This is a genomic window from Streptomyces sp. NPDC002057, from assembly GCF_040296665.1.
Taxonomy (GTDB): domain Bacteria; phylum Actinomycetota; class Actinomycetes; order Streptomycetales; family Streptomycetaceae; genus Streptomyces.
Window position 1 is genome coordinate 284297 of sequence record NZ_JBEOXR010000002.1, and the last position, 49690, is coordinate 333986.

The following is a 49690-nucleotide window of genomic DNA, read 5'->3' on the forward strand; positions in this document are numbered from 1 at the left end:
GGGTTCATCGACCGTACGTACACGGAGGTGGCGCCCAGGAGATGGACGGCGTAACGGGCCCCGAGCATCGACGGCCGGTTGGGGCCGGTGAGCACGGCGACGGTGTCGCCGGGGCGGACGCCGCGGGAGTGCAGCAGGGCAGCGGTGGCCCGCACCGAGCCGGCGAGCCGGCCGGCGGTGACGGCCTCGCCGGCGCGGTGGATCACCACGCGCCCCGGGTCCTCTCCGAGAGCGTCGAGAATGCGGCGTACGTACATGGTTCCTCCTTTCCGAAAGAGAGAGGGGAGAGAGGGGGCGAGGGAATTCCTCAGGAGACGCGCATCTGCGCCATCATTCCCATGGCGCTGTGGTCGATCATGTGGCAGTGGTAGGGAAAGACCCCGCGGTGCGTGTCGAAGGTCAGCTGGAGTTTCGCGGTCTGCCCCGGGAAGAGCAGGACGGTGTCCTTGAGTCCGGCCTCCGCCGGATAGACCGGCATTCCGTCCCGTTCGAGAATCCGGAACTGCACCAGATGGGTGTGGAAGTTGTGCGGGACGGTGGTGCTGGTGTTCTTGACCGTCCACACCTCGGTGGTGCCCCAGGCGATCTCGGTGTCGATCCGGTCGTGGTCGAAGGTCTTCTCGTTGATGTACGCGAGGTGGCCCGTGCCCGGCTCGTCCATCCGCAGCTCGAAGCTCCGCTCGACGGTCGGTGCGGGCAGCGGCGGCAGGGTGGTCAGGACGTCCGGCACCCGGCTGGTGTCGGCGACCTTCTCCTCGACGTCGAAGCGCATGATCTGCCCGACGAGCTCGGTCGGCCCGGGGCCCAGCATGTTCGCCAGGGTGACCTGGGTGCCCGGGGCGTACCGCGAGAAGTCGACGACGAAGTCGGCGCGCTCGCCGGGGGAGAGGACGATCACCGGCGAGGGCGCGGGCGCCGGCAGCAGGCCGCCGTCCGAGCCGACGTGGATGATCGGGCTGCCGTCGGAGAGCGCGAGGACGAAGATGCGCAGGTTGCAGGAGTTGACCATGCGGAAGCGGTACTTGCGGGCCTTGACCTTCAGGTACGGCCAGGGGGCCCCGTTGACCAGCATCGTCGTGCGGTTGAGGGCGTCGTCCATCGTGTAGAGCATCTGCCCCGCCGCGTCGAAGTGCGCGTCCCGCAGGATCAGCGGCACCTCGTACGGCCCGGAGGGGAGTCCGAGCCCGTCCTCGGCCTCGTCGCCGAGGAGGTAGAGCCCGGAGAGGCCCCGGTAGACGTGCTCGGACTCCATGTGGTGGGCGTGGTCGTGGGTCCACAGCGTGGCGCCCACCTGGCGGTTGGCGTACACGTACGTCTTCGACCGCCCCGGCTGGATCAGGTCCATCATCCCGCCGTCCTGGTCCTGCGGGTTGTTCCCGCCGTGGAGGTGGACCGAGGTCGGCGCGGAGAGCCTGTTGACCTGCTTCACGACCGTCGTGCGGCCGCTGCGGGCCCGGATGGTGGGGCCGGGGAAGGTGCCGTTGTACGTCAGGACCTCGGTCCTCGGGCCGGGCAGGATCTGGACCCTCGCCCGGCGCATGACGACCTCGTAGTAGTCGGCCGACCGGGTCCTGCGGTACGGCGCGAGGACCCGCGGCCGCGGCAGCGGCACGGTGAACGGGGTGACCGCGGGCGGGCCGGGGGTCGGCTCGGCGGCCACCGCCGGGGTCCCGGAGGTGAGGCTCTGGAACACCCCGCCGGCCGCGCCGACAGCGCCGACGGCACCGGCGGTGAGTCCGAGTCGTATCGCATGGCGGCGAGAGAACACAGCGGATTCCTAACGTGACGGTTTTCCGGGAACGGTGGTGAATTCGCTCTCCGAGCATGAGCGCGACCGGGCGGAACTCCGAGCGGGTTCGCGCCGGTACTTGCATGTGTCACGCGATCGATGACCTCGGTCATTCACCCCGGTGGGGAAGGGAATCGGGCGCTCCGGGATGACGGGAGTCACGGCGCGGAATGCCGCCCGTCACGCGCTTCCCGGGAAATGTCACCGATTTCGGCGGCCGTGGATCGGGGCCGGGTACCGGGCGCGAGAGTGGGGCCCGGCGTCTGCCCTGCGTACGGCGCCTTCCCGTCCGCCGGCCCCCGGGCCGCACGGCCCCGGCGCCGGACCGTCATCCTCGCGCACCCGGAGGCACCGTGCAGACCACGCAGACCGCGCAGACCACGCAGAGCGCCCAGACAGCTCCAGACAGGAGGCGACCCGCTCGGCGGGAACCCGAAGCCGCGCCCCCGCCGCCGTCCGGCGCGCCGGCCCCCGTGTCGCCCGTCCTCGAACCCGCCCTCGCCGTACCGGCGTTCACCGGTGGCGTCCGCCTCCTCTTCTCGGGGGGAGGCGCGGAGGGAGGGCCCGGCGGGGACGACGGCGGCGATGCCGTCACCCTCGCCGGGCCCGCGACCTCACTCGCCGTCCGGCCCGTCCGGGGCGGTGTCCGGACCGCCCTGGAGCGGCTCGCCGAAGGGCCCCTGCCCGCCGAGGAGTTGTACGCGGGCCTCCGTCCCGCCGAGCGCGTCCAGTTCGAGCGGGTCCTCGACCGCGCCCGGCACCTGGTGGCCCACGCCGTCCTCGCCAGGGACGGGGGCCGGGAGCTCCTCCGGCTCGAACCGGTGGCCCGCGACGCCGCCCACCGCCCCGTCGCCGTCCCCGCGGGCGCGACCGTCCGCCTCTCCCGCTTCGCCTTCTGCCGTACCCGCGAGGGCGCCCTCGTCCTGGAGTCGCCGCTCGTGAAGTTCCGGGCCGTGCTCACCGACCCCGCCGCCCGGAGCCTGGCCGCGGCGCTCGGCGAGCCCGGCGACCCCGGCCGCCTCGGCGCGGACGCCGGGCTCGACGCGGCCGGCACCGCCGACGTCCTCGGGCATCTCGTCGGTGCGGGATTCGCCGAACTCGCCGACGAGAACGGCGTCTTCGCCTCGGACGGCGAACCCGTCCTGCGCCAGTGGGACTTCCACGACCTCCTCTTCCACTCGCGCGTCCGCTCCGGCCGGTACGACGACGTGTTCGGCGCCGTCTACCCCCACCGGGGCGTCGTGGAGCCCCGGCCGGCGGTGCGCCCCGTCCCCGAGGGGCCCTCCGTCCCGCTGTACCGGCCGACCCGGGAGGAGATCGCGGCGCACGACCCCTCCCTCACCACGGCGATCGAGACCCGGCGCTCCATCCGGGGCTACGGCGACCAGGAGATGACCGCGCGCCAGCTCGGCGAGCTGCTCTACCGCGTCGCCCGTGTCCGCGCGCACTACACGCCGGAGCCCGGCAGCGAGCGCGACGAGGTCGTCTCCCGGCCGTACCCGAGCGGCGGCCAGGGGTACGAGCTGGAGCTGTACGTCACCGTACGGCGCTGCGAGGGCCTGGCCCCCGGCATCTACTACTACGACCCCGTCGGCCACCGGCTGGTCCTGCGCAACGAGGAGGAGGCCGACCGCGAGTCCCTCTTCCACGTCGCCTCCCGCGCCACCGGGATGGAGGCGCGCCCCGACGTCCTGATCACCGTCACCGCCCGCTTCCAGCGCATGGCGTGGAAGTACCGGGCCATCGCCTACGCGACCACCCTCCGGCACACGGGCGTGCTCTACCAGACGATGTACCTGGTCGCGACGGCCCTGGGCCTGGCCCCGTGCGCCCTCGGCAACGGCGACGCCGACATGTCGGCGAGGGTCCTGGGCCTGGACTACCTCCAGGAGTCCTCCGTGGGCGACTTCCTGCTCGGCAGCCGGCGCCCGGACGACTCCGTCGCAGGTGAGCCGGGGGAGGGCTGGCGCATGCTCAACAGCCCCGAGTGGTCCCTGCCTGGTCATCCATGAGCCTGCCGGCGTGACGCCGGTTATTCCGGGCGTGATAAACGTCAGGCGGCGCTCGGAAAGGCTGGTGCGGGAGAGGGCCGGTCAGCATTATTGGTGTTGCAGCCGAACGGTTGCCGAGAAGAATTCGGAAAGGAATTCAGAATGAGCATCGACGACATCAAGCAGGGCGACGACGCGGGCAAGGCGTTCGAGAACTTCGACGTCGACGAGCTGGAGACCCTCGAGGTCGCCCAGGGCGTGGCCCTCCCGGAGATGGGTGCCTCCAGCGGCTCGATCGGCACCTCGTCCTCCAGCTCCTCCACCTGCTCCGCCTGCTGAACGTCCCCCACCCGAAACGCTGAAAGGAAACACACCATGAGCATCGACGACATCAAGAACGGCGACGACGCGGCCTTCGACAACTTCGACGTCGCGGAGCTGGAGACCCTCGAGGTCGCCCAGGGCGTGGCCCTCCCGGAGATGGGTGCCTCCAGCGGCTCGATCGGCACCTCGTCGTCGTCCTCCTCCACCTGCTCGGCCTGCTGACCGGGTAACCGGGGCTGAACGCACGCACGAAGGATGCGACCGCCCGGCCCAGGCCGGGTGGCGCATCCTCGCGTGCGGGGGAGAGGGCTTCGGCCCGGGGCGTCAGCCCCGCAGGGCGACGTGGAAGGACGAGGCCCACAGCACGATCGCCGCGCCCAGGCCCACCACCGTACGGATCGTCTCCGCCGTGGTGCCGGCCGCCAGGACGGCGAGCCCCACCAGCGCGACCGCCGTCAGGAGGATGGCGGTCCACTTGTACTGCCCCTGGTCGAAGAGGCGGGCGAGCGGGAAGAAGTGCAGCCCGACGACCAGGCAGATCCCGACCGGGATGAACTCCGGGTGGCCCGAGGCGTTCGACGCGGCGATCACCGCGAAGATCGCCACCAGTTCGGCCATGTTGACCAGGCCGACCCCCCGGTTCCACTTCTCCGGCAGCCGTACGGGACGGGTCACCGGACCCGCCGTGCCCCGGAACGCCAGCACCACCGCGCCGGCCGTCACGGCGGCCGCGACGACCCCGACCGCGACGGACACGGGCACCGCCGCTATCCCCGAACCGCCCGCGAAGGCCCAGACGAGGGCGAAGACGGCGAGGACGATCGCGCCGCGACGGCGCAGATTACGCGTGAGCGCCAGGCACTCGGCGTCGGTGGTTTCCGTAGTCATGGCGCGGACCCTACAACGGCGGTCCGCGATGATCCGACCGCGTTGTCTATTTTCAGCCAGTCCGACTCGGCCGTGCTCGAACGGAGCCGTGGCCCGAGCGTCACGTAAAGCGTGACACATGTCAGCGCGGACCTCTTTTCCCTTTCGCGCCGCAATTCCGCCGGAACATGATGAAGGCCGGAAGTGAAAGCAAATCCCAGGACGTTGTTCTCGAATTCTCGGAAGGTGCGAAAGCATGGGGGTTGATGCGCTGGAGCGCACTGCCGTGAAGCCGGATTCCGACGGCCTGACGGGAGTGCGGCTGCACACACGGATGCCGGTCACACCGGCCTGGCTCGCCCGGTACGTCGTACCGGTCGCCCGCGCGCTGAACGAGGCGGGCGCTCCCGCCGTCCAGCTGCGCCGCGGATGGCTCCACGGGCCGCACGTCGACATCCTCGCCCGCGACGCCACCGGCGTCCCGGGCGGCGGCCCCGACTGGGAGGCGGTCCTGCGGGCCCTGGACGCCGGCCCCCTCGACCCGCCCCGGGCCCTCACCGAGGAGACCTACCTCGACCAGGCCCGCGAGTTCGGCCGCCTGGAGGCCGTGCAGCCGCCGTACCTGCCGCTGCGCGACCACGGCGCCGTCGAGCGGATCGCGTCCGGCGGCCCGGCAGGCGCCGCCGCCCGCGACCCGCGCCTCGACCGCTTCCGCACCGTCGTGCACGGGGCGCTGACGCCCGCGCTGCTCCGGACGGTCGACGGTCTCGCCGGCGAACCCGGCTCCGGCACCGTGCGCCTCGCCGAGGCCTTCGTCGCGCTCGCCGACACCCACACCCTCGGTCTCGGCTACGGCGTCTTCTCGCCCCGCTCCCACGTGGAGGCCTTCCTCGCCTGGGCCGCGCCCACCAAGGACGTGCGCCCCGTCTTCCGGCAGCGCCTCGACCGGGACGCGCCCGCGCTCCGCCGGGTCGTCGAGCAGCGGCTGAGCGGCGAGGTCTCCGCGACCGCCGCCGCCTGGCGCACCGGACTCGCCTACGGCGCCGGGGCCCTGGAGAGCGCGGTCGCCGCCGGGACCCTCACCCTCGACCTGCTCGACGGCGCCACCGCCGGGCTCGACCGCTCCGCGATGGGCCCGCCCGGGGCCACCGCGGTCGTGCCCCAGGGCGACCAGCCCGACAGCGACTTCCACCGGACCGTCGGCGAGGCCGGGGTGACCTCGGCCCCGTCCCCGTGGTTCGCCTCCTTCCGTCTCCTCACCAACCTCTTCTACGAGCAGCTGCCGCTGCTCACCGTCTCCCCGATGCAGCGCTACTACACCTGCTTCGCCGTCGCCGAGACGGTCGACGAGGTCCTCGGCGTCTCCTGGCGCGAGCGCGTCGCCGCGAACGCCCCTGCCGGGAAGACGAGTTCCGCCGCCCCCGCCCCGAGCCCCGCTCCGGGCGCCACCCCCGAGGGAGCCCTCCGATGACCGCCCCCGTGATCGGCATCCCGACGGAGCCGCGGCGCCCGCCCGGCCCGGCCCGCGGGGCGACGCCGCCCGCACCGACGCCCGAGCCCGTGACCGCCTCGACGCCCGGGCCCGTGACCGTACCGACGCAGGCGCCGGCCACCGGGACCCTCGCGACCGGGACCCCCGAGACCCCCGAGCCCCTCTGGTTCCTGCGGGTCAACCCGCTGCGCAGGACCCGGCTCGCCGACGCCGGGCTGCGCCGGCACCTCGTCCTCCTCACCGCCGCCGAGCAGACCCTCGCCGAGGCCTCCGCCGCCGCGTCCGACGAGCTGTACGAGCGGATCGGCGCCGCGACCGAGGACGCCGAACGGCGCGAACTGATCGCCCTGCGCCGCGCCGTGAACAGCGGCAAGGCCCCGAAGAAGGCGCCGCGGCCCGCGACCCCCGTGACCGACGCCTGGCTCGAAGCCCGCCGGGAGCGCGACCGGATCCGCGAGGAGCTCGTCGCCGGCTACCCCGACGCGGCCGAACGCGAGCGCGGCGTCCTCGCCGAACTCCTCGGCGACCCGGACCTGCTGCGCTCCCTCGCACTCCTCGCACCCGAGGTCCACCAGGAGGCCGAGCGCTACCGCGCGGCCGTCCGGGCCCCCGGCAGGGTCCCGTCCAAGTCCCGCAAGTCCGAGCGCGGACTCATCCAGTACGTGACCCGCGCCATGGTCCGTACGAGCCCGCTCGCCCGGTTCACGGCCGTCGGCATCGCCGAGCCCGACCCGGCCGCACCCGGCCCCGACGAGGCCGGCTTCCCCGGCGCGACCGCCTTCCCCGGCCTCGACCGCGTGATGCTCAACTACGTCCTCGGCGGACTGCCCGACCCCGCCGACCGGGCGATCGAGGAGATGTGGATCGGCCTTCCGCCGACCTCCGCGCCCGACCCGGCGGCCGGGAAGCTGTTCTTCCTGAAGCCCGCCCCCGAGGGGATGCGCCGCGCCGCCGTCTCCCTCGACGGCCCGGCGGGCGACCTCCTCGACGCCGTCTCCATGGGCCCCCGCCCCTTCCCGTCCGTCGTCGCCCACGTCGCCGAGCGCTCCGGCATCGCCGCCGAGGAGGCCGGCCAGAAGGTCCGCGGCGCCGTCGCCCAGGGCCTGCTCTGCACCTTCCACGAGGCCGAGGACGGCTCCACCGACTACGACGTCCTGCTCACCCCCGACGACCCCCGCCCGGTGACGAAGCGGCTCACCGACCGCGTCAGGGCCGGACTCCCCGCCTTCACCGCCGCACCCGCCGCCGAACGCGGCGCCGCCCTCGCCGAGTTGCGCGGCGCCCTCGGTGAACTCAGCCACGCCGCGGGCCGCCCCGCCCACGTCACGGTCGAGGAGGACTACGTGATGCCGCCGCTCACGGTGGCCACGGAGCCCTGGAAGGAGTCCCTGAAGGACCTCGGCCCGGCCGTCGAACTCCTCACCGTCTTCGACTGGCTGCACGACGTGCGGGTCCTCATGACCGCCGCGTTCGTCGAGCGGTTCGGCCCCGGCGCGAACGTCCCCCTCGCCGCCCACGCCCCCTTCGTCGTCGGGGAGGTCTCCCGCCGCGCCGCCGCCATGGCCGCCGTGTACGGCCCCGACGGTCCCGGCGACCCGACCGCGCTCAAGGGCATCGGCCCCGCCGACGGCTCCCTGGAGCGCATCTACGAACTGCGCCGCGAGGTCACCGAGACCCTCCACGCCCGCATCGGCGAGACCGTGGCACGGGGCGACGACACCCTCCGCATCAGCCCGGAGCAGGTCGAGGGCCTCACCGGCGACCTGCCGGAACGGTTCCGCCGCGACCCGCTGATCTACGGCATCCTGCTCCAGCGCGGCGACGGCCACCTCGTCCTCAACGACGGCCTGCCGGGCCACGGCATGCTCTACGCCCGCTTCCTGGAGGCCGACCGGCGCCTCGGCGGCCGCGCGCTGCCCCGCCTCGCCGAGCACGTACGCCGGGTGTACGGGTACGACGGCGCCCGCGTCACCGAGGACCTCGGCCTGCACCGCCTCAACGTCAACGCGCACACGCCGATCCTGCCCGGGGGTCTCACCCCCGACGACTGGTTCGGACTGCGCCTCGCCCACGACCCCGAGACCGACTCCCTGCGCGTCGAGGACGCCGAAGGCGCCCCGCTGCGGGTCCTGCCGCTCGGCACCGGCCACCCCGGCCTCTTCCCGCCGCCGCTCTCCGTCGCCTCCGGCCTCGCCATCAGCGGCCGCCTCTTCAACGCCCTCCCCAACAGCTGGCACGCCGCCACCCCCTGGGACAGGGCCACCACCCGCACCGCGCCCCGCATGGCCGTCGGCGAGGTCCTCATCGGACGGCGCCGCTGGTACGGGGGAGAGGAGCTGGGCACGGCCCTGGCCGCCGGGCCCGAGGAGCACGAGCGGCTCCTCGCCCTCAACGCCTGGCGCGCCAGGTACGGCGTCCCCGAGGAGGTCGTCGTCAAGACCGTCCCCGAGGACGAGGGCCCGCTCTCCGTCGGCGCCCCCGACATCCAGTCCAAGCGCCTCCAGCAGAAGCCCCAGTACGTGGACCTGAGCAGCGCGCTCGGCGCCCGCGTCCTGCCCCGGATGCTGGAACGGCGCGGCGCCGACACCGGCGGCAGCTACCTGGAGGAGGCGCTGCCCGGCGTCGTCGACGGCACCCACGCCACCGAGTGGGTCGTCGAGGTCGGCCGGACCGCCGGCGGCCGCTTCACCTACCACCCGACGCCCGAGGGGGAGGCGCGATGACCACGCTCAAGGCACGTCCCGACCTGCACTTCGCACCCGTCCCCGGCGGCGTCTACTTCAGCGGCGCCCGCGCCCGGTTCGTGCTGCGCGGCTCCGAGGTCCTGCACGCCGTCGCCCAGGGCTGCGTCCCGCTCCTGGAGGACGGCACCGACGAGGACGCGCTCGTCGCCGAGATCGGCACCGAACGCGCCCGCCCCGCCGTCCGCCTCCTCGTCGACAGACTCCGCGAGAACGGACTGCTCCTCGACCCGGCCGCGCACACCGCGCCCGAGCCGCCCGCCGACGTCCGGGCACGGCACGCCGAGTCGCTCGCCCGCCTCGAAGGACTCCTCGACGACCCCTACGGGGCCTTCGCCCGGCTCCGCGCCGCGACGGTCCTGGTCACCGGCCCGGCGACCGCGACCGGCCCGGCCGTGCGCGGTCTGCGCCGGGCCGGGATCGGCACGGTCCTCACACCCGACGACGGCCCCGCCGGCAGCCCGGACGCGGTGCTCGACATCCGCGAGGACGACGGGCCGTCCGCCACGACGACCGACGCGCCCCTCGTCGTCCCCGTCCTCCTCGGCTCCACCGGCGTCACGCTCGTCGGACCCGCCCTCACCGGCCCCGGACACCGGGCCGTCCGGGCCGCGTTCCACGACCGGGCCCGCGCCTGGGCCGCCGCCGAGTCCACCGCGCCCGCGCCCCGCCCCACGGCGGACGCGCTCGCCGGCGCCCTCGGGGCGCAGCTCCTCGTCGACACCCTCACGGGTACGGCGGACAGGGGCGAGGCGCATGTCGTGCACGGGACGGACCTGGTCTCCGACCGGGTGACCGTCGAGGGAGCCCACCAGGCGGCCGCGACCGGCCGACCGGGCTCCCTCCCCGAGGACCGCCCCACCCTCGGCGCCGCGCCCGCCGACCCCCGGCCCGCACCGGACGAGGCACGCGAGACGGCGGCCCCGCTCGCCGCGCGCTGGACCGGACCGCTCGCCCTCACCGAGGGCGCCGACCTCCCCCAGATGCCGCTCGCCCTGCGCGCCGCCGAGCTCCGTGCCGCCGGCCGCCCCACGACCACGGTCCTCGCCTGGGCCGCCCATCAGGAGACCGCCACCGCGGCGGTCACCCTGGCGGCCCTGCGGGCCCTCATCCCCGGGGCTCCCACCCCGGCGGCGGGTCCGCGCGCCCAGATCCCCGGGGCTCCCACCCCGGCGGCCGGGCTCACGCGGGAACACTGGCTCCTCGACGGCGCGTTGCGCCTGCTCGCCGAGGAGATCCAGCCCCGGCCGGCGAAGACCGCCACCCCGCACGTGCCGCCCGCGGCCCTCCCGGCGGGCGCTCCCGCCGTGGCCGCGGGCGGCGTGGCGTGCGAGGACCTCGACGCGGAGGGCCTGCGGATCCTCGCCGGACTCCGCGCCCTCCTGCCGCAGGAACCCGCGATACGGCTCCACTCCGTGCCCGGGCTCGACTGGCGGCTCGCCGAGGTGACCGCCGACGGCGCCGCCCTCGGCCGCGCCTGGGGCGCCGACGCGGCGGAGGCCGCCCGGAACGCCCTGTGCACCGCGCTGGCCCGGACCCAGACGGCCGACGGGGCCGGCACCGTCGACCCGCTCTCCACCGACGCCCTGCTCCTCGCCGACCGCCCCGCCCTGGACGCCCTCCGCGCCCGGCTGGCCGCCCGCTCCGGCACCACGTACCGGGGCCAGGCGCTCCGCCACGACCCGGTGCTCGGCGAGCTTCCCCTCTGGTACGGCCCCGTGGAGGCCCACGATGCCCACTGACACCCTCACTCCGCCCGCCGCCCTGACGTTCGGCCCCGGGCTCGACGCCCACCCCGCCGACGAGGCCTGGCGCGCGGCGCTCGACGGCCTCGTCGGCCTCCTTCCCGGGGGGACGGCCGCGGTCGACCGCGGCTGGCACCTCGACTGGGAGCGGGACCGCCTCGACGAGGCCGTCGTTGCCGGCCGGGCCCACCTCTCCGTCCGGCTCCTGGGCGACGAGGTCCTCGTCGGCCCGCTCTGGCGGCCCGGCACCGACGCGGGCTGCGCCGGCTGCGCCGAGGTCCGCGACCGCACCGTCCCCGACCACCCGCTGGCCGGTGACCTCCGGTACGCCACCACCGCCCCCGGGCCGGGCGCGCCGCTCCTCCCCGAACTGCTCCGGGCGACCCTGGAGCACCTGGTGGAGCGGCCGCTCGGGCCCGGCGAGCTCTTCTCGGTCTCGCCGCGCGGTCTGCGCCGCCACCGCGTCGCGCGCAGCTTCCACTGCCCGCTCTGCGGACCGGCGTACGAGCGGCTCGACGGTACGCGGACCCCGGCGCCGCTCGCCCTGAGCGACCGGCCCGCGTTCCCGGACGACGCCACCCGCACGGCGGCGAGCCGGCTCGTCGTGCGGGGCGTGCTCCAGGACCGTCTGGTCGACGACCGCTTCGGTCCCGTCCGCGCCCTCCTGCGCGAGTCCCGCGCCCCGTTCGCGATGAGCATGGCCGTGGTGCCGGACGCCCCGGCGATGGGCCACGGCCGGGCCCGTACCTTCGCCGAGACCGGACCGGTGGCGATCCTGGAGGCGTACGAGCGGCTCGCGGGCTTCCCGTACGACATCCCGGTCCTCACCGACCGCCCGTACGCGGAGGTCGCCGGCCACGCCGTCGACCCGGCCGGTCTCGGGCGGTACACGGCCGAGCAGCTCGCCCACCCGACCAGCAGGGCGACGCCGTTCGACGCGGACACCCCGATGGACTGGGTGTGGGGACACGACCTCGACGACGGGCGCCCGCTGCTCGTCCCCGCCGACCACGCCTTCTACCAGTACGAGTACCACCACCGCAGGGACCGCAGGGCCGCCCGCGCCGCCGGAACGCCCGGCCGCAAGCACTACTTCTACGAGTCGTCCAGCGGCTGCGCCGTCGGCGCCAACCTCGAAGAGGCCGCCCTGCACTCGCTGTTCGAGCTGGCGGAGCGGGACGCGTTCCTGCTCTCCTGGCACCGGGCCGCGCCCCTTCCGGCCATCACCCACTCCTCCCTCACCGACCCCACCAGCCGCGCCATGATCGAGCTGATGGAGTCGCGCGGCTTCGACGTCCACCTCCTCGTCGCCACCCAGGACATCGGCCTGCCGGTGGTGTGGGTGCTCGCGGTGAACCGGCTGAACCCCTTCCCCGCCACCTTCTCCTCGGCCGGCTCCGGCGCCGACCCGCGCTCCGCGATCCGCGGCGCCCTGCGCGAGGTCGCCCAGCTCGTCACCAACCCGGTCGACTGGACCCGCGAGGACGTCGAGCCGATGGTCGAGGACCCGTGGCTGGTCCAGGAGCTGGAGGACCACGTCCGCTTCTCCTCGCTCCCCGAGACCGCCGCCCGCGCCACCGCCGCCCTCGGCGGCCCCCGGGTCACCCTCGACGAGGCCTTCCCCGACTGGCCCGGCCGGATGGACCGCGGCTCCGGCGGCGACGTGCGCGGCGCCCTCGACCTCGTCCGCGGACTCTTCGCGGAGGCCGGGCTCGACCGGATCGTCCTCGTCGACCAGACCAGCCGCGAACACGCCGACGCGGGCATCCACGTGGCCCGCGCGGTCGTCCCCGGCATCGTCCCGATGTGCTTCGGCCACGCCCAGCAGCGGCTCGCCGGGCTGCCCCGGCTCACCGCCGCGCTGCGCGGCACCGGGCAGGAGCACCGGGCGATCCCCCTCGACCCCCACCCGTTCCCGTGACGGCCCCGCCGGCCCCGCGCGCCGCCGGGGCACCGCCCCGGCGCGGCCCCGTGGACCTGCCGGGCCCCGAGGGCGACAACAGCATCGCCCGCGAGCCCCTCTGGTACGCGTACGGGGCGGGGGACGACGCACCCGAGGCGCCCCCGTGGACCTGGGTGCCGCAACCGCCGCCCGACACCCACGTCCCGCCCCCGCCACCGCGCGGGGGCGGCCCGCGCCACGCCCTGCCTCTCGGCACCCACGACCGGCTCGCGGCCCTGCCGTACCCGGCGCTGCCGCCGTCGGGGACGGCCGAGGGCGGCGCGGCGGGAGCGGGCGGCCGGGGCGGCGCGGCCGAACCGGTCGGGGTCCGGCTCGGCCGCGCCCTCGTCACCGCCTTCGGGCCGCAGCGCCGGGAGCCGGAGAACCCCTACAACGACCACCGGCCGTACGCCTCGCCCCGTTGCCTCTTCCCCGTCCACGCCTTCGTGGACGGGGGTACGGGCATGCCGTGGCGCCTCCTGGAACCGGACCGGCACGCCCTCACCGGCGCACCCGGGGAGCCCGCCCGGAACGTCGTCCTCACCGGCCGGTACACCACCGTCCCGCCCGCCTACCAGTGGTTCCGCGGCTCGCTCGTCGCCATCGAACTCGGCTTCGTGCTGAGGGCGTTGAGCCTCGGACTCGAACTCTTCGAGGTGCCCGCCCGGCTGCGGCTGCCCGGCGCGGACGCCCACGCCCTGCTGCCCGCCCTCGGCCTCGACGACGCCTGGGCCTGGTCCCTGCCGTTCGTCGTCGAGCTGGACGGCGGGGGAGCGCGGGCCCGGGAGGCGGAACCCGTCCCCGGACCGCCGGCCCACCTCGGCCGTACCGACCCCGCCCTCGCCGCGCTGATCCGCGTCAACCGGGAGCAGACGTACGGCGGCGCGCCCGCCCCGCTCACCACGGCCGTCCCGGCGGGCCTCGGCCCCTCGGCGACCGTGCCGGACTGGGCCGAGCTCCTGTGGCGGCGCCACTCCGGACGCATGCCGCGCGCCCTGCACGGCATGAGCGGCCGTCGCCGGAGCGTGCCCGCCGAGGCGCTCGACAGCGCGGCCCGCTGGCTCTCCGTCCCCCCGCCGGGACCCGAACTGGCCGCCGCCTTCGAGGCGGTGAAGGTCACCGCCGTGGTGCGGGGCGTCGAGGGACGGGCCGACGGGGTCCACCTGCTGCGGGACGGCGTCGCGCACCTGCTGCGCGCCGACGCGACCGCGCCCGAGCGCCTGGAGGAGCGGTACGGCTACGGCGTCTCGCCCGTCAACGGCTGCGGCATCCGCGACGCGCCGCTCACCGTGTTCCTGTCGGTGCGGACCAGGGAGCTCTTCGAGCGCCTCGGGGCCGCCGGCTGGGGCGCCGTGCAGCACGCCGCCGGGTGGGCCGCGCACGGGCTCTGCCTGTCCGCCGCCGCCTCCGGCCTCTTCGCCCGCCCCGTGCGGGCCTTCAAGGAGATCCCCACCCAGCGCGTCCTCGGCCTGGACCCCGACGAGATGATCGTCCTGTCCGTGGTCGTGGGAGTGCCGCAGGACACCGGCGGCGCGCTGCTCGACCTCAGACTCTGAAGGAGCGTCCCCGTGACCCCGACCCCGACCCCGACGTCGACCCCGCCCCCGGCTCCAGCTCCGGCCCCCACGTCGTCCGCCCCGCAGCGGCCCGACTGGACCGCCTGGCACCTCCACCTCGGCACCACGGCCCGGTCGGCACACGACCGGGTCGTCACCGATGTCATCGGCCCCACCGTCCGCGAACTCGCCCCCGGCACGCCGTGGTTCTTCATCCGCTACTGGCAGTCCGGCCCCCATCTGCGGCTGCGCGTGGGCGACCTCGACGCCGACGCGCGGGCCCGCGTCGAGGCCGCCCTCACCGCCCGCCTCGCCGTCGCCGGCGCGCCCGCCCCGGGCGAGGAGCCGCTCGACCCCGCCGCCTACCGCAGCGGGGCCGAGCGGCTCGCCGCCGCGGGCGAGACCGGCGAGAACACCTCCGTGAAGGCGCTCCTGCCCCCCGGCGTCCACCCGGCCGTCTACGAGCCGGAGTCCGACCGCTACGGCGGCCCGGCGCTCCTGCCCGCCGCCGAGTCCCTCTTCGAGCTGTCCAGCACCCTCGTCCTCGCCGCCCTGCCCAAGGTGGGCAGCGAGCGGCAGCGGGCCGTGCTCGCCCTGCGCGGCACCGTCGCGGTCGCCGCCGCCCTGGGGGACCCGGCGGAGCGCGCGTTCTACTACGCCCACGGCCTCGGCGCCTGGCGCGCCTGGGCCGCCGAGGCCGGCCACCCGGCCGGGCTCCTCGACACGATCACCCGGGTCGAGGGGGCGGTGACCCTCGACCCGGGCGCCCACGGCCCATTCGCCGGCTGGCACGCCCGGATCGCCGCCCACGCGGACCGGATCAGGGAGCAGTCCCCGGTCCACCCGGGCATGGTCCTCTTCTCGCACGCGCACATGCTCCACAACCGGCTCGGCCTGAGCCTCCTGGAGGAGCTGCGCACGTACGCGGTCCTGGCCCACGCCTTCCCCCTGCCGGCGGACGCCGCCGCGCACACCCCCGTACCGCACGGCACCGATCCCTCCGCGGTGCCCGTCCCCTGACCCCGCCCCCCCACGGGGTCACGAAAGGCCCGGCCGGTTCCCCGGCCGGGCCTTTTCGTGGTGCTCGTCGTGCGGGTCGTACCGGCGCGTCCTACTCGGGGCGCGGGTCCCAGCGGAAGCTGCGGACGGCGATCAGGGCGCCGACGACACCCCAGGCGGCGAGGACCGCGAGGTCCCGCCACTGGAAGCCGGCGTCCTGCGTGAAGAGCGCCAGCATCGCGTCGTTGAACGGCTTCACGGGCAGCAGGCCCGCGATGGTGTTGAGCAGCTCGGCGTGGATCGGGAAGTAGCTGCCCGAGATGAAGACCAGCGGGAACTGGATGAACTGCACGACCGCCGGGGCCGCCTCGGAGTTCTTGATCAGCGAGGCCACACCGACGCCGAGGGCGCAGAAGCTGGCCGCGCCGAGCACCAGGGTCAGCAGCACCGCGCCCCAGTGGGTGGGCAGGTCGACGCCGTAGAGCGCGCCGATGCCGAAGACCAGGGCGACGTCCACGATGCTGACGACGACGCAGTGCACGAGCAGGCCCGCGAAGTAGACCCAGGCGGGCAGCGGGGTGGCGTGCAGCCGCTTCAGCACCCCGGTCTGCCGGCGCATCGCGAGCACGATCGCCAACTGGCCGTAGCAGGCGCCGAGTACGGACACGGCGGCGATCACCGGCGTGTAGTACTGCATGCCGGTCAGGCCGAAGAAGAAGTCCTGGCCCTCGCTGCCGCTGAAGACGGCGCCGAAGATGCCGATGATGACGATCGGCAGCACGAAGGTGAAGACCATCGACTGGGGGTTGCGCCAGAACGACAGCTGCTCGTACCGGATCTGATGGCCGAGCAGGGCCAGCGCGTTGCGCGCGGGCGGTGAGTCCGCGCGCCGCGCCGAGGCCGCCGGGGCGGTCTCGGTGGTCGGGGGGATCAGGGTGGTCATGAGCGGCTCCGTCCGGGTCGGCGTCCTCGTCCTGCGGGCGCCTTGCGCTCCCGCGCGGACGACGGCGAGGAGGCTTCCTGCTGTACGTACTCGCTGGTCAGGCTCAGGTAGACGTCCTCGAGGGTCGGCTGCTCGACGGTCAGCCGGTCCAGCGGCGTGCCCCGGTCGAGCGCCCAGCCGGTGAGCCGGTGCAGCGCGGCGGTCGGCTCGGTCGTCCCGGCCGTCACCAGGCCGTCCTCCGCATCGCTCACCGGCAGGGGTACGTCGGCGAGCGCGGCGCCGGCCGGCAGCGCGAAGCGGATCCGGGTCTGGGCGCTGTCGCGTCCGCCGAGCGTGTCCGGCGTGCCCGAGGCGACGATCCTGCCCTCGGCGATGACCACGACGGAGTCGGCCAGCGCCTGGGCCTCGTCCATGTAGTGGGTGGTGAGGACGATGGTGGTGCCGTCGTCGCGCAGATTGCGCACGACGTCCCAGGCGCCGCGGCGGGCGTTCGGGTCGAAGCCCGTGGTGGGCTCGTCCAGGAAGAGCAGCTTCGGCCGGCCGACGACGCCGAGCGCCAGGTCGAGCCGGCGCTTCTGGCCGCCGGACAGGTCCTTGACCTTGGCGCCCTTCTTCTCGTCCAGGCCGACGAGGTCGAGGAGTTCGTCGACGTTCCGCGGGTCCGGGTAGTAGCCGGCGTTCCGGGCCACGGTCTCCCGTACCGACAGGTAGGGCTCCACGGCGATGTCCTGGAGCACCAGGCCGACCTGGCCGCGCAGCCAGTGGCCGTCGGCCTTGACGCCCGGGTCGCGCCCGAGGACCTCGACGCGTCCGCCGTCGCGGTCGCGGAATCCCTCCAGGATCTCCAGGGTGGTGGTCTTGCCCGCGCCGTTCGGCCCGAGCAGGGCGAAGATCTCGCCCTCGGCGACGGTGAAGTCGACGCCGCGCACGGCCTCGTGGTCGCCGTACCGCTTCTGCAGGCCTTCGACGGCCACCGCGGCGGTCACCGCGGTCCCTCGGCTCGTGTCACTGTGTGCCTCCCGGCGTGGTGGTGGGACGTCGTGGGGTCGTCGCCCGCAGACGGACTCCGGGGCGCCGCCTCGACGTTAGGCGCGGGGACGTGACCCGGAGCGGGCGCGCGGGGGCGGCGGTGACGGACGTCATGGAAGCCGCGACAGTTGTCAGCGCGGGGCGTGACCCGCGTTGCCGGGGGCGGGTGGGCCGCCCATGCTCGGGGTGCGGCGGACGGCCGGGCTGCGGGAGACCGCGGCCGGTGACGCCGACGGTGCCGACACAGCAGCGACGCGGAAGGCGGTCTCAAAGGTGCGGTTCGGGGATCTGGACGAGTGGGGAGCGGAGGAGCGGCCGCACGTCTCGGTGGTCGGTGCCGGCATCGGCGGACTGACGCTGGCCGGTGCGCTCTCCTCCATGGGCATTCCGTACACGGTGTACGAACAGACGCGGCGGCTCGCGGAGGTGGGAGCGGGGGTCCAGCTCTCGCCCAACGCGGTGCGGCCGCTGCTGCGGCTCGGCCTCGGCCCGGCCCTGCGCGAGCGGGCGGTGGCCATCGAGGCCATGGAGGTACGGGGGTGGAGCGGGCGGCCGATCGCCCGGACGCCGCTCGGCGCGGAGTGCGAGCGGATGTTCGGCGCCCCGTACTACGCGGTGCACCGGGCGCACCTCCACGACGCGCTCCTCTCGCTCGTCGACGACGGCGGCCTCAAGCTCGGCGAGCGCCTGAGCGAGGCCCGGGAGACGGAGCCGGGGGAGAACGGCGACGGGGTACGGCTCACCTTCGAGGACGGGACCGTCCGCGGGGCGGAACTGGTCGTGGGCGCCGACGGCATCCACTCCACGGTCCGCGAGGCCTTCCGGCGCGACGAGCCCGAGTTCTCGGGCCTCGGCATCTACCGGGGCCTGGTGCCCGTGGACCGGCTCCCGGACGCTGCCCGCGCGCCTCTGGTGCGCCTCTGGCTCGGCCCGGGCGGGCACTTCGTGTGCTACCCGGTCGCGGCGGGGGAGTACCTGAGCTTCGCGGCGACGGTGCCGATGGCGGAGTCGCCGGGCGAGTCCTGGTCGGCCCCGGGCGATCCGGAGGCGCTGCGCCGGGTGTTCGGCGGCTGGACCGGTCTGGTCGCGGACGTGGTGGGGGCCGTGGAGACGACCCTCCAGTGGGCGCTGCACGACCGTCCGCCGCTGGACGTGTGGTCCTCGCGGCGGCTGACGCTGCTCGGCGACGCGGCCCACCCGATGCTGCCGTTCATGGCGCAGGGCGCGAACCAGGCGGTGGAGGACGCGATGGACCTGGCGGCCTGTCTGGCCGATCCGGCGGCGGCGACGACCGCGGCCCGGCTCGACCGGTACCAGTCGCTGCGGATTCCCCGTACGGCGGAGATCCAGCGCGGTTCGCGGGGCAACGCGGGCATCCTGCACCTGCCCGACGGTCCGGCGCAGCGGCGCCGGGACGCCCGGATGGCGGTCCACGCGGCGCTGCGGGACCGGGCGATGCTGTACGCGCACGAGACGGGCAGGAGCGTGGTGCCGGCCCCGGCGTGACGGCAGACGGGCCGAGGATTGGCCTAGACCTATTGTGCGGTGCTGTTCGCGACGGTACGTTCGTCCCGGCCGCGCAGCCGGCACGTCCGCGAGCCCTTCGACCCGACCCGCCCGAACGTGTGAGCGCTCCGGGTGAGGCCCCGACCCGGACCCCGGGCCGGGCGGCGGCGGCCGCCCGGCCCGGGGCCCGTCAACGGACCGGCACCGTCGGGGCGACCGTTCCGGACCTCAGCACTCGATGATGTTCACCGCGAGACCGCCGCGGGCGGTCTCCTTGTACTTCACGCTCATGTCGGCGCCCGTCTCCTTCATGGTCTTGATGACCTTGTCGAGGGAGACCAGGTGGCTGCCGTCGCCGCGCATCGACATCTTCGCCGCCGTGACGGCCTTCACCGCCGCCATGCCGTTGCGCTCGATGCACGGGATCTGCACGAGGCCGCCGACCGGGTCGCAGGTGAGGCCCAGGTTGTGCTCCATGCCGATCTCGGCGGCGTTCTCCACCTGCTCCGGGGTGCCGCCCAGGACCTCGGCGAGCGCGCCCGCCGCCATCGAGCAGGCCGAGCCGACCTCGCCCTGGCAGCCGACCTCCGCGCCGGAGATGGAGGCGTTCTCCTTGAAGAGCATGCCGACCGCGCCCGCCGCCAGCATGAAGCGCACGATGCCGTCGTCGTCCGCGCCGGGCACGAAGTTCATGTAGTAGTGCAGGACGGCCGGGATGATGCCGGCCGCGCCGTTCGTCGGGGCGGTGACCACCCGCCCGCCCGCCGCGTTCTCCTCGTTCACGGCCATCGCGTAGAGGGTGATCCACTCCATGGAGTGGGCCGCCGGGTTGCCCTCGGAGCGCAGCTTGCGCGCGGAGTTCGCGGCGCGCCGGCGCACCTTCAGACCGCCGGGCAGGATGCCCTCGCGGGACATGCCGCGCGAGACGCAGGACTGCATGACCCGCCAGATCTCCAGCAGGCCCTCGCGGATCTCGTCCTCGGTCCGCCAGGCCTTCTCGTTCTCCAGCATCAGCGAGGAGATCGACAGGCCCGTCTCCTTCGCGAGGCGCAGCAGCTCGTCGCCCGTGCGGAAGGGGTACTTCAGGACGGTGTCGTCCGGCACGATCGGGTTCTCGCCCGCCACGGCGTCCTCGTCGACGACGAAGCCGCCGCCGACCGAGTAGTACGTCTTCTCCAGTATCAGCGCGCCCTCCGCGTCGTACGCGAAGATCGTCATGCCGTTGGCGTGGTACGGCAGCGCCTTGCGCCGGTGCAGGATCAGGTCGGCGTCGAAGTCGAAGGGGATCTCGTGCGCGCCGAGCAGGTTGATCCGGCCGGTCGACCTGATCCGCTCGACCTCGTCGTCCGCCGTCTCCACGTTCACCGTGCGCGGCGAGCTGCCCTCCAGGCCGAGGAGGACCGCCTTCGGGGTGCCGTGGCCGTGTCCGGTCGCGCCGAGCGAGCCGTACAGCTCCGCCCGGACCTTCGCGGTGTGGGCGAGCAGGCCCTCGTTCTTCAGGCGGCGGGCGAACATCCGGGCCGCGCGCATCGGCCCCACCGTGTGGGAGCTCGACGGGCCGATGCCGATCGAGAACAGGTCGAAGACCGAGATGGCCACGGGTGGACTCCTTGTGGGGGCTAGACGCCGTTGTCTGCCGGGGTGGAGCAGAGAAGCGCATACGTGAGGACATGGCATGGGGCACCGCGCTCACTGTCCAGTGTGCGCGGTGCCCCGGAGGTTCGTACGAACAAAAGCGTACGAAATTACTTCAGGCCGGGGTACAGCGGGTGCTTGTCGGCGAGCGCCGTCACCCGGGCCTTCAGCGATTCGGCGTCGAAGCCCGGCTTCAGGGTCTCCGCGATGATGTCGGCGACCTCGGTGAAGTCCTCGGCCCCGAAGCCGCGGGTGGCCAGCGCCGGCGTGCCGATGCGCAGACCCGAGGTGACCATCGGCGGGCGCGGGTCGTTCGGAACGGCGTTCCGGTTGACCGTGATGCCGACCTCGTGGAGACGGTCCTCGGCCTGCTGGCCGTCCAGCTCGCTGTCGCGCAGGTCGACGAGGAGCAGGTGGACGTCCGTACCGCCGGACAGGACCGAGACACCGTGCGCGGTGACGTCGTCCTGGACCAGACGCTCGGCGATGATGCGGGCGCCGTCCAGGGTGCGCTGCTGGCGCTCCTTGAACTCCTCCGTGGCCGCGACCTTGAAGGAGACGGCCTTGGCCGCGATCACGTGCTCCAGCGGGCCACCCTGGAAACCGGGGAAGACGGAGGAGTTCAGCTTCTTCGCGAACTCCTTCTTCGCCAGGATGATGCCGCCGCGCGGACCGCCGAGGGTCTTGTGCGTGGTGGAGGTGACCACGTCCGCGTACTCGACCGGGTTCGGGTGCAGACCGGCCGCGACGAGACCCGCGAAGTGGGCCATGTCGACCCACAGGAAGGCCTCGACCTCGTCGGCGATCCGGCGGAACTCGGCGAAGTCCAGCTGACGCGGGTAGGCGGACCAGCCCGCGATGATCACCTTGGGGCGGTGCTCCTTGGCGAGGCGCTCGACCTCGGCCATGTCGACCAGACCGGCCTCGTCCACGTGGTACGCGACCACGTTGAACTGCTTGCCGGAGAAGTTCAGGCGCATGCCGTGGGTGAGGTGACCGCCGTGCGCCAGGTCCAGACCCAGGATCGTGTCGCCGGGCTGGGCGATCGCGAAGAGGGCGGCCTGGTTCGCGGAGGCGCCGGAGTGCGGCTGGACGTTGGCGTACTCGGCGCCGAAGAGGTCCTTGATCCGGTCGATCGCGATCTGCTCGGCGACGTCGACGTGCTCGCAGCCACCGTAGTAGCGGCGGCCCGGGTAGCCCTCGGCGTACTTGTTGGTGAGGACGGAGCCCTGCGCCTCCATGACGGCGACCGGAGCGAAGTTCTCCGAGGCGATCATCTCGAGGGTGGACTGCTGACGGCGGAGCTCGGCGTCGACGGCGGCGGCGACGTCGGGGTCCAGCTCGTGGAGGGGAGTGTTCAGAAGCGACATGAATCGATCCCTAAGGGGTCTCGGGCCCGGTCTCAGTTCCCGGCGGAGAACGCGGTGTACTCGTCGGCGGAGAGCAGCTCGTCCGGCTCACCCGCGACGCGCACCTTGAACAGCCAGCCACCCTCGAACGGAGCCGTGTTCACCAGGGACGGGTCGTCCACCACGTCCTGGTTGGCGGCGACGACCTCACCCGTGACGGGGGAGTACAGGTCGCTCACGGACTTCGTCGACTCCAGCTCGCCGCAGGTCTCGCCCGCGGTGACCGTGGAGCCGACCTCGGGGAGCTGGGCGTAGACGACGTCACCGAGCGCGTTGGCGGCGAACTCCGTGATGCCGACGGTCGAGACGCCTTCCTCGGCGTCCGACAGCCACTCGTGCTCCTTGGTGTAGCGCAGCTGCTGGGGGTTGCTCATGGCCTGATTCTCCTGGATCGGGGGAGTGCTGATGAACGTGGGTCTTGCGGGGTGAGACGCGAAGTGAGACGGATACGTCACTTCTGGCGCTTGTAGAACGGCAGCGCCACGACCTCGTACGCCTCGTGGGTGCCACGGATGTCCACACCTACACCCTGGGTGCCGGGCGTGGCGTGCGCTGCGTCCACGTACGCGATGGCGATCGGCTTTCCGAGGGTCGGCGACGGGGCGCCGGAGGTGACCTCGCCGATCACCACGCCGTCCTTGACGACGGAGAAGCCGGCGCGCGGGACCCGGCGGCCCTCGGCGACCAGGCCGACGAGCTTGCGCGGCGGGGCGGTCTCGGCGCGCTCGGCGGCCTTCTCCAGCGCCTCGCGGCCGACGAAGCGACCCTCGTTGGTGGTCTTCTCGAACTTCACGACCCGGCCCAGGCCCGCGTCGAAGGGGGTGAGCGCGGTGGTCAGCTCGTGGCCGTACAGCGGCATGCCCGCCTCCAGGCGGAGCGTGTCACGGCAGGACAGGCCGCAGGGGATCAGACCGACCGGGGCGCCCGCCTCGGTCAGCGCCCTCCACACGCCCTCGGCGTGCTCGGGCTTCAGGAACAGCTCGAAGCCGTCCTCGCCGGTGTAGCCGGTACGGGCGATCAGGGCCGGCACGCCCGCGACCGTGCCGGGCAGACCGGCGTAGTACTTCAGACCGTCCAGGTCGGCGTCGGTCAGCGACTTCAGGATGCCGGGGGACTCCGGGCCCTGGACCGCGATCAGGGCGTACGCGTCACGGTCGTCCCGGACCTCGGCGTCGAAGCCCGCCGCGCGCTCGGTCAGCGCGTCCAGGACGATCTGGGCGTTGGAGGCGTTGGCGACGACCATGTACTCCGTGTCCTGGAGCCGGTACACGATCAGGTCGTCGAGGATGCCGCCGTCCTCCTGGCAGATCATCGTGTAGCGGGCACGGCCGACGCCCACCGTGGAGATGTTGCCGACCAGGGCGTGGTCGAGGAGCTCCACGGCCTGCGGCCCCGTGACGGTGATCTCGCCCATGTGGGAGAGGTCGAAGAGACCCGCCTTGGTGCGGACGGCGATGTGCTCGTCCCGCTCGCTGGCGTAGCGGAGCGGCATGTCCCAGCCCGCGAAGTCGGTCATGGTCGCGCCCAGCGAACGATGCAGGGCATCGAGGGCGGTCAGACGGGCAGTGCTCATGGGGTGGCTCCCGGGTCCCAAGGGCGGTTCGGTGACGAAACACATGACGGGCGAGGACGTCCTCCCCATCTGTCATGGAACCTGAGAGGTTCACCGAGAGCATCTCGTCGCCGTGAGAACGGCACCGGGAGATCGGCTTGCACCTTGGGTGGGGACACGTCGGGGTGTCCCGCTTTTCAGATCTGCCTCATCCACGCGGTACGGGGCCTGAGAGATTCAAGGGAGGGTCTTGCTCCTTCGGCGTCCGGACACGTACGGCGTCCGGAACTCTCCCGCGCGGATTCGAGCGGCCGGTATGCGATTGTGTGGCGACTGTGCGCGCCTGGCGCGCACATCATTGCACGCGAGCCCGGCGGGGCATATCGCTTGTGTCTCATTACCGTTTCTTTACACTTTGTGGGCAAGGGTCTTCTCAGGCCCGGCAGGGGGAGAAGCGATGAGGTTCCAGCACACCGGCGCGTACGCGCCGAGTACCGGCATACCGTCCCAACGGGCCCGCGCCAGGACCCGCGGCCGCGGCCGGCTCCTGCGCGACCTGCGCGAGCGCGGCGGCCGGGGCCCCCGCGCCCTCACCTTCGCCGCCGGGGACCTCGTGGTCGTCTCCGGGCTGCCCGGCAGCGGCAAGTCCACCCTCATGAAGCGCGCCGCCGAGGGCACCGGCATCGACTCCCAGGACACCCGCGAGCGCTGGGAGGCCCGGATGCCCCGCTTCCTGCCGTACGCCGTCTACCGCCCCCTGGTCCGGCTCGCGCACTACGCCGGACTGCGCCGCGCCCTGCGCTCCGGCGCGAGCGTGGTCGTGCACGACTGCGGCACCCAGTCCTGGGTGCGCGGCTGGCTCGGCCGCGCGGCCCGCCGCCGGGGCAGATCCCTCCACCTGGTCCTGCTCGACGTCGCCCCGGACACCGCCCGCGAGGGACAGCGCTCCCGCGGCCGGGGGGTCTCCTCCTACGCCTTCGCCCGGCACCGGCGGGCCGTCGGCCGGCTCGTCGCGGCCGCCGAGTCCGGCCGCCTGCCGCACGGCTGCGCCTCCGCGACCCTCCTCGACCGGGACGCGGCGGACTCCCTGCGGAGGATCGGCTTCCGCGACGCCGTCTGAGGGGGGCTCCCGGCCCGCGAGGTGCCGGACCTCCCGTCCCCGGGAGCGCTCGTACCCTTGTCTTCTGGCCACACCGGCTCCGGGGCGGCGTTAGGGTGCTGCCCGGGGCGGCCGGTGCGGCAGGCCGTGCGAGAGGGGACGAGGGGACCGTGGACGTGACGTGGCCGGGCAACGAGCTCGAAGAGGTCCTTGCCGCCTCACTCGGCAACCCCGAGGCGGGCGGACGCCTGGTCGAGGTGCTCGGCCGCAGCCCCGTCTGGGTGCCCCTGCCCAACGGCGGCGGACCCGACAGCCGTGACCTCGACCTCGCGACCCTGGAGATAGACGGCGCGGCCTACGTCCCCGTCTTCAGCTCCGAGCAGCAGTTCCTCGCCTGCGTCGGCGGCCACATGTCCTTCACCGTCGCCCCCGCCCGCGACTTCGCCCGCGGTCTGCCCCCGCAGCTCGGCATCGCCGTGAACCCGGGCGGCACCGTCGGCGTCCCGCTGCCCCCGCCCGCCGTGGCGGAACTCTGCCGCTCCGGCCGCACCCCGCTCGACGGACCCGCCACCGGCGGCCGCGTCCGCCTCTTCGAGCCCGACTGGCAGGACGACCCCGTCGACTTCCTCGCCGCTGCCTCCGCCGAGTTCGAGGCCGTCGGCGTCGTCACCACCGCCCGCCGCGCCCTCGCCAGCGTCGAGGGCACCGAACCCGCCCTCTTCGTCGGCGTCCAGCTCGCCGCCTGGGACGGCGTCGACCGCAACGCGCCCCTGGACGCCCTCGGCCGCGCCCTGGGCCGGGTCGAGGTCGCCTGGCCGGTCAACCTCATCCTGCTCGACATGGCGCAGGACCCGGTCGGCGACTGGATGCTGGAGCGCGTGCGCCCCTTCTACCAGCGCGCCGCCGTGTGACCGGCCCCATGTTTAAGCTGAACTGATTCGGTGGACGGAAGAGGGGCGGGACCCAGGGTGAGCGCGTCAGGCACCGCTGCGGCCGGAACGGTCGAGCACATGCTGCGCCAGGTGGCACCCGGACGCTACGACGCGTACGAGCAGCTGCTGCACGCCCTCGCCGACGGCGAGCTCTGGATGCTGCTCTGGCAGGGCTCGCCCGGCTCGTCCGACGCCCAGTACGGGAACATGGAGGTCGACGGCTTCGGCTACGCGCCCTGCGTCACCTCCGCCCAGGAACTGGCCGCCTCCGGCTGGCACCGCGCCCACGAACTCGTCACCGGCCGCGAGATCGCCCGCGCCCTCTACCCCGACCGCTGGGGAGTCTGGCTCAATCCGCACGCTCCCGGCGGCGGCGTCGGCATCCCCTGGGCCGACCTGCGCCGGATCGCCACCGGCCTCGACCGGATGCCCGCGGGACCGCTGCGGGTCACCGAACCCACCCTGGAACTCCCGCAGTTCTACGCCCTGCTCACGCAGAACGCGCACCGCACCCCGGCCGTCCGCGCCCTGCGCCGCGGCTGGGTGCAGCCCGCGCTGGGCTCCCCGTACCTGGTCATCGGCCTCGACCTGTACGACACCTCCGCCGCGGCCGTCGACAACGTCCGCGCGATGATGCGCCAGTCGATCGGTGCCGTACCCGACGGGCTGCCCGTCTCGACGGTCGCCCTCTCCGACGCGTACGACCCGGTGGCGCTCTGGCTGCGCGCGAACGGGCGCCCCTTCTACGACCGAGAGGCGCACGCGGGGCGCGGCTCCGCGCCCGCCCCGGGGTACGGATACCCGCCACCGGCTCCGTCCGGATACTGAGACGTACGCCTTCCCGCGCTCTGCCCACCGGCCTCCGGAGTTCGCTCCGGAGGCCGTCGTTCGCCCCAATTCAGCACGCCGAACGCCCGGTTGAGCGACATGTCCGTTTGAGGGGAAGAGGCCCCGAGTTGGTCCGCTCAGGTGATCGCGACGTCCGGATAACGGAAGTCGCAGCACCGCATCACGTTTGAGCAAACATTCCTCGTCAGGGCTGGCGGGTGATCACAAGCGCATTGAAGACTCCCCGGAACACCGGGCGTTCGGCTCCTTTCGAGCAAGTGCCCAGCATGTTGTTCCACCGAGCCGCTACCCGCGGCGGGCAAGGGCCGGCTACCGGCGGCCGAGAGGGGTCCTCACCACGATGACGGCACCACTGCACGAGACGAGTGCGGGCGAGTCGACCGCCACCGCTGACGCCGCGCCCGACGCTCCCGGCACTCCGGACAACTCCGGCTCCGGCACGGCGATCCAGGGCCGCTCGCCCTGGCAGATCGCCTGGACCCGCCTCAAGCGCGACAAACTGGCCCTCGCGGGTGCCTTCGTCGTCCTCTTCCTGGTCCTGGTCGCGATCTTCGCGCCGGTCATCGTCGGCCTCCTCGGCCACCCGCCGGACGAGTTCCACGAGGACCAGATCGACCCGCTGTTCGGCACCCCGATCGGCTCCTGGGGCGGCGTCAGCTCCGACTTCCTCTTCGGCGTCGAGCCCGTCAACGGCCGCGACGTCTTCAGCCGCATCGTCTACGGCGCCCGGATCTCGCTGCTCGTGGCCTTCCTCGCCGCGGTCTTCGCGGTCGTCCTCGGCACGGTCCTCGGCATCATCGCGGGGTACTTCGGCGGCTGGATCGACGCCGCCCTCAGCCGCGTCATGGACGTGATGCTCGCCTTCCCGCAGCTGCTCTTCACCATCGCCCTGGTCTCCGTCCTGCCGAACTCACTCCTCGGCCTCGACGGCTCCGGCGTCCGCATCGCCGCCCTGGTGCTGGTGATCGGCTTCTTCGGCTGGCCCTACGTGGGCCGCATCGTCCGCGGCCAGACCCTCTCGCTGCGCAACCGCGAGTACGTCGAGGCCGCCCAGAGCCTCGGCGCCGGCCGCCTCTACATCCTCCGCCGTGAGCTGCTGCCCAACCTGATCGCCCCGATCACGGTCTACGCGACCCTCATGATCCCCACCAACATCCTCACCGAGGCGGCGCTCAGCTTCCTCGGCGCGGGCGTGAAGCCCCCCACCGCTTCGTGGGGGCAGATGCTGTCGACGGCCATCACCACCTATGAGGCGGATCCCCTGTTCATGGTGATCCCCGGCCTCGCGATCTTCATCACCGTTCTGGCGTTCAACCTCTTCGGCGACGGCGTGCGTGACGCGCTCGACCCGAAGGGCTCCCGCTGACCGTTCGCCGACGACCCGCAAGACCGCCCCTGCCGCAGGCGTCAGGAGGCTGATCCACCCTCGGCGGACCGCCGTATCGGCCGCCACTATCCCGGAGGTTGCGAGACCCATGACTCTGATGAGCTCTCAGAGGCGCAGAATCGCCGCGGGCGCGCTGCTCGCGGCGGCCACGATGGTCGTCACCACCGCGTGCGGCGGCGACACCGGCGGCAGCGGCGACAAGGCCAAGGGCGGTGCGCCCGGCTTCAACGCCGGCGTGAACAAGATCGCCAACCCGTCCGACAAGAAGGGCGGCGAGCTGAAGTTCATCGGCTCGCAGGAGGCCGACTCGTGGGACCCGCAGCGCGGCTACTACGGCTTCGTGTGGGACTTCGCCCGCTACTACACGCGCCAGCTGGTCACCTTCAAGGCGGAGCCCGGCGCGGCCTCCACGGAGCTCGTCTCCGACCTCGCCACCGACACCGGCAAGGTCTCGGCCGACGGTCTCACCTACACCTTCACGCTGAAGGACGGGGTGACCTGGGAGGACGGCAAGCCGATCACCTCCAAGGACATCAAGTACGGCATCGAGCGCATCTGGGCCCAGGACGTCATCTCCGGCGGTCCGATCTACCTCCAGCAGGTCCTCGACCCCAAGAACGAGTACAAGGGTCCGTACAAGGACACCTCCGCGGACAAGCTCGGCCTCAAGGCGATCGAGACCCCGGACGACAAGACCATCGTCTTCAAGCTGCCGGTCGCCAACGGTGACTTCCTGCAGATGCTGGCCATGCCGGCCGCCTCCCCGGTCCGCCAGGACAAGGACACCAAGGCCAAGTACGGCCTGAAGCCCTTCTCCTCGGGCCCGTACAAGTGGGAGTCGTACACCCCCAACAAGTCCATCAAGCTCGTCCGCAACGACAAGTGGGACGCGAAGACGGACACCGTCCGCAAGGCGCTTCCGGACAAGGTCAGCGTCACGTTCACCACGAACGCCGACGACATGGACAACCGTCTGGTCGAGGGCGAGTACGACCTCGACATCAACGCGACCGGTGTCGGCGCCGCGGCCCGCCAGAAGGTGCTCCAGCAGCACAAGGGCAACATCGACAACCCGCAGACGGGCTTCATCCGCTACGCGGTCTTCCCGCAGACGGTCATCCCCAACGTCGAGTGCCGCAAGGCCATCATCTACGCGGCCGACTCCAAGTCCCTCCAGACCGCGCGTGGCGGCCCGCAGGCCGGTGGCGACATCGCCTCCAACATGCTGCCGCCGGCGATCAAGGGTGCCGACCCGAAGGCCGACCCGTTCGGCAAGCTCGCCGGCGCGCCGGACCTCACCAAGGCGAAGGAGGCCCTGAAGAAGTGCGGTAAGCCGGACGGCTTCAAGACCACCATCGCGGTCCGCAACAACAAGAAGATCGAGATCGCGACCGCCGAGTCCCTCCAGCAGTCGCTGAAGGCCGTCGGCATCGACGCGCAGATCGACCAGTTCGACGGCGCCCAGACCTCCGGCATCATCGGTTCGCCGAAGGTCGTCAAGGACAAGAACTACGGCATCATCATCATGGGCTGGGGTGCCGACTTCCCGTCGGGCCAGGGCTTCCTCCAGCCGCTCGTCGACGGTCGCTTCATCCTCCAGAGCGGTAACAACAACTTCTCGGAGCTGAACGACAAGGCCATCAACGGCCTGTTCGACCAGGCGCTGAAGGAGACCGACCCGGCCAAGGCCGGCGAGCTCTACAAGCAGATCAACACCAAGGTCTCCGAGGCCGCGGTCTACCTGCCCTTCACCCACGAGAAGAACATCATCTGGCGCAGCTCCCGGCTGACCAACGTCTACACGGCCGACGCCTACAACGGCCGCTACGACTACGCGTCGCTCGGCGTCGTCAAGTAATCCGACCCGCTCCACCGGCGCACCACCCGCCGCCAGGTCCGAAGGGCAGGTGATGGCCGAGGGCGGCGGCCGGGGAACCCCACCGGGTTCCCCGGCCGCCGACCGGCCGACCGCATGCTTGCATACATAGTCCGGCGCCTCTTCGCAGTCGCCGTGATGCTGCTCGTCGTCACCCTGGTGACGCTCAGCATCTTCTTCCTCATCCCCAAGATGACCGGCAGCGACCCTGCCGCGATGTTCGTCGGCAAGCAGGCGGATCCGGCTTCCATCGAGGCCGTCCGGCAGAAGCTGGGTCTGGACGAGCCGCTCCTGGTGCAGTTCTGGCACTTCGTCTCCGGCATCTTCGTCGGTCGTGACTACACCGGCGGTGGCGACACCATCCACTGCGCGATGCCCTGCTTCGGGTACTCGTTCCGCAGTGAGCAGGACGTCTTCTCGATGCTGGTCGACGCCTTCCCCGTCACCCTCTCCATGGTGCTCGGCGCCGCCGTGCTGTGGCTGATCCTGGGCATCTCCACGGGTGTCGTCTCCGCGCTCAAGCGGGGCACGATCATCGACCGCGTGGCGATGATCACCGCGCTCTCCGGTGTCTCGCTGCCCATCTTCTTCACCGCCATGCTGGCCATGCTGGTGTTCCGCACCCACCTGGGCTGGGTCAACGCCTCGTACGTGCCGATCTCCGAGTCCTTCGGAGGCTGGTTCGGCGGCCTGCTGCTGCCCTGGGTGACCCTCGCCTTCCTGTACGCGGCGATGTACGCGCGGCTCACCCGCGCCACCATGCTGGAGGTCCTCGGCGAGGACTACATCCGTACCGCCCGGGCCAAGGGCCTGCCGGAGTCGGTCGTGCTCGGCAAGCACGCCATGCGCTCCACCATGACCCCCATCCTGACCATCTTCGGCATGGACCTCGGCGCCCTCGTCGGCGGCGCGATCCTGACCGAGACCGCCTTCAGCCTCCACGGCCTCGGCGCCCTGGCCATCCGGGGCGTGAGCGAGCGCGACCTGCCGCTGATCATGGCCGTCACGCTCATCACCGCCGCGTGCGTCGTCATCGCGAACCTCGTCGTGGACCTGCTGTACGCGGTGATCGACCCCCGAGTGAGGCTCGCATGACGGACAAGCTGACGAAGACCGGCGCGGCGGTCGCGGAACCCGCCCGCACCGGGTCCGCGCCCTCCGACGCCTTCCTCGACGTACGCGACCTGAAGATCCACTTCCCGACCGACGACGGTCTGGTCAAGTCGGTCGACGGACTCAGCTTCCAGCTGGAGAAGGGCAAGACCCTCGGCATCGTCGGCGAGTCCGGCTCCGGCAAGTCGGTCACCTCGCTCGGCATCATGGGCCTCCACACCGTCGGCCAGTACGGCCGGCAGAAGGCCCGCATCTCCGGCGAGATCTGGCTGAACGGGCGCGAGCTGCTCTCGGCCGACCCGGACGAGGTCCGCAAGCTGCGCGGCCGCGAGATGGCGATGATCTTCCAGGACCCGCTGTCCGCGATGCACCCGTACTACACGGTCGGCAACCAGATCGTGGAGGCGTACCGCGTCCACCACGACGTCGACAAGAAGACGGCGCGCAAGCGGGCCGTCGAACTCCTCGACCGGGTCGGCATCCCCGAGCCCGCCAAGCGGTTCGACAGCTACCCGCACGAGTTCTCCGGCGGCATGCGCCAGCGCGCGATGATCGCCATGGCGCTCGTCAACAACCCCGCGCTGCTCATCGCCGACGAGCCGACCACCGCGCTCGACGTGACCGTGCAGGCCCAGATCCTCGACCTGATGCGGGACCTCCAGAAGGAGTTCGGCTCCGCGGTCGTCATCATCACCCACGACCTCGGCGTCGTCGCCGAGCTCGCCGACGACATCCTCGTCATGTACGGCGGTCGCTGCGTCGAGCGCGGACCGGCCGAGTCCGTCTTCTACGAGCCGCAGCACCCCTACACCTGGGGCCTGCTCGGCTCGATGCCGAGGATCGACCGGGACCAGACCGACCGGCTCATCCCGGTCAAGGGCAACCCGCCCAGCCTCATCAACATCCCGAGCGGCTGCGCCTTCAACCCCCGCTGCCCGTACGCGGACGTCCCCAAGGGCGGCATCACGCGCACCCAGCGGCCGGAGCTGGCCCTCGCCGGCGAACGGCACCACTCGGCCTGCCACATGCCGCAGGAGGAGCGGACCCGTATCTGGACCGAAGAGATTGCGCCGAAACTGTGAGCGAGACCATGGAACCCCTCCTCAGGGTCACCGGCCTGAAGAAGCACTTCCCCATCAGGAAGGGTCTTCTCCAGCGTCAGACCGGCGCCGTCAAGGCGGTCGACGGGATCGACTTCGAGGTCCTGCCCGGTGAGACCCTCGGTGTCGTCGGCGAGTCCGGCTGCGGCAAGTCCACGATGGGCCGGCTCATCACCCGGCTCCTCGAACCGACCGACGGCACGGTCGAGTTCCAGGGCACCGACATCTCCCACCTCGGGGTGGCGGGGATGCGGCCGCTGCGCCGGGACATCCAGATGATCTTCCAGGACCCGTACGGCTCGCTGAACCCGCGCCACACGGTCGGCACGATCGTCTCGGCCCCCTTCAAGCTCCAGGGCGTCGAGCCCGAGGGCGGCGTGAAGAAGGAGGTCCAGCGTCTCCTCGGCCTGGTGGGCCTCAACCCCGAGCACTACAACCGCTACCCGCACGAGTTCTCCGGCGGCCAGCGCCAGCGCATCGGCATCGCCCGCGCCCTGGCGCTGAAGCCGAAGCTGGTGGTGGCGGACGAGCCCGTGTCGGCCCTGGACGTCTCCATCCAGGCCCAGGTGGTCAACCTGCTGGACGACCTCCAGCAGGAGCTCGGCCTCACGTACGTGATCATCGCGCACGACCTGTCGGTCATCCGGCACGTCTCGGACCGCATCGCCGTCATGTACCTCGGCAAGATCGTCGAGCTCGCGGACCGCAAGTCGCTGTACGAGAACCCGATGCACCCGTACACCCGGGCCCTGATGTCCGCGGTCCCGATCCCGGACCCGCGCCGCCGGGGCGCCAAGAGCGACCGCATCCTGCTCACCGGCGACGTCCCGTCCCCGATCGCCCCGCCGCCCGGCTGCCGCTTCCACACCCGCTGCTGGAAGGCGACGGACCTCTGCAAGACGCAGGAGCCCCCGCTCGTGGAGCTCCGCCCGGGCCAGCGCGTGGCCTGCCACCACCCGGAGAACGCGGAGTCGCTGACGATCCCGGGGGCGAGGGAGTCGGTGGAGATCACGAAGGCCCCGCGGCCCACGGAGCCGGCGAAGCCGGAGGCAGCCGAGGCGCAGGCCTCCGGGCCGGAGCCGGCCGAGCCCGGGGCGGGCGCCGCCGAAGGCGGCGCGGCCAAGGAGTGACACGAGGGGCCCCGGTCGCCGCACGGCGACCGGGGCCCCTCGCGTACCCCCGCCCCGGGGACGGCCGGGGCACGGGGAGTCCCCGACGGCCCCCGCGGGAACTACCGGGACAATGGGGCGGTGCTCCACGATCTGTTCAGCCCCGATGTCCAGCACGCCCTGGACCTCGTCGGCATCTTCGTCTTCGCCATCTCCGGCGCCCTCCTCGCCGTCCGGAAGAACTTCGACGTCTTCGGCATCGCCGTCCTCGCCGAGGTGACCGCCCTGGGCGGCGGCCTCTTCCGCGACCTGGTCATCGGCGCCGTGCCCCCCGCCGCCTTCACCGACCTCGGCTACTTCCTCATGCCGCTGATCGCCGCGGGTCTCGTCTTCTTCCTCCACCCGGAGGTCGAGCGGACCCAGACCGCCGTCAACGTCTTCGACGCCGCGGGCCTGGGCCTCTTCTGCGTGACCGGTACGACGAAGGCGTACGACTACGGCCTCGGCCTCACCTCCTCCGCCGCGCTCGGACTCGCGACCGCCGTCGGCGGCGGTGTCCTGCGGGACGTGCTCGCCAACGAGGTCCCGTCGCTGCTGCGCTGGGACCGGGACCTGTACGCCGTGCCGGCCATCGTCGGCGCGGGGATGGTCGCGCTCTGCATCCGCTTCGACATGCTCAACCCCTTCACGAGCGGCGCCGCCGTCCTCACCGCCTTCGCGCTCCGGCTGCTCGCGCTGCGCTACCACTGGCGCGCGCCCCGCGCCTGGAACCGCCGCTCCTCCGCCCGCGAGGCACCCGAAAAAGCTACCGCTCAGTAGCCTTCTGGGGTACCGTCGGATCCATGAGCACGAGCACCGAGACCACCGCGGCGACGAGCGAGTTCGACCGCGACACCGCAGTCATCCTCCGGGAGCCCGGGGTCTACGACGCGGACCTCTCCGCCGGCTGGACGATCATCCACGCGGTCAACGGCGGCTACCTCCTCGCTCTGCTCGGCCGCGCCCTCGGCGAGCACCTTCCGCACCCGGACCCGTTCACGATCTCGGCGCACTACCTGACGCCGTCCGTGCCGGGCCCCGCGGTGATCAGGACGGAGACGGTCCGCACCGGCCGGACGCTCTCCACCGGCCAGGCCTCCCTCTTCCAGTACGCCGAGGACGGCACCGAGGTCGAGCGCATCCGGGTCCTCGCCTCGTACGGCGACCTCGACGCGCTCCCCGACGACGTCCGCACCACCGCGACGCCCCCGGCCATCGCGGCCGTGGAGAACTGCTTCGGTGCCTCCGACGGTCCGACGACGGTGATCCCCGGCTCCTCCGCGATCACCGACCGGCTCGACATCCGGCTCGACCCGGCCTGTGTCGGCTGGGCGGTCGGCGCGCCGTCGGGGAAGGGCGAGATGCGGGCCTGGTTCGGCCTCGCCGACGGCCGTGAGCCCGACGCGCTGTCCCTGCTCCTGACGGTCGACGCGCTGCCGCCGACCTCCTTCGAGCTGGGCCTCAAGGGCTGGACGCCGACCGTCGAGCTCACCACCCACGTCCGCTGCCGCCCGGCCCCCGGCCCGCTGCGCGTCTCCATCACCACCCGCAACCTGGCGGGCGGCTTCCTGGAGGAGGACGCGGAGGTCTGGGACAGCGCCGACCGCCTGGTCGCCCAGTCCCGCCAGCTGGCCCGCGCCCCGCGCGGCTGAGCCGAGGTCCCGCGCCTGGCGCCCCGCGCCGCGCGCGCCCGCTGCCCGGGGGCGGTCGTACCCGCTGCCCGGGCCGGTCGCTCCCGACGTCCCGGGCCGGTCGTACCCGACGCGGGACCCGGCCCCGGGTGCCGCGGTCGGCGTCATGAACCGGCCACCCGCCGGGGCTGCCGTCATGGGCTCGTAGAATCGACGCACCATGGCATACCTCGACCACGCCGCGACCACTCCCATGCTGCCCGAGGCGATCGAGGCGATGACCGCCCACCTCGCCGTCACGGGCAACGCCTCCTCCCTGCACGCCGCCGGACGGCGGGCCCGGCGGACCGTCGAGGAGGGGCGCGAGACGCTCGCCGCCGCGCTCGGCGCCCGGCCGAGCGAGGTCGTCTTCACCTCGGGCGGCACCGAGGCCGACAACCTCGCCGTGAAGGGCCTCTACTGGGCCCGCCGCGACGCCGACCCCCGCCGCACCCGCGTCCTGGCCAGCCCCGTCGAGCACCACGCCGTGCTCGACGCCGTCGACTGGCTCGCCACCCACGAGGGCGCCGACGTCGAGTACCTCCCGGTCGACCGGTACGGCCGGGTGCACCCCGAGTCCCTGCGCGAGGCCATCGCCAGGGACCCCGACTCCGTCGCCCTCGCCACCGTCATGTGGGCCAACAACGAGATCGGCACCGTCATGCCGGTGCGTGAACTCGCCGACGTGGCAGCCGAGTTCGGGGTGCCGCTGCACGCCGACGCGGTCCAGGCCGTCGGTCAGGTCCCGGTCGACTTCGCCGCCTCCGGACTCGCCGCCATGACCGTTTCCGGCCACAAGATCGGCGGCCCCTACGGCATCGGCGCCCTGCTCCTGGGCCGCGAACACACCCCCGTGCCCGTGCTGCACGGCGGCGGGCAGGAGCGGCACGTCCGCTCCGGCACCCTCGACGTGCCGGCCGTCGCCGCGTTCGCCGTCGCCGCCCGGCTCGCCACCGAGCGGAGCGAGGAGTTCGCCCGGGAGGTCGGCGCGCTCCGCGACAGCCTCGTGACCGTCGTCCGTACGGTCGTCCCCGACGCGATCCTCGGCGGCGACCCCGTCGAGCGGCTCCCCGCCAACGCCCACTTCACCTTCCCCGGCTGCGAGGGCGACTCCCTGCTCCTGCTGCTCGACGCCGCCGGGATCGCCTGCTCCACCGGCTCCGCCTGCACCGCCGGCATCGCCCAGCCCAGCCACGTCCTGCTCGCCACCGGAACCGATCCGGACCTGGCCCGCGGCACCCTGCGCTTCTCGCTCGGCCACACCTCCACCGAGGAGGACGTGGCGGCGGTGGCGAAGGCGATCGGCCCGGCCGTGGACCGCGCCCGGACCGCGGGCCTCACCTGAGGACCGCCGAAGGGGCTCAGGCGGGCGTCGCGGGCTTCCGCGACGCCTCCCGCACCAGCTTCAGATAGCGGTCCCAGTCCCAGTGCGGACCGGGATCGGTGTGGTCGGTGCCCTCGACCTCCACGTGCCCGATGATGTGCTCCCGGTCCACGGGTATCCCGTGCCGGGCGCAGATGTCGGCCGTCAGCCGCGCCGACCCCGCGTACATCGCCGCCGTGAAGTCCTGCGGCCGGTCGACGAAGCCCTCGTGCTCGATGCCGACGCTCCGCTCGTTCATGTCGCGGTTCCCCGCGTGGAACGCGACGTCGAGCTCCCGGATCATCTGCGCCACATGACCGTCCTTGCGGACGACGTAGTGCGTGGCGGCCCCGTGCCCCGGGTTCTTGAAGACCTTCAGGGCGGTCGCGTAACTGCCCTGGACGACGTGGATCACGACCCGGTCGATCCGGTAGTCGTCGGGCCGGTCGGCCCGCCGCCAGTTCGCCCGCGCCGCCGAGGCCCACTCGGCGGCCTTGTGGTCCAGCTCGCCCTCGACCCGCTTCCTCTCCATCCCCGGCAGCCGCCACCAGACGCGCGCCAGCTCCTCCCTGGCCAGCGCGGCCGTGCCCAGCACGGCGACCCCGCCGCCGAGCAGCACCGCGCGCCGCCCCACCCGTCTGTCCGAACCGCTCGCGCCGGACCCACCCGTACCGCTGTCCTTGCTCCCCATGCCACCGAGAACGCTTACTACCGCGACGGTGGTTCCCGGCGCCCCGTACCCTGGTGGGGCTATGACTCAGACTCCGCCCCCGCGCCCCCTTCGTGTCCTCGCCGCCATGTCGGGCGGAGTGGACTCCGCCGTCGCCGCCGCCCGTGCCGCAGAGGCGGGCCACGACGTCACCGGCGTCCACCTCGCCCTCTCCGCGAACCCGCAGTCGTTCCGTACCGGAGCGCGGGGCTGTTGCACGATCGAGGACTCCCGTGACGCGCGCCGGGCGGCCGACGTCATCGGCATCCCCTTCTACGTGTGGGACCTCGCCGAGCGCTTCCGCGAGGACGTCGTGGACGACTTCGTCGCGGAGTACGAGGCCGGCCGCACCCCCAACCCGTGCCTGCGCTGCAACGAGAAGATCAAGTTCGCGGCGCTGCTCGACAAGGCGCTCGCCCTCGGCTTCGACGCGGTCTGCACCGGCCACTACGCGACGGTCGTCCTGAACGAGGACGGCACCCGCGAGCTGCACCGGGCCTCCGACATGGCGAAGGACCAGTCCTACGTGCTCGGCGTGCTCGACGAGAAGCAGCTCGCCCACGCGATGTTCCCGCTGGGCGACACCCTCACCACCAAGGACGAGATCCGGGCGGAGGCCGAGCGGCGCGGGCTCGCGGTCGCGAAGAAGCCCGACAGCCACGACATCTGCTTCATCGCCGACGGCGACACCCAGGGCTTCCTCGCCTCCCGTCTGGGCAAGGCGGAGGGCGACATCGTCGACGAGGCCGGCGCGAAGGTCGGCAGCCACGACGGCGCGTACGGCTTCACCATCGGCCAGCGCAAGGGCCTGCGGATCGGCCACCCGGCCGCCGACGGCAAGCCCCGCTACGTCCTGGACATCTCGCCGGTGAACAACACGGTCACGGTGGGCCCCGTCGAGGCGCTCGACGTCACCGCCCTGACCGCGATCAAGCCGCGCTGGTGCGGCGCCGCCCCGGAGGGCGAGGGCCGCTACACCGCGCAGCTCCGCGCCCACGGCGGCGAGACCGAGGTGACGGCGTCCCTGGTCGACGGCGAGCTCACGGTCGGCTTCGACGAGCCGGTCCGCGGCGTGGCCCCCGGCCAGGCGATCGTGCTCTACGACGGCACGCGCGTGGTCGGCTCGGCCACCATCGCGACGACGACCCGCCGCACGACGGCCCCGGCCACGGCGTAGCCCCACCGCCCGGGCCGTCCGGCCCGGGCCGCACGGAGCGCTGCACCCCCGGGCAGCGCCACTGCCGGGGCAGCCCCACCCCGAGCCCTTCCCGGCAGGGCTACGCCGCCCCCGCCGTCTCCCCGTCCTCCTCGGCGAGGAATCCCGTCAGGACCGGGGCGAGGGCGTGCGGGGACACGTCGGGCGTCTGACCCGTCAGGGTGCGGTGCCGGGCCCGGGGGAGGGCCGCCGTCAGGGCGCGGGCGGCCCGGCGGGTCCCGACCGGACTCGCGCCCCCGTCGACCACCAGCACGCGCGCGTGGACCCCGGCGAGCAGCCGCTCCGGCACCGTCCCGTCGCCGAGGACGGCGAGGTCGTACGCGAGGGTGCCCGCCAGCTCCCTCGCACCGGCCCACGGGGCCGTCGGCACCGCCGGGTCCGCCAGGAAGAGTTCGAGCGCGGCGGCCGTCCGCCCCCGGCCGAGCAGCGCCGCCACCCGCAGCCGTCGCTCCACGGCCTCCGCGTCCTCGACCGCGTAGGGCGGCTCGTACACCGACACCGCCCCCGCCCCGACCCCCGCGGCCACCGCGGCGAGGGCCAGCGCGCCTCCCGTGCCCGTTCCGTGCAGCGCCGCCCCGGCCCCGGCCTCGCCGACCACCGCCGCCAGGTCCTCGATCTCCCGCTCCACCGCGTACGGCCCCGTGTCCCCGCTCCTGCCGCGCCCCCTGCGGTCGTAGGCGACGACCGAGAAGCGCCGGGCGAGGAGCGCGCCGAGCGGCCGCTCGGCCGCGGCCGTCCCCAGGGCCCCGCTCACCAGGACCAGCGGCGGCCCGCCCCCGTACCGCTCGTACGCGATCGGCGTCCCGTCCCGCGACGTGACCCGTCCCCCGACCCTGCTGACCTCGTTCATGCCAGCTCAGACCGGGGCCGCCGCCGGAACTCATCGCCGCCGGGCGGAAAGTTCCGGAGAATCCCGGAAGGCGCTGGTCAGGGCTACGGTGGTGGCCATGAACATCTGTGTCTTCCTCTCCGCCGCCGACCTCGACGAGCGGTACACGGCCCCCGCCCGCGAGTTCGCCGGACTGCTCGGCAAGGCCGGCCACACCCTCGTCTGGGGCGGCTCCGACACCGGTCTGATGAAGGTCGTCGCCGACGGCGTCCAGGAGGCGGGCGGCCGGCTCGTCGGCGTCTCCGTCGACTTCCTCGCCCACAAGGCCCGCCCGGACGCCGACCAGATGGTCGTCGCGCAGGACCTCGCCGAACGCAAGGCGCTGCTCCTCGCCAAGTCCGACGCGATCGTCGTCATGGTCGGCGGCACGGGCACCCTCGACGAGGCCACCGAGATCCTGGAGCTGAAGAAGCACGGCAAGCACCGCAAGCCGGTGGTCCTCCTCAACACGGCGGGCTTCTACGACGGACTGAAGGCCCAGTTCCAGCGCATGGAGGAGGAGGGCTTCCTCCCGCTCCCCCTCGCCGACCTCGTCCTCTTCGCGGACGACGGCCCGACGGCCCTCACCCACCTGGAGGAGGGCATCGCCGCCCGCTGATGCGAGCATGGTGCCCATGGCTACACATGTGATCACCGGGGCCGGTTCCGGCATCGGCGCGGCCGTCGCGCGCCGCCTCCACGCGCGCGGGGACGAACTCGTGCTGCACGCGCGCGACGCGGGGCGGGCGAAGGAGCTCGCCGGGCAGTTCCCCGGCGCCCGGACGCTCGTCGGGGACCTCGCCGACCCGGACCGGCTCTCCTGGGCGTTCTCGCACCAGACCATGCCCGGGCAGGTGGACAGCCTGCTGCACATCGCGGGCGTCGTCGACCTCGGGCCGATCGGGGACCTCACCCCGAAGACCTGGCACCACCAGCTCAACGTCAACCTGGTCGCCCCCGCCGAACTGACCCGGCACCTCCTGCCCCAACTCCGGTTCTCCCAGGGCCACGTCGTCTTCGTGAACTCGGGCGCCGGACTCAACGCGCACGCCGAGTGGGGCGCGTACGCCGCCTCCAAGCACGGCCTCAAGGCGCTCGCCGACGCCCTGCGCCACGAGGAGCACGCCAACGGCGTGCGGGTGACCTCGGTCTACCCGGGCCGCACGGCGAGCCCCATGCAGGCGAAGGTCCACGCCCAGGAGGGCAAGGAGTACGACGCGTCGCGGTGGATCGACCCCGAGTCGGTCGCGACGGCGATCCTCACCGCGATCGACCTGCCGCGCGACGCGGAGATCAACGACCTCACCGTCCGTCCGGGACGCTGACATGAGCGAGAGCAACGACTTCCCCTGGGCCGCCGCCACCGGCGTCGGATCCCTGCCCGGCGGTGACGCCCGGGAGGCGGCCAAGACCGTCACCGGTTCCTTCGAGGACTTCCCGTTCCTCGCGGAGCTGCCCGCCCGGGGCCCCGGCGCCGACATGATCGGCCGGACCCTCGGGATGCTCGTCGACCTGTACGCGCACGTGGAGCCGAGCGGCTGGCGGATCAGCGACCGGCCGGGCCGGGACACCAGGCGGGCGCGCTCCTGGATGGGCGAGGACCTGGACGCCCTGGAGGAGTTCACCCAGGGGTACGAGGGCGCGCTCAAGGTGCAGGCCGTGGGCCCGTGGACGCTCGCCGCCGCCCTGGAACTGCGCGGCGGAGAGGCGGCCCTCGGGGACGCCGGCGCCTGCCGGGACCTGGTCGGCTCGCTCGCCGAGGGGCTCCGCGACCACCTCGCCGAACTGCGCAAGCGCATCCCCGGAGCCCGGGTCGTCCTCCAGCTCGACGAGCCCTCGCTCACCGCCGTCCTGCGCGGCCACGTCCGTACCGCCAGCGGCTACCGCACCTACCGGGCCGTCGACCGGCAGGTCGTGGAGAGCGCCCTCCGGGAGGTGACCGCGGTCCACGACGGGCCGGTCGTCGTCCACTCCTGCGCCCCCGACGTCCCGTTCGCGCTGCTGCGCAGGGCGGGCGTCGACGGGATCTCGTTCGACTTCGGTCTGCTCACCGAGCGTGACGAGGAGTCGATCGGTGAGGCCGTGGAGGCCGGGACCAAGCTCTTCGCCGGTGTGGTGGGGTCCACCGACGCCCCGTTGTCGGACCCGGGCGGTAGCGTCATGGGTGTCAGGACGCTGTGGCGCAGGCTGGGGCTGAATCCGGGGACTCTCGCGGAGTCCGTGGTGGTCACTCCCACGTGCGGGCTCGCGGGCGCTTCGCCCGCCTACGCCCGTGCGGCGCTCGCCCACTGCGCCCGGGCGGCGAGATCGCTCGCGGACAACCCAGAGTGACCGGGTTCAGAGGCACGGGAGGACGGACGAAGGTGGCAGTCGAACAGGGGGCCCTGCCCGCCGAGGCACGGGAGAAGCACGCCGACCTGGCCGAGCGGGTCGAGGAGCACCGCTTCCGGTACTACGTGAAGGACCAGCCGGTCATCAGCGACGGCGAGTTCGACCGGCTCCTGCGCGACCTGGAGGCGCTGGAGGAGGAGTACCCGGAGCTGCGCACGCCGGACTCGCCGACCCAGAAGGTCGCGGGGCAGTACGAGACCGACTTCACCGCGGTGGAGCACCGCGAGCGCATGCTCTCCCTCGACAACGCCTTCGACGACGAGGAGCTGGCCACCTGGGCCGAGCGGGTCGGGCGGGACGTCGGCACCCCCGACTTCCACTACCTGTGCGAGCTGAAGGTCGACGGCCTCGCGGTCAACCTGACGTACGAGCACGGGCGGCTGACCCGGGCCGCGACCCGCGGTGACGGCCGCACCGGCGAGGACATCACGCCCAACGTCCGGACGATCGCCGACATCCCGGAGCGGCTGCGCGGCGAGCGGATCCCGGACCTCGTGGAGATCCGCGGCGAGGTCTACTTCCCCATGGAGGCCTTCCAGGGGCTCAACGCCCGCCTGGTGGAGGCCGGCGACAAGCCCTTCGCCAACCCGCGCAACGCGGCGGCGGGTTCGCTCCGCCAGAAGGACCCGAAGGTCACCGCCACCCGCCCGCTCCACATGGTGGTGCACGGCATCGGCGCCCGCGAGGGCTTCGACATCGACTGCCTCTCCCACGCGTACGAGCTGCTGCGCGAATGGGGCCTGCCCACCGCCCGGCACAACAAGGTGGTCGGTTCGCTGGCCGGGGTGCGGGAGTTCATCGCGTACTTCGGCGAGAACCGGCACTCCGTCGAGCACGAGATCGACGGGGTCGTCGTCAAGCTCGACGAGATCCCGCTCCAGGGCCGGCTCGGCTCCACCGCGCGCGCCCCGCGCTGGGCGATCGCCTGGAAGTACGCGCCGGAGGAGGTCAACACCAAGCTGATCGACATCAAGGTCGGCGTCGGCAGGACCGGCCGCGTCACCCCGTACGCGCAGGTGGAGCCGGTGACCGTGGCCGGGTCCGAGGTCGAGTTCGCCACCCTCCACAACCAGGAGGTGGTCAAGGCCAAGGGCGTGCTGATCGGCGACACCGTCGTGCTGCGCAAGGCCGGCGACGTCATCCCGGAGATCCTCGGGCCGGTCGCCGACCTGCGGGACGGCAGCGAGCGGGAGTTCGTGATGCCCGCCGAGTGCCCGGAGTGCGGGACGGCGCTGAAGGCGATGAAGGAGGGCGACATCGACCTCCGCTGCCCGAACGCCCGGACCTGCCCGGCCCAGCTGCGCGAGCGGCTCTTCTTCCTGGCCGGGCGTCAGTGCCTGGACATCGAGAACTTCGGCGCGGTGGCCGCGGCGGCGCTGACCCGCCCCCTGGAGCCGGCCGAGCCGCCGCTGGCGGACGAGGGCGACCTCTTCGACCTGACCATCGAGCAGCTGCTGCCGATCAAGGCGTACGTCCTCGACCCGGACAGCGGGCTGCCCCGGCGGGACCCGAAGACCGGCGAGGAGAAGATCGTCACGGTCTTCGCCAACCAGAAGGGCGAGCCGAAGAAGAACGCCCTGTCGATGCTGGAGAACATCGCGGCCGCGAAGGCGCGCCCGCTGGCCCGCTTCATCAACGGGCTCTCCATCCGGCACGTGGGGCCGGTCGCGGCCGAGGCGCTGGCCCGTGAGTTCCGCTCCCTGGAGCGGATCGAGCAGGCGAGCGAGGAGGAGCTGGCGGCCGTCGACGGCGTCGGCGGGATCATCGCGACCGCGGTGAAGCAGTGGTTCGCCGAGGAGTGGCACCGCGAGATCGTGCGCAAGTGGCGCGCGGCCGGGGTCAGTCTGGAGGACGAGGGCGCCGGGGAGGACCAGGGGCCGCGGCCGCTCGAAGGCCTCACGGTCGTGGTGACCGGCACCCTGGAGAAGTTCACCAGGGATGGCGCAAAAGAGTCCCTCCAGAGCCTCGGAGCGAAGGTGGCCGGTTCCGTTTCGAAGAAGACCGCCTTCGTCGTCGTCGGTGAGAACCCTGGGTCGAAGTACGACAAGGCGATGCAGCTGAAGGTTCCGGTTCTGGACGAGGACGGCTTCGCGATCCTGCTCGAACAGGGCCCCGAGGCCGCCCGGGAGGCCGCCGTCCCCGTCACCGAGTAGCGTCCCCCGGCCCTCGCGACGGCGCCGCGAGGGCCCGGGAGCGACCCCGCGACGCCCCCGCACGGCTCACCCGTTCGGCGCATACCAGATCGTTACGGGTGGCCGGGTCGCATTCGGGCAAGACAAGGAGAGCGCTGCCCGTCGAGGCCCTCGGCGGCCTAATGTGGTGACCGTGCGTCTCGTCCTGCACCGCCGCGCGAGGGCCTCACCGGTCGTGGCGCCAGGACATCGGCCCCCGTGGCACGTGTAACGGCCGTCCGACGGCGGCCGCACGACGGACGGCCGCGGGCACGCGGCCCATGGCACACCGACGGCACCGCCGCCTGTGAGAGGGACGGGAATGGAACCGACCGAGAGCGCCGCCCCGGTCCCACGGCCGGACGGCCGTGTGGTCCCCCTGGGCCCCACCTCCCGGCTGCCCGCAGCCGTGGTGGGCATCGCCGCCGTCGTGCTCGTCGTCGGGCTCCAGCAAGCCCTGGGCGGCGGCCGACGGCTCTTCCCCGACGGGGCCACCGGCTGGTCCCTCGCCGTCCTCACCGGACTCATCGTCGGCCACCTGGTCGCCCTCGGCCGCGACCGCTGGTGGGGCGGCACCGGCTCCGGCGCCGCCCTCACCCTCGCCGTCCTCCTCCTGTACGGCTGGGTGCCCGCCGGACTCGTCTCGATGACCGTCGTCGCCCTGGTCGGCGCCGCCCGCCGGCACCGCTGGCGGCAGGGCCTGCTGCACGGCGGCGCGGACGTCCTCGGGGTCGCCGCCGCCGCCCTCGTCCTCGCGCTCTTCGGAGACGTACCCACGGTCGAACAGCCCTGGCAGCCCCTCGACTGGACGATCGGGGACCTTCCGGAAGTCGTCCTCGCCGCCGCCACCTACCTCGTGGTGACCCGGCTGCTCCTGTGGTACACGCTCGCCCCCCAGGGCCGCGGACTGCCCACCGTCGCCCGCACCGCCCTCCTGAGGCAGGGCCTCGTCGCCGTCGCCCTGCTCGGCATCGCCCCGCTGATCTGCGTCGTCGCCGCCACCCGGCCCATCCTGCTGCCGCTCTTCGCCGTCCCCCTCATCGCCCTCGACTCCACCCTGTGGATCGCCCGCGCCCGCGCCGAGGAGCAGCTGCGCGACCCGCTCACCGGGCTCCCCAACCGCCAGTGGCTCCTGGAGCGGGCCTGGACCGCGCTGGAGGAGGCGGAGGGCGAAGGGGCCCGCGCCGCCCTCGTCCTGATCGACCTCGACCGCTTCCGGTCGGTCAACGACACCCTCGGCCACCTCGCGGGCGACCGGCTGCTGCTCCAGATCGCCGAGCGGCTCCGCCTCGCCCTGCCCCGCGGCGCCGAGGCCGCCCGCCTCGGCGGCGACGAGTTCGCCGTCCTGCTGCCCACCGCCGACTCCACCACCAGCGCCCAGCGGGTCGCCCGCCACCTCGTCGCCGAACTCTCCTCCCCGCTCGACCTCGACGGACTCACCCTCGTCCTGGAGGCCAGCGCCGGCGTCGCCGTCTTCCCCGACCACGCCCTCGACGCCGAGGGCCTGCTGCGCCGCGCCGACGTCGCCATGTACCAGGCCAAGCGGGACCGCACCGGCGTCGAGGTCTACGAGTCCAAGCGCGACTCCAACACGCCCGACCGGCTCGGCCTCCTCGGCGACCTGCGCCGCGCCCTCGACGCCGGCGAGGTCGAACTCCACTACCAGCCCAAGGTCCAGTTCGACGGCCAGGTCGCCGGTCTGGAGGCCCTCGTCCGCTGGGTCCACCCCGAGCGCGGCAAGGTTCCCCCGGACGAGTTCATCGCCATCGCCGAGTCCTCCGGCCTGATGCCGCACCTCACCGAGTACGTCCTGGAGACCGCCCTGGCCCAGGTCGCCCGCTGGCGCGCCCAGGGCCTGAACGTCCCGGTCGCGGTCAACGTCTCGCCGCGCGACGTCCACACCCCCGGCTTCGCGGGCGCCGTCGCCGCCCGGCTCGCCCGCCACGGCGTCCCGGCCGGCGCGCTCCAGCTGGAGATAACGGAGCACGTGCTCCTGGAGGACCCCCAGCGGGCCGCCGACACGCTCAACGGCCTCACCGGCCACGGCGTCAAGATGTCGCTCGACGACTTCGGCACCGGCTACTCCTCCCTCGTCCACCTGCGCCGGCTGCCCGTCAGCGAACTGAAGATCGACCGCTCCTTCGTCGCCCGGCTGGCCGTCGACACCGAGGACGCCGAGATCGTCCGCTGCACCGTCGACCTCGCCCACTCGCTCGGCCTCCTCGTCGTCGCCGAGGGCGTGGAGGACGACGAGACCTGGGAGCGCCTGCGCGACCTGGGCTGCGACGCCGTCCAGGGCTGGCTGGTGGCCGCCGCGATGCCGCCCGGCGAGGCCACCGCCTGGCTGCTGGCGCGGGGCGAGCACGGCTGGCGCCGCCCCGCCGACATCGCCGCCCAGGTCGAACTGGACCAGCCCTCGGGCCAGGTCGTTCCGTGATGACCTCCTCGTCCGGAGGAAGCCTGTAGCGTGCCCGTGCGCCCCCGAGGCGCTCCCCGCACGGGGATGGTCCAGGCGAGGAACTCGATCACTTCGCCGGGCAACTCTGGTCCCCGCCCCCGCGGGGATGATCGGCCGCATTAGTTGTGCCGACCGGCACAACATAGGATTGCGGCACATCACAAGACTCACCCCTGAGGATCGCTGCATGCCTGGCATTACGCGCGAGGAGGTCGCCCACCTCGCCCGGCTGGCGCGTCTGGAGCTGTCCGGCGAAGAGCTCAACCACTTCGCCGAACAGCTCGACGACGTCATCGGCGCGGTCGCCCGCGTCTCCGAGGTCGCCGACCAAGACGTACCGCCGACCTCCCACCCGCTGCCGCTGACGAACGTCATGCGCGCGGACGAGGTCCGTCCGTCGCTCACCCCCGAGCAGGCGCTCTCCGGCGCCCCGGCCCAGGAGCAGCAGCGTTTCAAGGTGCCGCAGATCCTGGGGGAGGACTAACAGTCATGACGGACAACATCATCATCAAGCTCACCGCGGCCGAGATCGCCGGGAAGATCGCCGCCGGCGAGCTGACCGCCGTCGAGGTCACCGAGGCCCACCTCGCCCGCATCGAGGCCGTCGACGAGAAGGTCCACGCCTTCCTGCACGTCGACCGTGAGGGCGCGCTCGCCCAGGCCCGCGCCGTGGACGAGAAGCGTGCCCGGGGCGAGAAGCTCGGCCCGCTCGCCGGTGTGCCGCTCGCGCTCAAGGACATCTTCACCACGGCCGGCATGCCGACCACCGTGGGTTCGAAGATCCTGGAGGGCTGGATCCCGCCGTACGACGCGACCCTGGTCAAGAACCTGAAGGCCGCCGACGTCGTCATCCTCGGCAAGACCAACATGGACGAGTTCGCCATGGGCTCCTCGACGGAGAACAGCGCGTACGGTCCGACCGGCAACCCCTGGGACCTGACCCGGATCCCCGGCGGCTCCGGCGGTGGCTCGTCCGCCGCCCTCGCCGCGTACGAGGCGCCCCTCGCCATCGGCACGGACACCGGCGGTTCCATCCGCCAGCCCGCCGCCGTCACCGGCACCGTCGGCGTCAAGCCGACCTACGGCGGCGTCTCCCGCTACGGCATGGTGGCCTTCTCCTCCTCCCTCGACCAGGGCGGCCCCTGCGCCCGTACGGTCCTGGACGCGGCCCTCCTCCACGAGGCGATCGCCGGGCACGACCCGCTCGACTCGACCTCCATCGACGCCCCGGTCCCGCAGGTCGTCGAGGCCGCCCGCAACGGCTCGGTCGCCGGCATGCGCGTCGGCGTCGTCAAGCAGTTCCGCGGCGAGGGCTACCAGGCCGGTGTCGTGCAGCGCTTCGACGAGTCCGTCGAGCTCCTCAAGGAGCTGGGTGCCGAGATCGTCGAGCTGGACTGCCCGACCTTCGACCTCGCCCTTTCGGCGTACTACCTGATCGCGCCGTCCGAGTGTTCCTCGAACCTGGCCCGCTTCGACGCCATGCGCTACGGCCTGCGGGTCGGCGACGACGGCACCCGTTCGGCCGAGGACGTCACCGCCCTCACCCGTGAGGCCGGCTTCGGCGACGAGGTCAAGCGCCGCATCATCCTGGGTACGTACGCGCTGAGCTCCGGCTACTACGACGCGTACTACGGATCGGCCCAGAAGGTCCGTACCCTCATCACCCGCGAGTTCGAGAAGGCCTTCGAGGAGGTGGACGTGATCGTCTCCCCGACGACCCCCACCACCGCCTTCCCGATCGGCGAGCGCGCCGACGACCCGATGGCCATGTACCTCGCGGACCTGTGCACCATCCCGACCAACCTGGCCGGCAACGCCGCCATGTCGCTGCCCTGCGGCCTGGCGCCCGAGGACGGTCTGCCGGTCGGCCTGCAGATCATCGCCCCCGCCATGAAGGACGACCGGCTGTACAAGGTCGGCGCCGCCGTCGAGGCCGCCTTCGTGGAAAAGTGGGGGCACCCGCTGCTTGAGGAGGCTCCGTCGCTGTGAGTGCCATGGCAAAGAAGGCCAAGAACTTCAAGAAGTCCAAGACCGGCGTCTACGTCTCGCTCGCGACCACCGCGTTCGGTGCCGTCAGCGTCGCGAAGCAGGCCAAGCTGGCCCGCAGCGACAACGACATGTTGCGGCTGATCGACTCCGCCGTGTCCGCCGCCGCCATCATCACCGGCCTGGCGATCCTCTACCGGGAGCTCAAGCGCCTGGGCGACGACGACGTCCTGCTGGGCTGAGAGGGAAAGTCTCACCGTGACTGTCACTGAACTGCTGTCGTACGAAGCGGCGCTCGCCGAGTACGACCCCGTCATGGGCCTGGAGGTCCATGTCGAGCTCGGCACCAGGACGAAGATGTTCTGCGGCTGTTCGACCGAGCTGGGCGCCGAGCCGAACTCGCAGACGTGCCCGACCTGCCTCGGCCTGCCCGGCTCGCTGCCGGTCGTCAACGCGATCGGCGTCGAGTCCGCCATCAAGATCGGCCTCGCGCTGCACTGCGAGATCGCCGAGTGGTGCCGATTCGCCCGGAAGAACTACTTCTATCCGGACATGCCGAAGAACTTCCAGACCTCCCAGTACGACGAGCCGATCGCCTTCAACGGCTACCTGGACGTCCAGCTGGAGGACGGCGAGATCTTCCGCGTGGAGATCGAGCGCGCCCACATGGAGGAGGACACCGGCAAGTCCACCCACATCGGTGGCGCGACCGGCCGCATCCACGGCGCCTCGCACTCGCTGCTCGACTACAACCGGGCCGGCATCCCGCTCATCGAGATCGTCACCAAGCCGATCGAGGGCGCGGGCGAGCGGGCCCCCGAGGTCGCCAAGGCGTACGTCGCCGAGCTGCGCGAGCTGATCCGCGCCCTCGACGTCTCCGAGGCGCGCATGGACAAGGGCCAGATGCGCTGCGACGTGAACCTGTCGCTGCGCCCGCACGGCACCGAGAAGTTCGGCACCCGCTCGGAGACGAAGAACGTCAACTCGCTCCGTTCGGTGGAGCGTGCGGCCCGGTTCGAGATCCAGCGCCACGCCGCGGTGCTGTCCTCCGGCGGCACGATCGTGCAGGAGACCCGTCACTTCCACGAGGACGACGGCTCCACCACCTCCGGCCGCATCAAGGACAACGCCGAGGACTACCGGTACTTCCCGGAGCCCGACCTCGTCCCCGTCGCCCCGGCCCGCGCCTGGGTGGAGAAGCTCCGGGGCACGCTGCCCGAGCTGCCCCGGGTGCGCCGCAACCGGCTGCGCGAGGAGTGGGGCGTGTCCGAGCTGGACATGCAGTCCATCCTCAACGCGGGCGCGGTCGACGCGATCGTCGCCACCATCGAGGCGGGCGCGGACGCGGCCTCGGCCCGCAAGTGGTGGATGGGCGAGCTGGCCCGCAGCTCCAACGAGCAGGGCGTCTCCCTGGAGGAGCTGGCGATCACGCCGGCGGACGTGGCCCGGGTCTCGGCCCTGGTCGCCTCCGGCGACCTCAACGACAAGCTGGCCCGTCAGGTCATCGAGGGCGTCCTCGCCGGCGAGGGCACCCCGGACGAGGTCGTCGAGAAGCGCGGTCTGAAGGTCGTCTCCGACGACGGCGCGCTCGGCACGGCGGTCGACGAGGCCATCGCGGGCAACGCGGCCATCGCGGACAAGATCCGCGGCGGCAAGGTCGCGGCGGTCGGCGCCCTGGTCGGCGCGGTCATGAAGGCCACCCGTGGCCAGGCGGACGCGGCGAAGGTCAAGGACCTGATCCTGGAGCGGCTGGGCGTCAGCGAGGGCTGATCCCCTTCCCGTAGGCGTACGGCGGCGGCGGGGGGCCCGGGGTTAGGGGGGGGGGGGGCCCCGG

At 73.0% G+C, this 49690-nt stretch carries 42 protein-coding genes and 2 riboswitches (1 of these 44 only partly in view); of the genes, 31 read left to right on the top strand and 11 right to left on the bottom strand.

All coding sequences use genetic code 11. The annotated features are described in order from the left end of the window. Window positions 1-257 carry the 5' end (the start) of a class I adenylate-forming enzyme family protein gene (locus tag ABT129_RS03085; RefSeq protein WP_351895821.1) on the bottom strand. It extends 1549 nt beyond the left edge of the window, so only the first 257 of its 1806 coding nucleotides appear in the window; it begins with the start codon at window positions 255-257; its stop codon lies beyond the left edge, outside the window. 50 nt (window positions 258-307) lie between these two features. Further along, a complete protein-coding gene (locus tag ABT129_RS03090; RefSeq protein WP_351895823.1) occupies window positions 308-1768 on the bottom strand; it encodes a multicopper oxidase family protein in 1461 nt (486 codons plus the stop codon). A 374-nt stretch (window positions 1769-2142) separates the two neighbouring features. Between ABT129_RS03090 and ABT129_RS03095 the strand changes: the two genes are divergently transcribed. The 3 genes from ABT129_RS03095 (at window position 2143) to ABT129_RS03105 (ending at window position 4326) form a co-directional block, all read left to right on the top strand. Next, window positions 2143-3801: a SagB/ThcOx family dehydrogenase gene (locus tag ABT129_RS03095; RefSeq protein WP_351895825.1), complete on the top strand. Its 1659-nt coding sequence runs from the start codon at window positions 2143-2145 to the stop codon at window positions 3799-3801. A gap of 141 nt (window positions 3802-3942) precedes the next feature. Then, window positions 3943-4119, top strand: a complete 177-nt coding sequence (locus ABT129_RS03100; RefSeq protein WP_351895827.1) for a thiazolylpeptide-type bacteriocin — start codon at window positions 3943-3945, stop codon at window positions 4117-4119. 36 nt (window positions 4120-4155) lie between these two features. Then, window positions 4156-4326, top strand: a complete 171-nt coding sequence (locus tag ABT129_RS03105) for a thiazolylpeptide-type bacteriocin (RefSeq protein WP_015036315.1) — start codon at window positions 4156-4158, stop codon at window positions 4324-4326. Between the two features lie 102 nt (window positions 4327-4428). Here ABT129_RS03105 and ABT129_RS03110 read toward each other — a convergent pair whose 3' ends face one another. Then, window positions 4429-4992 carry a DUF7010 family protein gene (locus tag ABT129_RS03110; protein ID WP_351895830.1) on the bottom strand — a complete coding sequence of 188 codons (564 nt, stop codon included), beginning with the start codon at window positions 4990-4992 and terminating at the stop codon, window positions 4429-4431. Window positions 4993-5227: 235 nt separating this feature from the next. Between ABT129_RS03110 and ABT129_RS03115 the strand changes: the two genes are divergently transcribed. The 6 genes from ABT129_RS03115 to ABT129_RS03140 are packed head-to-tail and all read left to right on the top strand — an operon-like array spanning window position 5228 to window position 15467. Next, window positions 5228-6442, top strand: a complete 1215-nt coding sequence (locus ABT129_RS03115) for a hypothetical protein (RefSeq protein ID WP_351895832.1) — start codon at window positions 5228-5230, stop codon at window positions 6440-6442. Then, window positions 6439-9186 (top strand): lantibiotic dehydratase, encoded by a 2748-nt coding sequence (locus ABT129_RS03120; RefSeq protein ID WP_351895835.1) that lies wholly within the window; start codon window positions 6439-6441, stop codon window positions 9184-9186. Before ABT129_RS03115 ends, ABT129_RS03120 begins: the two co-directional genes overlap by 4 nt. After that, on the top strand, window positions 9183-10946 hold the full coding sequence (locus tag ABT129_RS03125) for an amino acid adenylation domain-containing protein (protein ID WP_351895837.1): 1764 nt from the start codon (window positions 9183-9185) through the stop codon (window positions 10944-10946). The genes ABT129_RS03120 and ABT129_RS03125 overlap by 4 nt, the downstream gene beginning before the upstream one ends. Beyond that, entirely contained in the window at window positions 10936-12870 is a 1935-nt protein-coding gene (locus ABT129_RS03130; RefSeq protein ID WP_351895839.1) for a TOMM precursor leader peptide-binding protein, read from the top strand. The genes ABT129_RS03125 and ABT129_RS03130 overlap by 11 nt, the downstream gene beginning before the upstream one ends. Further along, window positions 12867-14447, top strand: a complete 1581-nt coding sequence (locus ABT129_RS03135; protein ID WP_351895840.1) for a nitroreductase family protein — start codon at window positions 12867-12869, stop codon at window positions 14445-14447. The genes ABT129_RS03130 and ABT129_RS03135 overlap by 4 nt, the downstream gene beginning before the upstream one ends. A 12-nt stretch (window positions 14448-14459) precedes the next feature. After that, complete coding sequence (locus tag ABT129_RS03140) at window positions 14460-15467, top strand: thiopeptide-type bacteriocin biosynthesis protein (RefSeq protein WP_351895842.1); 1008 nt, start codon at window positions 14460-14462, stop codon at window positions 15465-15467. Between the two features lie 91 nt (window positions 15468-15558). Here ABT129_RS03140 and ABT129_RS03145 read toward each other — a convergent pair whose 3' ends face one another. Both ABT129_RS03145 and ABT129_RS03150 read right to left on the bottom strand, forming a co-directional pair. Then, the gene (locus ABT129_RS03145) at window positions 15559-16389 is read right to left on the bottom strand and encodes an ABC transporter permease (protein ID WP_351895845.1); all 831 of its coding nucleotides are present in this window, start codon (window positions 16387-16389) and stop codon (window positions 15559-15561) included. After that, window positions 16386-17375 carry an ABC transporter ATP-binding protein gene (locus tag ABT129_RS03150; protein WP_351895846.1) on the bottom strand — a complete coding sequence of 330 codons (990 nt, stop codon included), beginning with the start codon at window positions 17373-17375 and terminating at the stop codon, window positions 16386-16388. Before ABT129_RS03150 ends, ABT129_RS03145 begins: the two co-directional genes overlap by 4 nt. Window positions 17376-17595: 220 nt before the next feature. On the opposite strand from ABT129_RS03150, the gene ABT129_RS03155 reads away from it, so the two are divergent. Further along, window positions 17596-18924: an FAD-dependent monooxygenase gene (locus tag ABT129_RS03155; RefSeq protein ID WP_502981634.1), complete on the top strand. Its 1329-nt coding sequence runs from the start codon at window positions 17596-17598 to the stop codon at window positions 18922-18924. 228 nt (window positions 18925-19152) lie between these two features. Here the strand turns inward: ABT129_RS03155 and ABT129_RS03160 are convergent, their stop codons facing one another. The 4 genes from ABT129_RS03160 to gcvT all read right to left on the bottom strand — a co-directional run bounded on the left by ABT129_RS03160 (window position 19153) and on the right by gcvT (window position 23541). Continuing rightward, entirely contained in the window at window positions 19153-20523 is a 1371-nt protein-coding gene (locus ABT129_RS03160) for an L-serine ammonia-lyase (protein WP_351895850.1), read from the bottom strand. A gap of 146 nt (window positions 20524-20669) precedes the next feature. Further along, the gene (gene glyA / locus ABT129_RS03165; protein ID WP_351895853.1) at window positions 20670-21929 is read right to left on the bottom strand and encodes a serine hydroxymethyltransferase; all 1260 of its coding nucleotides are present in this window, start codon (window positions 21927-21929) and stop codon (window positions 20670-20672) included. A gap of 32 nt (window positions 21930-21961) precedes the next feature. Then, window positions 21962-22342 (bottom strand): glycine cleavage system protein GcvH, encoded by a 381-nt coding sequence (gene gcvH / locus ABT129_RS03170; RefSeq protein ID WP_055601182.1) that lies wholly within the window; start codon window positions 22340-22342, stop codon window positions 21962-21964. A gap of 77 nt (window positions 22343-22419) precedes the next feature. Further along, window positions 22420-23541 carry a glycine cleavage system aminomethyltransferase GcvT gene (gene gcvT, locus ABT129_RS03175; protein ID WP_351895855.1) on the bottom strand — a complete coding sequence of 374 codons (1122 nt, stop codon included), beginning with the start codon at window positions 23539-23541 and terminating at the stop codon, window positions 22420-22422. A 59-nt stretch (window positions 23542-23600) separates the two neighbouring features. Then, window positions 23601-23726, bottom strand: a riboswitch (glycine riboswitch). Window position 23727: 1 nt separating this feature from the next. Continuing rightward, window positions 23728-23826: riboswitch (glycine riboswitch) on the bottom strand. Between the two features lie 151 nt (window positions 23827-23977). Between gcvT and ABT129_RS03180 the strand changes: the two genes are divergently transcribed. The 11 genes from ABT129_RS03180 to ABT129_RS03230 all read left to right on the top strand — a co-directional run bounded on the left by ABT129_RS03180 (window position 23978) and on the right by ABT129_RS03230 (window position 36039). Beyond that, window positions 23978-24640, top strand: coding sequence for an AAA family ATPase (locus tag ABT129_RS03180; RefSeq protein WP_351895857.1), 663 nt, complete (start codon window positions 23978-23980; stop codon window positions 24638-24640). A gap of 149 nt (window positions 24641-24789) precedes the next feature. Next, window positions 24790-25530, top strand: a complete 741-nt coding sequence (locus ABT129_RS03185; RefSeq protein WP_351895860.1) for an enhanced serine sensitivity protein SseB — start codon at window positions 24790-24792, stop codon at window positions 25528-25530. A 57-nt stretch (window positions 25531-25587) separates the two neighbouring features. Continuing rightward, window positions 25588-26379, top strand: coding sequence for an enhanced serine sensitivity protein SseB C-terminal domain-containing protein (locus ABT129_RS03190; RefSeq protein WP_351895862.1), 792 nt, complete (start codon window positions 25588-25590; stop codon window positions 26377-26379). Window positions 26380-26740: 361 nt separating this feature from the next. Further along, a complete protein-coding gene (locus ABT129_RS03195; RefSeq protein ID WP_351895865.1) occupies window positions 26741-27766 on the top strand; it encodes an ABC transporter permease in 1026 nt (341 codons plus the stop codon). Between the two features lie 109 nt (window positions 27767-27875). Then, complete coding sequence (locus ABT129_RS03200; protein WP_351895867.1) at window positions 27876-29645, top strand: ABC transporter substrate-binding protein; 1770 nt, start codon at window positions 27876-27878, stop codon at window positions 29643-29645. A 114-nt stretch (window positions 29646-29759) separates the two neighbouring features. After that, window positions 29760-30758, top strand: a complete 999-nt coding sequence (locus tag ABT129_RS03205; RefSeq protein WP_351895869.1) for an ABC transporter permease — start codon at window positions 29760-29762, stop codon at window positions 30756-30758. Continuing rightward, window positions 30755-31858, top strand: coding sequence for an ABC transporter ATP-binding protein (locus ABT129_RS03210; protein WP_351895872.1), 1104 nt, complete (start codon window positions 30755-30757; stop codon window positions 31856-31858). Before ABT129_RS03205 ends, ABT129_RS03210 begins: the two co-directional genes overlap by 4 nt. Window positions 31859-31866: 8 nt before the next feature. Beyond that, complete coding sequence (locus ABT129_RS03215) at window positions 31867-33006, top strand: ABC transporter ATP-binding protein (RefSeq protein WP_351895927.1); 1140 nt, start codon at window positions 31867-31869, stop codon at window positions 33004-33006. Between the two features lie 120 nt (window positions 33007-33126). Further along, window positions 33127-33804: a trimeric intracellular cation channel family protein gene (locus tag ABT129_RS03220; protein ID WP_351895874.1), complete on the top strand. Its 678-nt coding sequence runs from the start codon at window positions 33127-33129 to the stop codon at window positions 33802-33804. A gap of 23 nt (window positions 33805-33827) precedes the next feature. Then, the gene (locus ABT129_RS03225; RefSeq protein WP_351895875.1) at window positions 33828-34676 is read left to right on the top strand and encodes a thioesterase family protein; all 849 of its coding nucleotides are present in this window, start codon (window positions 33828-33830) and stop codon (window positions 34674-34676) included. Window positions 34677-34875: 199 nt separating this feature from the next. Next, a complete protein-coding gene (locus ABT129_RS03230; protein WP_351895877.1) occupies window positions 34876-36039 on the top strand; it encodes a cysteine desulfurase family protein in 1164 nt (387 codons plus the stop codon). Window positions 36040-36055: 16 nt separating this feature from the next. Here ABT129_RS03230 and ABT129_RS03235 read toward each other — a convergent pair whose 3' ends face one another. After that, a complete protein-coding gene (locus ABT129_RS03235) occupies window positions 36056-36748 on the bottom strand; it encodes an N-acetylmuramoyl-L-alanine amidase (RefSeq protein WP_351895879.1) in 693 nt (230 codons plus the stop codon). Between the two features lie 61 nt (window positions 36749-36809). Here ABT129_RS03235 and mnmA point away from each other — a divergent pair, with 61 nt between their 5' ends. Beyond that, window positions 36810-37943 (top strand): tRNA 2-thiouridine(34) synthase MnmA, encoded by a 1134-nt coding sequence (gene mnmA, locus ABT129_RS03240; RefSeq protein WP_351895881.1) that lies wholly within the window; start codon window positions 36810-36812, stop codon window positions 37941-37943. A 100-nt stretch (window positions 37944-38043) separates the two neighbouring features. Here the strand turns inward: mnmA and ABT129_RS03245 are convergent, their stop codons facing one another. After that, the gene (locus ABT129_RS03245; protein WP_351895883.1) at window positions 38044-38832 is read right to left on the bottom strand and encodes an alpha/beta fold hydrolase; all 789 of its coding nucleotides are present in this window, start codon (window positions 38830-38832) and stop codon (window positions 38044-38046) included. A 97-nt stretch (window positions 38833-38929) separates the two neighbouring features. On the opposite strand from ABT129_RS03245, the gene ABT129_RS03250 reads away from it, so the two are divergent. From ABT129_RS03250 to gatB, 9 genes are all read left to right on the top strand, one after another. After that, window positions 38930-39469 carry an LOG family protein gene (locus ABT129_RS03250; RefSeq protein WP_351895885.1) on the top strand — a complete coding sequence of 180 codons (540 nt, stop codon included), beginning with the start codon at window positions 38930-38932 and terminating at the stop codon, window positions 39467-39469. A gap of 7 nt (window positions 39470-39476) precedes the next feature. Then, the gene (locus ABT129_RS03255) at window positions 39477-40175 is read left to right on the top strand and encodes an SDR family oxidoreductase (RefSeq protein WP_351895888.1); all 699 of its coding nucleotides are present in this window, start codon (window positions 39477-39479) and stop codon (window positions 40173-40175) included. Between the two features lies 1 nt (window position 40176). Then, a complete protein-coding gene (locus tag ABT129_RS03260; RefSeq protein ID WP_351895889.1) occupies window positions 40177-41181 on the top strand; it encodes a methionine synthase in 1005 nt (334 codons plus the stop codon). A gap of 32 nt (window positions 41182-41213) precedes the next feature. Next, window positions 41214-43394 carry an NAD-dependent DNA ligase LigA gene (gene ligA, locus ABT129_RS03265; protein WP_351895891.1) on the top strand — a complete coding sequence of 727 codons (2181 nt, stop codon included), beginning with the start codon at window positions 41214-41216 and terminating at the stop codon, window positions 43392-43394. A gap of 340 nt (window positions 43395-43734) precedes the next feature. Next, on the top strand, window positions 43735-45849 hold the full coding sequence (locus tag ABT129_RS03270) for a putative bifunctional diguanylate cyclase/phosphodiesterase (RefSeq protein WP_351895893.1): 2115 nt from the start codon (window positions 43735-43737) through the stop codon (window positions 45847-45849). 208 nt (window positions 45850-46057) lie between these two features. Beyond that, on the top strand, window positions 46058-46354 hold the full coding sequence (gene gatC, locus ABT129_RS03275; protein WP_351895894.1) for an Asp-tRNA(Asn)/Glu-tRNA(Gln) amidotransferase subunit GatC: 297 nt from the start codon (window positions 46058-46060) through the stop codon (window positions 46352-46354). A 5-nt stretch (window positions 46355-46359) separates the two neighbouring features. Next, entirely contained in the window at window positions 46360-47859 is a 1500-nt protein-coding gene (gatA, locus tag ABT129_RS03280; RefSeq protein ID WP_351895897.1) for an Asp-tRNA(Asn)/Glu-tRNA(Gln) amidotransferase subunit GatA, read from the top strand. 5 nt (window positions 47860-47864) lie between these two features. Next, entirely contained in the window at window positions 47865-48098 is a 234-nt protein-coding gene (locus ABT129_RS03285; protein ID WP_351895928.1) for a hypothetical protein, read from the top strand. A 16-nt stretch (window positions 48099-48114) separates the two neighbouring features. Next, a complete protein-coding gene (gene gatB / locus ABT129_RS03290; protein ID WP_351895899.1) occupies window positions 48115-49626 on the top strand; it encodes an Asp-tRNA(Asn)/Glu-tRNA(Gln) amidotransferase subunit GatB in 1512 nt (503 codons plus the stop codon). Window positions 49627-49690 lie beyond the last annotated feature (64 nt).

Bases quoted from the DNA above. Each gene is read 5' to 3' on its own strand.
- ABT129_RS03100 (WP_351895827.1), top strand. From the start codon at position 3,943: ATGAGCATCGACGACATCAAGCAGGGCGACGACGCGGGCAAGGCGTTC.
- ABT129_RS03105 (WP_015036315.1), top strand. From the start codon at position 4,156: ATGAGCATCGACGACATCAAGAACGGCGACGACGCGGCCTTCGACAAC.
- ABT129_RS03110 (WP_351895830.1), bottom strand. From the start codon at position 4,992: ATGACTACGGAAACCACCGACGCCGAGTGCCTGGCGCTCACGCGTAAT.
- ABT129_RS03115 (WP_351895832.1), top strand. From the start codon at position 5,228: ATGGGGGTTGATGCGCTGGAGCGCACTGCCGTGAAGCCGGATTCCGAC.
- ABT129_RS03120 (WP_351895835.1), top strand. From the start codon at position 6,439: ATGACCGCCCCCGTGATCGGCATCCCGACGGAGCCGCGGCGCCCGCCC.
- ABT129_RS03125 (WP_351895837.1), top strand. From the start codon at position 9,183: ATGACCACGCTCAAGGCACGTCCCGACCTGCACTTCGCACCCGTCCCC.
- ABT129_RS03130 (WP_351895839.1), top strand. From the start codon at position 10,936: ATGCCCACTGACACCCTCACTCCGCCCGCCGCCCTGACGTTCGGCCCC.
- ABT129_RS03145 (WP_351895845.1), bottom strand. From the start codon at position 16,389: ATGACCACCCTGATCCCCCCGACCACCGAGACCGCCCCGGCGGCCTCG.
- ABT129_RS03155 (WP_502981634.1), top strand. From the start codon at position 17,596: ATGCTCGGGGTGCGGCGGACGGCCGGGCTGCGGGAGACCGCGGCCGGT.
- glyA (WP_351895853.1), bottom strand. From the start codon at position 21,929: ATGTCGCTTCTGAACACTCCCCTCCACGAGCTGGACCCCGACGTCGCC.
- gcvH (WP_055601182.1), bottom strand. From the start codon at position 22,342: ATGAGCAACCCCCAGCAGCTGCGCTACACCAAGGAGCACGAGTGGCTG.
- gcvT (WP_351895855.1), bottom strand. From the start codon at position 23,541: ATGAGCACTGCCCGTCTGACCGCCCTCGATGCCCTGCATCGTTCGCTG.
- ABT129_RS03180 (WP_351895857.1), top strand. From the start codon at position 23,978: ATGAGGTTCCAGCACACCGGCGCGTACGCGCCGAGTACCGGCATACCG.
- ABT129_RS03195 (WP_351895865.1), top strand. From the start codon at position 26,741: ATGACGGCACCACTGCACGAGACGAGTGCGGGCGAGTCGACCGCCACC.
- ABT129_RS03200 (WP_351895867.1), top strand. From the start codon at position 27,876: ATGACTCTGATGAGCTCTCAGAGGCGCAGAATCGCCGCGGGCGCGCTG.
- ABT129_RS03205 (WP_351895869.1), top strand. From the start codon at position 29,760: ATGCTTGCATACATAGTCCGGCGCCTCTTCGCAGTCGCCGTGATGCTG.
- ABT129_RS03210 (WP_351895872.1), top strand. From the start codon at position 30,755: ATGACGGACAAGCTGACGAAGACCGGCGCGGCGGTCGCGGAACCCGCC.
- ABT129_RS03215 (WP_351895927.1), top strand. From the start codon at position 31,867: ATGGAACCCCTCCTCAGGGTCACCGGCCTGAAGAAGCACTTCCCCATC.
- ABT129_RS03225 (WP_351895875.1), top strand. From the start codon at position 33,828: ATGAGCACGAGCACCGAGACCACCGCGGCGACGAGCGAGTTCGACCGC.
- ABT129_RS03230 (WP_351895877.1), top strand. From the start codon at position 34,876: ATGGCATACCTCGACCACGCCGCGACCACTCCCATGCTGCCCGAGGCG.
- ABT129_RS03235 (WP_351895879.1), bottom strand. From the start codon at position 36,748: ATGGGGAGCAAGGACAGCGGTACGGGTGGGTCCGGCGCGAGCGGTTCG.
- mnmA (WP_351895881.1), top strand. From the start codon at position 36,810: ATGACTCAGACTCCGCCCCCGCGCCCCCTTCGTGTCCTCGCCGCCATG.
- ABT129_RS03245 (WP_351895883.1), bottom strand. From the start codon at position 38,832: ATGAACGAGGTCAGCAGGGTCGGGGGACGGGTCACGTCGCGGGACGGG.
- ABT129_RS03250 (WP_351895885.1), top strand. From the start codon at position 38,930: ATGAACATCTGTGTCTTCCTCTCCGCCGCCGACCTCGACGAGCGGTAC.
- ABT129_RS03255 (WP_351895888.1), top strand. From the start codon at position 39,477: ATGGTGCCCATGGCTACACATGTGATCACCGGGGCCGGTTCCGGCATC.
- ABT129_RS03260 (WP_351895889.1), top strand. From the start codon at position 40,177: ATGAGCGAGAGCAACGACTTCCCCTGGGCCGCCGCCACCGGCGTCGGA.
- ABT129_RS03270 (WP_351895893.1), top strand. From the start codon at position 43,735: ATGGAACCGACCGAGAGCGCCGCCCCGGTCCCACGGCCGGACGGCCGT.
- gatC (WP_351895894.1), top strand. From the start codon at position 46,058: ATGCCTGGCATTACGCGCGAGGAGGTCGCCCACCTCGCCCGGCTGGCG.
- gatA (WP_351895897.1), top strand. From the start codon at position 46,360: ATGACGGACAACATCATCATCAAGCTCACCGCGGCCGAGATCGCCGGG.
- ABT129_RS03285 (WP_351895928.1), top strand. From the start codon at position 47,865: ATGGCAAAGAAGGCCAAGAACTTCAAGAAGTCCAAGACCGGCGTCTAC.